The following is a 56,502-nucleotide window of genomic DNA, read 5'->3' on the forward strand; positions in this document are numbered from 1 at the left end:
GGGCGACGGCCTTCTCATTGGCGGAGATGGGCGCCCCCACCTCGGTATCCCACTGCACGTAGAACTCAGGATCGATCATCCAGTCGATGAACTGCTTGGCAGCCTCGGGATGAGGCGCATCCGTCGGCAGCGAGAGCCCGTCGAGCCAAGCGATGGCGCCTTCACGGGGCACGATGAACTCGATGGGAAGACCGAAGTTATTCTTCGAGCGCGCCGCCGATCCACTCCAGTAAGTCGCCAGATCGAATTCACCGGAGGCCATGTACTGGTTCCACTCGTTCTCGGAGTTCCAGAAAGTCCGAATCTGCGGTTTGAGTGCGTGGAGACGCTCACGAATGAGGTCGTAATCGCTGGGGTCATTGATGTCCTGACCGGTCGCCAGTGCTGCGAACTGGCAGGATTCGACCGCGTCGTCACGCCAGCCCAGGCGTCCCGCATGCGCCGGGTTCCACAGCTCCATGATGGAATTCGGCTTGGCGTCGAAAGCGCCGGTATTGATGGCAAACGACGTCACGCCCCAAAGCCAGGCGACGCCGAACAGCTTGCCGTCGTGCAGGAGGTTGGAGTTCCGGGCGAGTCGTGGCTGCAGACCGTCGCTGTGCGGGAAGTCGGCCAGATCGAGGGGCTGGATCAGCCCCTCCCTCGCCGCCTGCTGGGTGTAGGCGGAATTGACCAGGACCACGTCGTAGGTGCCGGGGTTGGTACGCAGCTTGGTCAGCATCTCCTGCTCGGAGTTGAAGTACTCGTGCGCGACGGTGTTGCCGGTGGCCTTCTCGAACTGTTCGAGCGACCAATCCTCGTCGGTGCCATACCCCTGCCAGTTGAGCACGCGGATCGTATCCGCCTGGGCCAGGCCCGTGGCCGTGGAGAGAGCCGCGACGAGCGCGATGGAACGAATGAAGCCATACCCTTTCATGGTGTTGCCCCCGGTTTATCGGATTGTTATTTCGGCTACCGCCAACGTCGTCGCACCCGTTTTCACCGCCCGTCTTGCACCGTCTCAAGGCCCCTTCTGAAGTCGCCTTGACGTGATCTCCCGCACCATCGCGGCAGGCTGAAAGCGTGCTTCATTGCACTCGCTGCGTCGCGTTGTCGCCGCTGACGCAAAGTGCTTGATCGACGTTCCGCTTCACTGTACAAGACTAAACATGCACAAACCTGTTCGATTTGACAAGAAGCAACGCGTCATCGACGAGTTGACTCGAAGGATTCACAGCGGCCGATTGCGTCGCGGCAAGCGTCTGCCTGGCGAACACCAGTTGGCCGAAGAACTCGAGGTCAGCCGCGGTACCCTGCGTGAGGCCTTGCTGGAGCTCAAGCGGCAGTCCTACATCGCAACGCAGACCGGCGTGGGCTCCATCGTGACCTACGATGGTGTCGAAATAGACCCGCAACGCGGCTGGGCCCAGGCACTGGCCGAAACCGGAGCCGACCTCCAGGTCGAGATGCTGCGATTGGCGACGATCGAAGAGGCCGACTTGCAGACCCGCTTTGGGGTCGAGCGCTTCATCGCCGTCGATCGCCGCCGCTCCACCCGCGACGGGCTGTTCGTCTCGCTGGAGCGCTCACGGGTCCCTGCCCTGCCCGCGCTGATCGACCTGCCCGCACGCGGCTTGGTCGATGATTCACTGACCGCGACGCTCAGGGCCGCCGGGCTCGAAGTGGCGCGCGGCGAACAGAGCGTCGATATCGCCTATCTGGACGCAGAAAGCGCCAACCTGCTCACCCGTGACATCGGCACGCCAGTGCTGCGTTCGACGCGAACCACGTTCAATCAGCAGGGTTCATTGGTCGAGCACGTGGTGAGCTTGCTCGATCCTGACCATTTTCGATTACATTTGCATTTTGGAACCTGACCATGTTCGATGCCGCCGATCACGCGTCTCCACTGCGTCAACGCGCACTCGGTGCCTTCTACGGGCTCGCGCTGGGAGATGCCTTGGGCATGCCGACTCAGTCACTGAGCCGACAGCAGATCGTGGCGACCTTCGGCGAGATCACCACGTTGATCGATGCTCGCGCTGACCAACCGATCGCACCCGGCATGCCCGCGGGCAGCATCACCGACGACACCGAACAGGCGATGCTGATCGCGGACCTGCTCATCGACGGTCGCGGGTCGATAGATCCCCTGACCTTCGCCGAGCGTCTGATCGCCTGGGAAGATGACATGCGTGCCCGCGGCTCGCGGGATCTGCTCGGACCGTCGACCCAGCGGGCGGTGGCACGCATCACCCAAGGCATTCCGCCCGAAGAGGCCGGCCGCCTGGGCGCCACCAATGGTGCAGCAATGCGCATCACGCCGGTCGGCATCGCGTTCGATGTGGCGTACGCAGAACGCTTCATGGAGGCCGTCTACGCGGCCAGCAGCGTGACCCACAACACCGGTCTGGGCATCGCTGGGGCCGCCTCGGTGGCAGCGACCATCTCCGCGGGTCTCAATGGTGCGGCGCTGGCGCAGGCGCTCGATATCGGTACCGAATTCGCCGAGCACGGCGAAAGGCTGGGTTACTGGTTCGCTGGTGCACGCCTCGCGCCGCGCATCCGTTGGATACGCTCACAAATGGCCGGCATCAGCGACGCCACCGCCATCACCCTCCTCAACGACCTGGTCGGCACTTCGGTACTGGCGCAGGAGTCGATCGTGGCCGCCTTTGCCCTGGCCGAGCTGGCGGGCGACGCGCCGCAGCGCGCGCTCTGCCTGGCGGCCAGTCTGGGCGGCGACACGGATACGATTGCCGCCATTCTTGGCGCGATGCTGGGCGCATGCGCGGGGCTGGACGCCTTGCCGAGCGACCTGATCGACCAGGTCAAGCGCCGCAACCGCCTGGATCTCGAGCCTCGGGTCGAGGCACTGCTGACGCTACGCGCAAGCACCTCGCCGTGACTGGCCTCCCCCACTCACCGGTCCCCGCCAAGCTCTGGCATACGGGCCAGGCGATCGTCGACATCGTGATGTCGATCGAGGCGCTGCCGCCCCCGGGCGGCGATGTCATCGCGCAGTCGGCGAATCACGAAGTCGGCGGGGGATTCAATGTGATGGCCGCCGCCCGCCGCTACGGGATGCCAGTCATCTATGCCGGAGAACATGGAACCGGGCCCATGGGGTCCCGCGTGCGAGAGGCGCTCGTCAAAGAAGGCATCGTGTTGGCGAGAGAGCCAAACCCCGCTGGCGACAGCGGCTTCTGCATCGCCCTGACCGATGCGGCTGGCGAGCGCACGTTCGTGTCTCATATCGGCGTGGAGGGGCAGGTCGGCGCCGAGCGTCTCGGGGCCCTGCCGGTGGCCGACAATGACTGGATCTATATCAGCGGCTATAGCCTGGCGTACCCCGGCAAGGCCTCCGCCCTGCTCGACTGGCTGGAGACGCTGGCCGCAACCTGCGCAGTCGTCTTCGACCCAGGCCCGCTGCTGGCCCGTATCGATCACCGCCAGCTCGCGCGACTACTGCCTCGGATAGCGATATGGAGCAGCAACGCCAGTGAAACGCGAACGTTCGCCGGCCGTGACGAGCTGGAATCGGGTATCGCCGTGATCGCCTCGCGCCTGAACAGGTCGGCCGCGGTCGTCGTGCGGGACGGTCCGCGGGGGTGCTGGCTGCATCACGACGGCGAGACGCGAGCCATCGAAGGGTTCGCGAGCCAAGCCATCGACACCAATGGGGCGGGGGACGCTCATACGGGCGTCATGATCGCGGCACTGGCCGAGGGCACTTCCCTGCCCACTGCCTGCGCTCGTGCCAATGCGGCAGCGGCGATTGCCGTCTCCCGCCGGGGACCCGCCACAGCGCCTGATCGCGAGGAGCTGGAAAACTATCTCGAAGCCAACCTCGCCCGGTAGGCGGACGACGCAGCCGGGCGAAGCGGGCCAACGACAACTGCCGGCAGCCCGCCCCGGCTCTCAAGCCGAGCAAGCGCCGTCTCGCACGCTCGGCTACTGTTTCCCGCCGGCGCTCAGAAACTCGCCGTGATCATGGTGCCCGCCACCCAGGCGTTGTCGACCGAATCCACCGCCGACGGGTTGGCGACGTACTGCAGGTTCGGGCGCAGGGTGAGCGAGGGGGTGAGGTTGAAGCTGTAGTAGATCTCCGCGTCGTACTCGTGCCCTTGGCGCGGCAACGGCGCAAGCGAGCCGGCCGGGGTGGCGTTGTAGTAGCCGACATAGTCGTTGACGTCATCGTTGACATGGAGATAGGCCAGGCCGATTCCCGCGTCGTCCTGCGGGCGGGCATCGAACGGGCCGGCGTAGGTCGCGCCGACCGAGACGTAGCGATCGATACCGGCGGTGTCGCCGTGGTTGGCGTTGCCCATGCTGAACAGGGTCAGGCCGCGATCGGCGTTGCCGCCACGCGTGGTCACCTGCTGCTGGACCACGTAGTAGAGCCCGGTGTTGGTGTCGCTGGTGCGGGTATCCGGCCCATCGCCGTAGGCGCGATTCTCCACGTTCTGGGTGTAGAAACCGAGTTTGTAGGCGCCGGCCATGCCATCCAGCTTCGGCGTGTAGCCCACTTCGACGGGGAACAGGGTGCCCTCGGTGCCGCTGGTGCGCAGATCGAAACCGTTGTCGTTCTCCAGGTTGCTGTCGTTGATGTTGAAAGCGCCGACCTGGGCGTACCACTCGGGGCTGAAGTTGGCACGGATCACCGCCGCCCACTGGGCGATCGGCCAGTTGTAGATGTTGTTGCCCCAGTTGCCGGGCTGGGCGCTGCCAAAGGCGAGGTTCTGGAAATTGCTGTCGATGGTGGCGAAGTCGTCGCCGAACGGGATTCGACCGAGCTTGACGGCGAGCGCGTCATTGAAGAACCGCTGGCGATACCAGAACTGGGTCAGTCGCGTGACCGGCCCGCGCCCCTGGACTTCCTGTACCGACGAGCCACCGACGGTGGCGCCGGGATCACTCATCCGGTCATTGACGCTGTGGCCATTGCGATTGGTGACGGTGACCTGAAATTCAGCAGCGGGAATGCCGGCGAGCTTGTCGAGGTCGAAATTGGCACCGACCGCGAACTGATCCGAGTATTTCGCCACATGGCTATCGTGGTAGCCACCATCGAGGATCGTGGCCGCCTCGCCCACGTAGTCGAAGTCGAAGGAGATCCCGGCATTCTCCAGCGCCGTGCGCTCGCCCCCCCAATCCCCCAGCAGATAGGGCGAATCCGGGGAGAACGCCGAGTAGGCCTGCGCCGAGCCGATGATTCCGAGACCGCCCAACAGTAACGCCGACGCCCCACCGATTCTGATGACCCGCAACGTGACATGCATCATGACCTGAACTCCCAAAAATAATTAGCACGTTACTAATGCGCAGGAAATGATAGTCCCGGCGGCCCGGCTCCGGTAGTCGAACGACCCGCTTCAGGCGACAAAGAAGACTAAAGGATGAAGCGCCGTGACCGGGGAGTACCGCGGCGACAGGGTCGAATGTCGTTTCCGGTGGCCATGGTATCATTGCCGACATCCTCCGCCCGGCGCAGACTGCCTGTCGAACTCCACCGGACGATGCCATGACCCACACCGTCGACCTGTTCGTCTATCCGGACTGCCAGCTGCTGGACGCCAGCGGCCCCTGGCAGGTCTTCGCCAGCGCCAACACGCTGCTGGGTCGGCCGCATTACGAGCTCCGCCTCACTGCCAGCGAGCCCGGCGAGGTCCGGACCAATGGCGGCATGACGCTGGTCGCGACCCATGCCCTGGAAACGACGACCCCGGGCGGCACGCTGCTGGTGGCCGGTGGCCATGGCGTGCATGAGCTGGACGACACGGTCATCCGCAAGCTCGCCGAACGCGCCGCCTCGGCGTCACGGGTCGGCTCGATCTGCAGCGGGGCCTTCGCACTGGCCAGAACCGGACTGCTCGACGGCTGCTGCGTCACCACGCACTGGCGCCAGGCCGAACGCCTGGCGCGGGAGTTTCCCGAGATCGATGTCGCGGCCGATGCGCTCTACCGCAACAGCGGCAAACTCTACACCAGTGCCGGGGTCACCGCGGGCATGGACCTGGCGCTGGCCCTGGTCGCGACGGACCACGATCATCGCCTGGCCGGCGAGGTCGCCCGCGAGCTGGTGATGTTCCTGCATCGGCCCGGAGACCAGGCGCAATTCAGTGAAGGGTTGCGCTGCCAGCTCGCCAGCCATGGCCGGCTACGCGCGCTGATCGATCGCGTGCTCAACGATCCGCTGGCCGCCTGGAACAGCGAGGATCTGGCCGCCGCGATGGCGGTGACGCCACGTCACTTTCAACGCCTGTTCCGCCAGCAACTCTCGATGACCCCGATGGAGTTCCTGACCCGCCTGCGGCTGGAGTCGGCGCGGCGACTACTGGCCGAGAGCGACGCCCCGCTGGCACGGATTGCCGAACACTGCCGCATCGGTGGCGCCGAACAGCTGCGCCGCCAGTTCCAGCGCCGCTACGGACTCGCCCCCAGCGCTTATCGCGCTCGCTTCGGCCGAACCCTGGCCAGCCCGGCCCCGTCCCCCACCAGCAACCGAGAAGCCTCATGACGACCTCCGCGCCTTCCCGCCTGCCACTCACCGTCTGGGGCCTGGCCCTGTGCCAGGCACTGCTGGTCAGCGGCAATATCCTGCTCATCGCCGTCTCGCCGCTGGTCGGCGCCCAGCTCTCCGGCAATGCCGACTGGAGCACGCTGCCCGTTGCCACCCAGTTGCTGGGATTGACCGCGGCGACACTCCCCTCCGGCTGGTTGACCGCACGCCTGGGACGCAAGCGCACCTTCCTGATCGGCAACACCGCCGGGCTCATCGGCATCGCCATCTGCCTGCTGGCGTTGAAGAGTGCCGCCTTCCCACTGTTCACTCTCGGCACCTTCGCCATCGGCATGAGTATCGGCGCCGGCATGCTCTATCGCTTCGCCGCCATCGACGCGGCGAGCCAATCGCAGCGCGACCGCGCCCTCAGCCTGGTGATGGCGGGCGGTGTCATCGCCGCCTTCGCCGGGCCCTGGCTGGCGCGCTACACCCAACACGCCTTCGCGACACCGTTCCTGGGCTGTTTCGTCGGCCTGGCGGGACTCTACGCCCTGGCGCTGCTGCTGCTCTCGCGACTCGAACTGCCATCGCCCCGGGGCGCGGTCGACGGCGAATCGCCGCGCCGCCCCGGCCAACTGCTGCGAGAGCCCCAGCTGCTGGCGGCGGTGGTCATCGCCACCCTGAGCTACGCCATCATGAATCTGGCCATGACCGCGACGCCGCTGGCCATGACGCATGCCGGCCACGGCTTCGGCGACGTCACCAACGTGATTCAGTGGCACATCCTGGCGATGTTCGCCCCCTCGTTCGTCACCGGCGACCTGACCCGGCGCTTCGGCTACCGGCCCATGATCGCCGCCGGGTCGCTGGCGCTGCTGGCCAGCCTGCTCTGCGCCCTGCTCCCGACCACGTTCTGGGCCTTCGCGGTCGGGCTGTTCCTGCTGGGACTGGGCTGGAACTTCACCTTCCTGCCCGCCAGCGCCTGGCTGACCACCACCTACCGGACCGGCGAGGCGCCTCGCGTCCAGGCCATCAACGACTGCGCGGTCTTCTCGCTGACCACCCTCTCCGCGCTGCTGGCCGGTCCGCTCAACGCCTGGCTCGGCTGGCAGACGCTCAACCTCCTGCTGCTGCCGCTGGTCGTGGTGCTGATGGCGGTGGGTCTCGGCGTGCCCCGCCTGCAACGACCACTCATTGCCAGCGGTGATTGATCGATCACCGTCTGACGGTGATTGGTGACCAGGCATGCGCGGTGATCGCAGCCAAGAGGGGGGAGCGTCTTGCCATCGCCATCGCGCCCGGCTGGCGTTGATCCCGGCCTTTCAGCCGCCGCACAGGACGAGCCCGGCACAGCGCCGGGCTCGTCCTGTCGTCACGCCTGCCGCTGACTCATCTCAGCGCCGCCTGGCGGTCTCCATGAACTCGTCGGCCCGCTCGCGATTGGCCCGGGTCACCAGGCTGACCGCCACGAACAGCACCACCGCGACCGGCAGCGCCCAGATCCCCGCCGGCAGCCCCAGCGGTTTGACACCGCTCAGGTAGAGATAGATGACGACCAGGCCGCCGCCGACGATGCTCGCAAGCGCCCCGACCGCCGTACCGCGCTGCCAGTAGAAGGCCCCGATGATCGCCGGCACGATCACCACCAGCCCCGTCGAGGCCGCCACGGAGAGCACCGCAATCAGGTTGAGTTGCAGCTCAGCGAACAGGAAGGCGAGGATCGCGATGATCGGCAACACCCACTTGCCCACCTTGAGCTGCCTGGACTCGCTGGCATCGATAACGACATTGGCATAGACGTCCCTCGACAGCATCGAGGAGAGCGTCAGCATGATCGAGTCGATGGTCGAGACCGCAGCGGCCAGAATCCCCACCATGACGATCACGCCGAGCACGGGCGGCACATGTTCGGAAGCCAGCAGCGTCGGCGTTGCCAGATCCGACTTGGCCAGATCGGGGAATGCCACCAGCGCCGAGAAGCCCCACAGCACCGAGACCACGGTGTAGATGAAGCCGAAGATCAGAAAGCCGATCAGCATCTGGCGCATCGACTTGAGCGATGACGGCATGAACAGACGCTGGCTGACCTGGGGGTTGGAGAGGCTGAAGAAGAACCAGGGGATGGTCAGCCCCAGGAAAGTGGTGAAACTGAACAGGCCGGGGCCGGGTACGCTGAGAGAAGCCGGGTGCTCGCTGGCCAGCGTGTCGAACAGTTCCGAAAAGCCGCCGAGCGAATGGACCACGAGAAGCGCCACCAGCGTCGAGGCGACGATCATGAACAACGCCTGCAGCGAATCGGTCCACATCACCGAACGGATCCCGGCAATGTAGGAAAACAGGATCGCCAGCAGCGTCGACACGATCACACCGGTGGTGAACGAGATCGCCCCGCCGCTCATGCCCGCCAGCAGGTAGCCGACGCCAGCCAGTTGCACCGCGGCGTAAGGGATCAGAAACACGCAGCTGGCGACGGCGGTCGCCACCGCGACTTTCCCGTTGCCATAGCGATGACCCAGCATCTCGCTCGGCGTGACGAAACCGAAGCGCTTGCCCACCGCCCAGAACCGGGGCCCGAAGATTGCCACCAGCGAAACGCCGGCGAAGTAGACGATCTCGAACCCGAACGCCCCGACGCCGCCGGCATAGGTGAGTCCCGCCAGCCCCACCATCATGAACGCACTGTAGGTCGTGGCGCTGTAGCTGAGCGCCGAGACAAAGCCATTCATCTGGCGATTGCCGAGAAAGTAGCCGGACATGTCGACGCCCTTGCCGTTGGTCGCCTCGCCCCGCGACAGGTAGGCGACCACCACGGCCACCACGAGATAGATGAGGACCGCTCCCCAGATCAGATTGGTACTCATGGTTCAGTTCCCCGACTCGTCCTTGAAACCCTGGGTGATCATGATGTTGGCGACGATGACCAGGACGCCGACGACAAACCAGAACAGAAAGCTGCCGTACCAGGCCTGCACCTGTCCGAGCAGACCGTAGGGCACCACGTAACACGAAAGGACCAGCGCCCAGACGAGCCAGATCCAGCGGCGAGAATTCATTGCGTCACTCCTTTATTGTTGCCGTTGTCATCGAAATCGCTGCTATCGAAACCGTTGTTGTCGAGACACGCGTTACCGCCCCGCGTTGGCGAGATCCGCTATCGAGCCGATGCCGCCAGCGTCGCTCATGGCGACGACGCACCGCGCAGCTCGCCGATTGTTGTTGAAAGATGTTCCCAGGCCGGCTGGTCTGGGGCGAAACGCGCGCGCAGGTAACTCACCAAGGCGGTGAGCTGGCTGTCGCTGAAGTCGGTACGGAACCCGGGCATCTCGCCAGCGCTTCCCGCGCTCGAACCGGGCGCCACGACGCCGTCGAGGATGGCCTGAATGACATTGTCCGGGCGCGCGCTGTGAAGGTTGGTGTTGAGCGCCAGCGAGGTCTCCGCCCGGGAATAGACCGGCATGTCGCCGCCTTCGTGACACGAAGCACAAGCGCCATTGTAGAGTCGCTCTCCGGCATCGAACCCCGGCGGCGTGGCGGTCGAGAGGGCCAGACGATGGTCGGCGATCTCGGAGGCCTGCGCGGCATCGACCGCGCTCGGCATGAACGACGCCACGTAATGCGCGATGGCGCGCACATCGCTCTCCGGCAACTCGCCCAGCCCCGCCACCACCGGCGCCATCGGCCCGGCGGCAACCCCATGGTGCGCCGCCCGGCCGGTGCGGAGATAATCGTACAGCGCGGCTTCGCTCCACGGCACCGGGGCCTTCGACAGTTGACTCAACGCCGGCGCCTCCCAGCCGTCGACCAGCGCGCCGGCAAAATGGTCATCGCCGCGCTTCTCCGCCCCTAGCGCATTACGCGGCGAATGGCAGGCGCTGCAATGCCCAGCACCTTCGGCCAGATAGGCGCCGCGATTCCACAGTGCGCTCCGCGTCGGGTCCGGCGTGAAGGGTTTGGCGTCGTGATACAACAGGTTCCAGCCCGCCATCAGTCCGCGGATATTGAAAGGAAAACGCATCTGATTGTCCACGGCAGGCGACGCCACCGCCGGTTGCGCCATCAGGTACGCATACAGCGATTGGAGGTCGGTGTCGCTCAGCTTGGCAAACGCCGTATAGGGGAAGGCCGGGTAGAGATGGCTACCGTCGCGGCTGATGCCGTGACGCATGGCGCGCGCGAAGGCCGCATACGGCCAGCGGCCGATACCGGTCAACTCGTCGGGCGTGATATTGGTGCTGTAGACGGTTCCGAACGGGGTCTCGAAGGCGCGTCCCCCCACGTTGGTCGCGCCACCTTCGCTGGCGGTGTGGCAAACCGCACAGTCGCCGGCCTCGGCGACCAGCCGCCCGCGTTCGATGGTCGCCTGGGAGTAGAGATTCGCGGCGGGGCGTGGCACCGGGTCGATCGCCGCCTTCCACGGCAACCCCACCGCCGCCGCGCCGCCGAGCGAGATCAGCGACGCGGCGGCGGCGCCCACCCAGCGCCAGCGCCGCCTACCCACGGATGACGCCGCCCTGGCGCCTCGAGCATCGCCGCCGGTCGACTCACGCAGCCCGGCGCGAATGCGCGCCGCCGTGAAAGGCGGCTCGCGAAAACGCTGCCCGGTGGCGTCGAACAGCGCATTGGCGATCGCTGCCGTGCCCGGGGCCAGCGTCTGCGCGCTGAGACGCAGAGGCATCGTGACCGGGCTGTCGGCGGTGCCGTTCGGGGCCAGGGCATCCGGCACGCGCGCCGGCAAGGCATGGCCGCCGGCATCCAGTGTCAGCGCATCGATGGCCGGTAGCGTCGGAGGTGACGCATCGGCAAGCTCGCCCCACTCGTCGATGCCGTCAGCGTGGCGCAGCAGCAGCGTCGACTCGGGTAGCAGTTGCCGACGCAGCGCCGCGGCCAGCGCCGCCCTGTCGACCGGCTCGCCGGCGTCCTGCCCCACGACCATGCGGGTCAACTGAACGCTCCCCGTCACCGGATCGACGCTGACATCGGCGATCCAGGCGGAACGGGTGCCACTCTCCCACTCCCCCTTGGCATCCGGCAGGTGACAGTAGGCGAATCCTCGACCCGTCAGCAGCCCGACGCCGCCCTCGACGGGATCGGGCGTCGGCTTCGGGTGCCAGGCCGCGCGCTGGCGGACGGCCTCGATCAGCGCCTGGCCGCGGCGATCATCGAGGTGCCGCAGCCGCAGATCGAGCGGATCGCTCGCCTGTTGCCGGCTCCACTCATCGAGGAACGACTCTTCGGCGAAGACACGCACACGATCGCTTGCCCTGCCGCTCTCGTCGCCCTCTCGAACGGGATTGGCACGCCGATAAGGCGAGCGTGCCGGCCGGCCGGCCGGCGCTCCGGCGGGCTCGGTGACCCCAGTCAGCAGCAGCGCCATGGCCGGCGCGGGTCTCGCCGCCCCGTACCCCAGTGCCAGCGCATCCAGTGTGTGCCCACCACTGGCCGCCACTTCCCACGTCTCGGCCAGGCCCAGCGCGTCGACGTCACGCTGATAGTCGGCATCCAGCCAGATCGCGACCGGCGCCCCGACCTGCCGCGACACCAGCGCCGCGTCTGCGGCGGCATCGTCACAGGCGAGACGACCCAGGCTTGTCTCCTCCTGATCGCTGCGCTCGCTGGAGAAATCGATCGCGGCCGGCGCCAGCGAAAGCAGTGCCGCGAGATCACCACGCAGGGCTTCGGGCGTGGCGGTGTCGACCCACAGGCTGGCCCGGGCCGGGGAGACATCGGCAATCACCCAGCCGGCACGCTCCCCCCAACGCAGGCGATTGGGCCAACCGTAGCGCCGGACCATGCCGTCCGTCCGTCGGCGATCGACCACTGCCCCGCGCCCGTCCGATCGCTCGCTACCCACGCCGAGGTGGTCGTCCCACAGCGGTGGTGGCGTCCAGTGCAGGCGCAGGCGCCGGGCTGCCTGTCGCGCCAGCTCAGGATCGGCCGCCACCACCGCCACGAAATTGGCGATCTCGACCACGGTGGTGACGGTGGCCCACTCGCCCAGCGAGGCGTGATCGATATCCAGCAGTCTCGAACAGCCGAAGCGGCCCTCGTGAAACGCGACGTCGGGGGGCCGGACGACCACGGCATAGCGAAGGAGACCGGGAAGCGCGTCGAAATCGCCGGGGAGCGGGGGGCGGTCGACGGACGAGGCCGGCACACTCATTCGCTGCCCCCCGGCGCCACGCCGGCGGCATCGAGTTCGGCCGCCAGGGTGGCAGCTTCGAGAATCTCGACATGGGTTCCGCAACGGCAAAGATTGTATTTGAGCGCGCCGACGATCTGGTCAGGTGACGGCTGCGCGCAGTGATTGAGCAGCCCCCGCACCGTCATGATCATGCCATTGAGACAGTAGCCGCACTGGGCCGCCTGACATTCGATGAACGCGGTCTGCACCGGATCGAGCCGGCCCGACGCGCCCAGGCCCTCGAGCGTGACGACGTCGCGGCCGGCCACGGCCCCCAGAGAGATCACGCAGGAGCGGGCAACACGACCCTCGACCAGTACGCTGCAGGCCCCGCACTGACCCAGACCGCAACCGTACTTGGGGCCATTGAGACAGAGGTCGTTGCGCAGAACCTGAAGTAGCGGGGTCGCGGGATCGAGCGGCAGGTGCCGCACTTGGCCATTGACCCGCAAATCGATGCTGTCCGTCATGCCGTTCTCGATTGGAGTTATTCGTCAATTTGGCACTACCGTGGTGCAAACTCGAACGCCATCGTACCCTTATAGTGCATACACCAGAAATGGCGATATCTAAACTTATACCACCCTCGCCAAGCGTAAAACAAGCGGCCTTTAAAACGCCCCTAGAATATAATTTTATACTTCAAAAACAATGGTTTTATAAAGACCTAGCACGTCCTGGCCGGTCTTGAGATTTCCGATGGAGAAAACCGTTGACTTGCCAATATACGGCGTATACGTTGTTTTTAACAGTCATGCCGGCCTGCCATCAGGGGACTGGATTGCGACCGGGGCAGCAACCATTGCCAGTCGAGACGGCGCTCCCAGCGACCACGTCGGGGTCGGGGTCGGGATAGCGCTAGCCGGCGAGGGCCATGGCCCGGCGACAGCCGCTGCAAGACAACAATCTATCGAGGAAAGAACATGAGTCAGAAACCGATGTCACCGAAACCCAGAGTGGCGGTCATCGGCGCCGGCCTGGGTGGCGCCGCCGTGGCCGCGCTGCTGCAGAAAGCGGGTTATCCAACTCAGGTCTATGAACAGGCACCTGAATTCTCCCGGCTGGGCGCCGGAATCCATCTGGGTCCCAACGTCATGAAGGTGATGCGCCAGATCGGCATCGAGGAACGGCTCGAAGCGATGGGGTCGCACCCGGATTACTGGTTCAGTCGCGACGGCGTCAGCGGCGACTATCAGTCACGCATACCCCTGGGCGAGTTCGCGAAGCGGGAGTACGGCGCCGCCTATATCACCGTGCATCGCGGCGACCTGCACGCCCTGATGGTCGAAGCCCTCGATCCGAGCCAGCTGCATTTCGACAGGCGGCTGACGAGCGTCGACGACACCGGCAGCGAGGTGATCATGCGCTTCGCGGATGGCAACACCGAGACGGCCGACCTGGTCATCGGCGCCGACGGCGTCAACTCGCGCATTCGCGAAACGCTGCTGGGCGCGGAGGATCCCACCTACAGCGGCTGGATTGCCCACCGCGCCATCGTCGATGCGGAAAAGCTCAAGGCCTACGATCTCGATTTCGAGTCGTGCGTGAAGTGGTGGTCGCCGGACAAGCACATGATGGTCTACTACGTCACCGGCGATCAGCGCGAGTACTACTACGTCACGGGCGTGAAGACTCCCGACTGGCAGCATGGCACGTCGTTCGTCGACAGCTCGAAAGAAGAGATGCGCGAAATTTTCCACGACTATCATCCCGTGGTTCAGGCCTTGATCGACTGCACCGAAGCGGTGACCAAATGGCCACTGCTGGAACGTAACCCGCTGCCGATCTGGCACAAGGGGCGCCTGGTGCTGCTCGGCGACGCCTGCCATCCGATGAAGCCTCACATGGCGCAGGGCGCGGCCATGGCGATCGAGGACGCCGCAGTGCTGGTCCGTAGCCTGGAAGCGGTCGGCCCCGAGCATTACGCCGACGCCTTCGAACTCTACAAGACCAACCGCTTCGAGCGCGCCTCGCGGGTGCAGCAGGTCTCTCACGACAACACCTGGCTGCGGCAGGAAGAAGACCCGGCCTGGGTATTCGGCCATGACGTGACCACCCAGGAACTCAAGGCACCCTGATGCATTGCCAAACGGCCACGGCCCGGGCGGCCGGCAGTCACAGCCGAGACGCCGGAACGCCGCTCGCTGGCCGGCGTATCGACGCCTCCCAGACGTCCACGAGGAAAGACCCGACATGAGCACTTATCTCTACGGCGCCAATGTCCATGCCAACGGCATTCGTCAGCACTATCTGCGTTTCGGCGGCGAACGCGCTGCGACCGGCCAGCCGCTGGTGCTGATTCCCGGCATCACCAGCCCGGCGATCACCTGGGCTTTCGTGGCCGAGCGTCTGGGCGAGAATTTCGATACCTACGTTCTCGACGTGCGTGGCCGAGGCCTCTCGTCGACCGGCCCGGAACTCGCCTATGACACCGATACCTGCGCCGCCGACGCCACTGCTTTCATTGCCGCGCTGGGGCTCGAGAACGTCATTCTGGCGGGTCATTCGATGGGTGCCCGCTTCGCGATCCGCGCCGCCAGCCGCGGCGTGCCGACGCTCGACAAGCTGGTACTGATCGATCCCCCGGTCTCCGGGCCAGGCCGACGCGAGTACCCCAGCAAACTGCCGTGGTACGTCGACTCCATTCGCGACTGCATCAAGGGCTGCGACCTGGAGACGATGCGCCAGTACTGCCCGACGTGGAGCGACGACCAGCTAGCGCTGCGAGCGGAGTGGCTGCATACCTGCTTCGAGCCGGCCATCGTGCAGGCCTTCGAGGAGTTTCATACGGTCGATATCCATCAGGACCTGTCTGCAATCACGGTGCCGACGCTGCTGATCTGCGCGGGCAGAGGTGGCGTCATCCAGCCGCCCGACCAGCAGGAGATCCGCCAACGATTGCCGGCGATCCGGATAACCACGGCGCAGGATGCCGGCCACATGATCCCGTGGGATGACTTCGAGGGGTTCTTCGCCGCCTTCGAGGATTTTCTGGGCCGCAGGCTCTGACGGCATCGATAGTCCGATAGAGACGGCACAACGGCAAAGAGATCATCAACACCACTGCCAACGAGGATCCGGTGCCGCCATGAATGCTGTGGCGACATCGACGAAGACCGCCCCCGCGGCGGTCGGCCCGGCGATCGCATCAGACAGACGATGACAACCAGCAACAACAACGATCGGGAATCGCTATGTCCACCCTCTCCTCGGTGGCCGGCACTGCAGAGGTGTCGCCACACGACGAACTCTACCGACGCGTGATCTGGCGGCTGATACCGCTGTTGGGATTGTGCTACCTGACGGCCTATCTCGATCGGATCAACATCGGCTTCGCCAAGCTGCAGATGGCCGAACAGCTGTCGTTCAGCGAGACCGCCTACGGTCTCGGCGCCGGGCTGTTCTTCGTCGGCTACATCCTGTTCGAAGTGCCCAGCAACCTGGTGCTGGAGAAGGTCGGGGCGAGGCTCTGGCTCGCCCGCATCATGATCAGCTGGGGCATCCTCTCCGGCCTGACGATGCTGGTGACCCAGGCCTGGCAGTTCTATCTGCTGCGCTTTCTGCTGGGCGCGGCGGAGGCCGGATTTCTGCCCGGGGTGCTGTTCTATCTCACCGGCTGGTTCCCCTCCTGGCGCCGCGCCCGCATCATCGCCCTGTTCATGATCGGCCTGCCGCTCTCCAGTCTCGTCGGCGGGCCGCTCTCCGGCGCCATCATGACCTTTGCCGACGGCTGGCACGGACTGTTCGGCTGGCAATGGCTATTCCTGCTGGAGGCGATTCCCACGGTCATTCTCGGGCTGGTCCTGCTGGTGGCACTGCCCGACAGCCCGCGTCAGGCCAAGTGGCTGAATACCGACGAGCGGCAGGCGCTGGAATCGGAGCTTGCCCGCGACAGCGCCGCCAACCCGAGTCGGCAGACCACTTTTCGCGACGGCTTCTTCAACCTGAAGGTGTGGATGCTGGGCGGCATCGATTTCGCCATCCTGCTGAGTGCCTACGCCATCGGCTTCTGGCTGCCGACCTTCATTCACAACGCCGGCGTCGGCGACAGCTCGACCATCGGCTGGCTGACCTCGATACCCAGCCTGGCGGGACTGGTCGGGATGCTGCTGGTCGGCTTCAGTTCCGACCGCCATCGCGAACGCCGCTGGCATATCATCGTGCCGTTTCTGATCGGCGCGGCGGCGATGTCGCTGAGCACGCTATTCGCCCACAACGCCGTGGCGACCGTGACCGTATTCGCCATCGCATCGGGCGCGATCATGGGCGCGATTCCGGTCTTTTTCAGCCTGCCGGCGACCTTTCTCAAGGGACAGGCGGCGGCGACCGGATTCGCGCTTGCCTGTTCGCTGGCCAATATCGCGGGCCTGGTCAGCAATTCGCTGATGGGCTGGATTCTGGATCTCACGGGGAGCAGTGCAATCGCCCTGCTCTGCTTCGCGGCGGCCCTGCTGTTGGGATGCCTGCTGGTCCTGGCCTTGCCCGGTCATCAGGTCAACCGCTGAGCCGCGCCTTGTCACCATCGCCAACAGGAGCCGAAGCCCCACCCAATCCACGACAACCTTGATTACACTCATCGACCTCGTAGCGCGTCGGAAGCCCGTTTCTCGAACAACACAACGACAAATCTGGAGAACAGAGCAATGATCAAGCAACTCATCACCGCTGGCGTGATCGTCACCAGCCTCGGGCTCGGCTTGTCGGCCCAGGCCGAGCCGTTCAACGAAAACCTGTGCGGTGGCAGTCCGAATGGCCTGTGGCAGCTGCTGGGTGTCGGCATGGACGGCGTGCTCAAGGCCGAGAATCCGAATTCCAGCGTCACCTACCAGACCTCGTCCGGCGGCTTTGCCAACATCATCCAGATGCAGGGCGATACCTGTGACCTCGCCATCGTCCACGCTGGCGAAGCGATGAAGGCGATCTCCGGCGAGCCGCCATTCCCCAAGGCAGTGAACAACTTCCGGGCGATCGGCGTGCTGTACAACTGGGCCCCGATGCAGTGGGTCCTGACCCAGGACTTCTCCGATGAGTACGGCATCCACTCGCTGCAGGATATCGCCGACAAGAAGCCACCGCTGAGGCTGGTGCTCAATCGCAAGGGCATTCTCCCCTCGATGGTCGGAGAATCGTCTCTCGAAGCGCTCGGCGTGACCCCGGACGACATCGAGTCCTGGGGGGGCAGCGTGGTCTACCAGGGTTCCGCGGTCGCCACCGAGCTGGTCCAGAACCGTCGCGCCGACATGTGGGCCAACGAGACCTTCGTTGGCAGCAGCGCGATCAGTGGCATGGCGGAAAATCGCCCGATGACCCTGCTGGCAGTGCCGGATAGCGTGATCAAGGCCATGGAGGAGGAGTACGGCGACAAGCCCTATACCGTACCGGCCGATGCCTATACCTGGCTCGATCATCCGGTTCAGACGCATACCGCCGCGGCCATGCTGGTGGCGCCGGCCACGATGGCCGACGATGAGGCCTACCGCATCACCAAGGATCTGATCGAACACATCGACGTCATGCAGGGGGTGCACCCGGCGATGAAGCAGCTCACACCCGAGACCCTGCTCGAGCAGTCGGTGGTCGAGCTGCACCCCGGCGCCAAGCGCGCTTACGAGGAGGCGGGTCTACTCTAGGTCCGCGCGGCGCCGGAAGCCTCGGTGACCGGCGCCGGCGAGCCCGCTCAGCCCACTCGACCTCACGACACCACTCTCATGGGACGACAACATGACTCGCGGTAATCTCACTCGCCTGGCCAACGGCCTGATGTCGACGGGGCGCCGCCGCCAGCCGCAAGGCGTCTTCAGCTGGCTGCTGAAGTGCTATGCGGCCGTCATTGCCCTGTGGGTGATCTGGACGACGATCTTCTCCACGGCGGACGTGCTGGCGCTGACCATCGTCTTCCTGACCCTGATGCTGGTGCTGGTGTTCTTCCTGATCGCGCCCAACGACAAACCCGGAGCGGAGACGCCGAGTCCGCTCGACTGGGGTCTGGTGGTTGCCAGTGCCGCCTGCGCCATCTTCTTCATCGGTTCGATCGACGATCTGGCCAACCGGATCAGCCTGTTGACGCCGCTGACCTCGGCACAGCTCGGCTTCGGTGTGCTGATCACCCTGCTCACCCTGGAGGCCACACGTCGCACCGTCGGTCTCGGCCTGACCCTCATCGCCACCGTTTTCATCATCTACAATCTCGCCGGGCACCTGCTGTCGGGGATGTTCCGTCACGGCTACCTGCCGCTATCCTATTTCATCGACGTCAACGTCTATACCAGCGACGGACTGTTCGGCGTTCCGGTTCGCGTCGCCGCCACCTACGCCTTTCTGTTCGTGATGTTCGGGACCTTTCTCGACAGCGTTCGCGGCGGCGATTTCTTCTTCAATCTCGCCGCCCGCCTGACCGGGCGCTCGACCGGCGGGCCGGCCAAGGTCGCGGTGATCTCCTCGGCGCTGTTCGGTACGGTTTCCGGAAGCCCCACCGCGGACGTGGTCACCACCGGCTCCATCACCATTCCACTGATGCAGCGCCTCGGTTTCTCGCGCAACCTGGCGGCCGGGATAGAAGTCGCCGCCTCCACCGGAGGCAGTATCCTGCCGCCGGTCATGGGCTCGGTCGCCTTCATCATGGCCGAGTACACCGGCATCGCCTACAGCGAGATCATCATCGCCGCGCTGGTCCCCGCACTGCTCTACTACATGGGCGTACTGGTGCAGGTGCACCTGTACTGCAAGCGCCACGGGCTCGGCCAGCTGGCAGCCGAGGAGGTGCCGTCATGGTCTACCGTAAAGCGTGGCGCCTGGCTATTCCTGATCCCGCTGGCGGCGATGGTGATTCCGCTGGTGATCGGTTACTCGCCGACCTTCGTGGCGCTGTTCGGCACCGGCGCGATCGTGATCTGCTCGCTGTTCAGTCGCCGACACCGGCTGACACCGAAGTCGCTGCTCGACGCCCTGGCCACCACCACCTTTCGCATGGTCGGCGTCACGGCCGCCTGCGCCGCGGCAGGACTGGTGATCGGCGGCATCACCATGACAGGCCTCGCGACCAAGTTCTCCTCGATCGTGATGCTGCTGGCCGGCGACAGCACCTTCATGACGCTGTTCTTCACCGCGATCATCACCATCATCCTCGGCATGGGCATGCCGACACCCAGCGCCTACATTCTGGCCGCCGTACTGCTCGGACCGACCCTGGTCAACACGCTCGGGCTGCCGATGATGTCGTCGCATCTGTTCATCCTCTACTACGCGGTACTCTCGGCATTGACGCCACCGGTCGCCGTCGCGGCCTACGCGGCATCGGCGATCTGCGGGGGTAACCCGGTGAGCATCGCGGCGCAGGCGGTACGCCTGGCGATCTTCGCCTTCGTGTTCCCGTTCGCCATCGTCTACAACCCCAGCATCACGCTGGACGGCACGCTGCTGAGCTGCGGGCTGGAGATCGCCCAGGCCTTCATCGCGACCCTGGCCATCGCCATTGCCACCGAGGGCTATCTCCGCCAGCGGTTGTCTCCCGGCGTACGACTTCTGCTGATGGCTGCCGGGCTGACCCTGCTCTCTCCGAGCGGCTGGCCCGTACTCGGCGGCCTCATCGTGGTTGCCGTCATCGTCGCGTATCAACTGTCCGGCGCTGGCGCTCGTCGCCCGGCAACCCATCCGTGAACACGCCCTGACCCCCAACAAGGAGCATCGACATGATCCTCGAAAGACGAACGGCCCCCCAGGCCTGGCAGCTCGACCCGCTGGTGCTGGACGACCAGATCCGAGCCTTCCTGCGTGAAGATATCGGCTACTTCGATCTCACCGCGACGCTGCTGATCGACCCCGAGCTGCCCGGACGCTTCGAGATGCGCGCTCGGGAACCGATGACGCTCGCCGGCCTTGCCGCTGCCGCCCGCGTCTTCACGTTCTACGACGCCAGCATTCAGGTCGAGGTGCTGGCAAGGGATGGCCAGCAGGTCGACAAGGGCACCACCCTGCTCAGGATCGCAGGTCCGGCGCGCAGCATTCTGACCGCCGAACGCACCGCACTGAACCTGGTTCAGCATCTTTCCGGCATTGCCACCGTCACCGCGGCCTATATCGAGCGGATCGCCGGCACCCGGGCGCAATTGATCGATTCCCGCAAGACCACGCCAGGGCTCCGCGCCATGGAGAAGCACGCCGTGGCCTGCGGTGGCGGTCGCAATCACCGCCTGGGTCTGGACAACGGCATCATGCTCAAGGACAACCACATCGCCGTCTGCGGCAGCATCACCGCCGCCGTCGCCCGCGCCAGGTCCAGCGTGCCGGTGCTGACCAAGGTCGAGGTCGAGTGCGACCGCCTCGACCAGGTGGAAGAAGCGCTCGCCGCCGGGGCCGACGTGATCATGCTCGACAACATGGCGGTGGAAGAGATGCAGCGGGCGGTGGCCATGGTCGATGGCCGTGTCCTGCTGGAGGCTTCCGGTGGCGTGCGCCTGGAGACCATTCGCGCCATCGCCGAGACCGGCGTCGACTTCATCTCGGTCGGACGCATCACGCAGTCGTCGCCAGCGCTGGACATCGGCCTCGACGACGCGGAGTGAGCGGGATGCGTTCGAACAATCCGCCGCGCGGCTTACTGGTACTGGTCGTCGGCCCCAGCGGGGCCGGCAAGGATACCCTGATGGAGCGGGCGCTGACCGACTACGCCTGCACCCGGCACGTGATCCTGGCGCGGCGGATCATCACCCGTCCTGCCGGTGCGGGCGGTGAGAATCATCAGGCGATGAGCGACGCGGATTTCGACGCGGCGCTCGACGCCGGCGAGTTCCTGATCCACTGGCGTGCGCACGGCCTGCGCTATGCGCTGCCCGCGGCGATTCGCGATGACCTGGCCCGCGGGCGCACGGTGCTGGCCAATGTGTCGCGCAAGGTCATCGGCGCCATCGCCGAACTGGGGCTGCCGGTCGCGGTGATCGAAGTCACGGCAGCGCGCGAGGTGCGCGCCCAGCGCCTGGCGATGCGTGGGCGCGAAACCGCCAGCGACATCCTCGGCCGGCTCGAGACGCTGGCGTGGCAGCCACCGCAAGGGGTGGACCACTACTGCATCGATAACGGTGCCGACCTGGACACCGGCATCGAACGCTTTCTCATCGCGCTGGCCCGGGCCTGTGGTGGCGACACGCCGATTCGCCACCTGCCGATCGATAGCGGTCCTCGCCTGATCGGCTTCCTGTCGCTGCGCCACCCGCTGCACGATGCGATACAGGCGCTGCCCACGCCCCGCGTCGAGGTCGACATCCTCGGCCGGCCGCTGGTGCTGGAAGTGCAGTGGGTCGACGACGATCACTGGCTGGCTCCCGACGCCATCGGCCTGGCGCGCGCCACCCTGGCCCGGCTCGGGCTGATCGCCGGCATGTCCTTGCAGCTGCAACCGGCACCGCCGCCTGCCGGCGCACCGGCGCTGCGGCGCAAGCTTCGCGGTCAGTCATTGAACGAAGACGAGTTCTTCGGCGTGGTCCACGACATCGCCGACAACCGCTTCGACGAAGCCTCGACCGGGGCATTCCTGGCCAGCCTGGCCAATCACCTCGACGACGACGAGATCATCGCGCTGACCCGCGCCCGGGCCCGGATCGCCCAGACGCTGCACTGGGATCGCCCGATGGTGGTCGACAAGCACTCGATCGGTGGACTCCCCGGCAGCCGGATCACGCTGATCGTGATCCCGATCGTCGCCGCGCATGGGCTGACCATTCCCAAGGCGTCGTCGCGGGCGATCACCTCGCCGGCCGGCACCGCCGATACCATGGCGCTGTTTGCCAACGTCGAGCTCGGCCCGGACGACGTCCGCCGCGTCGTCAACGGGGCCAACGGCTGTATCGCCTGGAACGGACATCTGTCGCACACGCCTTTCGACGACATGACCAACGCCATCGTGCGGCCGCTGGATCTGGACTCGGCGCGGATGAGCGTCGCTTCCATCCTGTCCAAGAAGCTGGCCGCCGGCGTCACCCATCTGGTCGTCGATCTGCCGACGGGGCCCCAGGCCAAGTTGCCGACCCGGGAGAAGGCGCAGGAGCTGAAGCGGCTGATGGAGTCGGTGGGCGCCGCGCTCGGCATCCGGGTACTGGCACGGATCACCGATGGCACTCAGCCGGTGGGCAGGGGCATCGGCCCCAACCTGGAAGCACGCGATGTCCTCCAGGTGCTGAACAACGACCCCGACGCGCCGCAGGACCTGCGTGACAAGGCGCTCGATTTCGCCGGTGCCCTGCTCGACTGGGCGCCGGACGTGAGGCCCGGCGAGGGGCGGGCGCGCGCCAAGGACCTGCTCGCCAGTGGCGCGGCAAAGGCCCGCTTCGAGCGCATCATCGACCTGCAGGGTCGGCGTGGACTTCCGGCCGCGCCCGGGCCTTTTCACGCCGATATCGTCGCGCCGGCTAGCGGCCGCATCGACCATATCGATATCTGGCGACTCAACTCGATCGCTCGACTCACCGGCGCCCCGGGCGACACACTGGCCGGACTCGACCTCGCCGCTCGCAAGGGCGAGCGGGTCGACATCGGTCAACCGCTCTACCGGCTATATGCCTCCAGCCAAGGCGCGCTCGACCGGGTCGTCGCCTTTGCCCGGACCGGCAACGCCTTCGAGCTGAAACGGGAGTGATGACGCCATGTCGCGGACGGATGTAAGCAACGACGCCACGGTCGACGCCTTCGGGCGTCTGATCGGCAGCCTGCTCGATCAGAATCTCGATCAGCGCAAGCCGCCGGTGGTGACATTCTGGTGCGGTGCCGGGTTCTCCAAGGCGTGGGACCCGCGCTCCCCCACCGACGGCGAGCTGTTCGCGATCGATCTCGATGATATTCGTGACTTCCCCAACCTGCAGCACCTGATGCACGTCATCGGCTGGGAGGATTACCGTCATCTCGATTTCGAACGCTTCAAGAACCTGCGCTACGTGCTCGACATGCAGGTGCGCTATCCCGATATCCGCAACCGGTATTTCGACGATCAGAACCTGCGTCTGAGCATCAACGAGTTGCGAACGCTGGTCATGCGCCGCTTCACCGCCGCCTGCGACATTCACAACGTCGACGACGACACTCTGCGTTTCACCTCGCCTTACGACAGCGACGGCCAGCGCGCCATCGTGCGCCTGTTCGCCGCGCTGGAAGACCGTGCCAGCAGCGCCAATCTGGGCGCCAACTGGCCGCTGTACCATTTCCTGACCACCAACTACGACTTCACCATCGAGACCATCCTCGAACACGTCTATCGCCAGAACGCGCCGGTCTTCGGCCGTCTCTATCGGGGCGTCACGCCTCAGCGGATCTGCGGCGGCACGATCTGGGAACACCTGCCGCGTACCGTCGACCGCAACGTGATCAAGATCAACGGTGGATTCGAGATTCTGCCGACGGCCCAGGGCTTCGACTTCGAATATCGCCAGCGCAGCGACGCCGAGATTCGCCAGGAGCCGCCGCTGCTGATCCTGCCATCCCAGGTCCAGGACTACGACGAGCCCTATTTCCATCAGGTCTTCCCCAAGGCCGTGCGGCTGTTGCGGGAGACCGATGTCCTGGTGATCGTCGGGTACAGCATGCCGCAGGAAGACTCCCTGGTGCGCTTCATCCTGCGTCAGCTCGCCGAGAGCCCCTTCGACGCCACCGGCAAGCACGTCTTCGTCATCGATACCAAGAACCACGCCACCATCAAGTCGCGACTGGAAGAGATGTTCTTCTATCTGCCGCGCACCGGCTGGCCGCGCGAGCACTATTTCAGCGGCCGTTTCGAAGATTTCTGTCAACGCGTCGTCGAGCTGGGCGAGGGGCGGTAGCGCCATGCCCGCCCACTCGACGTGTCACGACCATGAGCCCGAGCGCAGCCCGCCCGTGCCGTAATCGCAATGCCCCCAGGCCTGTTCACCGAGGAAAGTGCCATGACCCAGCTCTATCGCATCGGCCAGATCGTCCCGAGCTCCAACGTCACCATGGAAACCGAGATTCCCGCGATGCTGACCGCCCGGCAACTCATCCGCCCGGATCAACGGTTCACCTTCCACTCCAGCCGAATGCGCATGAAGACCGTACGCAAGGAGGAGCTGGCCGCCATGGACGGGGAGTCCGATCGCTGTGCGCTGGAACTCTCCGATGCCCATGTCGATGTGATGGGCTATGCGTGTCTGGTCGCGATCATGTCGATGGGCCCCGGCTACCACCGTGAATCGCAGAAGCGCCTTCATCAGCGCAGCGTCGAGAACGGGCACCCCACGCCGGTCATCACCAGCGCGGGCGCGCTGGTCGATGCGCTGAAAGTGATGAACGCCCGCCGCGTCGTCGTCGTGGCACCCTACATGAAGCCGCTCACCGAGCTGGTGGTGAACTACATCCGCGAAGAGGGGGTCGAGGTGCTCGGTTATCGCGCCCTGGAGATACCCGACAACCTCGATGTCGCCCGCCACGACCCGATGCGCCTGCCGGAGATCGTCGCCGAACTCGACTTCAGCGACGCCGATGCCATCGTGCTGTCGGCGTGCGTGCAGATGCCGTCGCTGGCTGCCGTTTCCAAGGTCGAGGCATTGACCGGCAAGCCCGTGGTGACCGCCGCCATCGCCACCACCTACGCCATGCTCAAGGCACTCGATCTCGAGCCCGTCGTGCCGGGTGCCGGCGCGCTGCTCTCGGGCGCCTATTGAGCAGCGGCCTCGCCAGCAGGCAAGCCCGCGACCGGACTGACCTGCTTTCCGCTATTCCTAAAGCCCATTATCGAGGGGATCGTCATGTCTGAATCCGCCGCCAGCAACTATGCCGGCGTATGGGGCAACCGCATCGGCTTCGGCCACAAGGCTGCCCTGCTGGTCATCGATTTCATGAAGGGATATACCACCGAAGGGGCGCCGCTCTACGCCCCGGGCGTGGTCGCCGCCGTCAGGCTAGGTGGTGAGCTGTTGCAGGTCGCCCGCGAGACCGCGACCCCGATCATCCACACCAATATTCGCTATCAGCCCGGCAGCTTCCAGGATGGCGGCATGTGGGTGAAAAAGGCCCCGGTGATGCGGGACATGGTCGAGGGCAACCCGCTGGCCGAATTCTGCGCCGAGGTGACGCCACGAGAGGACGAACTGGTCATCACCAAGCAGTACGCCAGTGCGTTTTTCGGCACCTCGCTGGCACCGACGCTGCATAGCCAGGGCGTCGACACGCTGATCGTGATCGGCTGCTCCACCAGCGGCTGCGTGCGGGCAACCGCCGTCGACGGCGTGCAGCACGGGTTCCGCGTCATGGTGGTTCGCGATGGCGTCGGCGATCGCCATGAAGGGCCGCACGAGGCCAATTTGTTCGACATCGACAGCAAGTATGGCGACGTCATCGACAGCGGCGAGGCCATGGCGTGGCTCAAGCGTTGAGAAACCCGTGTCGAACGCCACAGCGCTCGACTCGGGGTACGATTGGACTGCTCTCGAGAGCTCGGGGCCGACACCGATCCAGATCCAGCAGCGTCGCGCGGTGACCGGCCGGACAAGGGTCGTCACTCCTCCGAGGCGTTCATCTTCTCCAGCAGATGCATGAGCGCCACGCGCTCGGCGGGATTGAGCTTGCCCATCGTCATGTCGGAGATACGCTTGGCTCGCGGCACCATCGTCGCGACCAGCTCGCGTCCGGCCAGGGTGATGTCGACGATCACCTTGCGTTGATCGTTGGGATCGGATGACAGCGATATCCAGTCACGCGCCTTGAGCCGCTTGATCACGCCGCGGATGGTGGCGGGGTCGATGGCCGTCGCCTTGACCAGATCGGTCAGCGCGCTAGGGCCGTTGTCCATGATCGTGCAGAGCGTGACGAACTGAATGGCGGTGAGCTGCTTGTCACAGCTCTGGCTTTGGAAGATCGCGGTATGCCGCTGATAGGCACGCCGCAGCAGATGGCCAACCTGCTCGGAGAATTCGTAGTCCTGCTGGTGGGGCGTCGCGGCGGCGTTCGGTTCCACTTCATCGACGGCATGGTCGAAGGAATTCGACATGATCTCACTCTCCAAGCACCATCCTCCAAGCCTCGCCCTGCCGCCACCGCCGGCCGGATACCGTCGATTCGCGTCGCGGCGGTGGGCGCAGCAAACGGCGGGGAAAGCTCAGAGCGTGGCTGTGATTTTAGGCGTAGTCGCTGTAATTTCTGGGAAAAATACTACACCATTTGGTCAAATTTCATCCACCCACAAATATAAAGAATCGCCACTCAGCTGTTTTTCATGAATTAATCAGGAGCTGATGGCGAGAAAGGAAATCATCGGCGAACGCAGGAACAGTGTCTACGCGCCTTTTTGCGCGCAACGGGTGACCCACCGGTCGCCAGCCAGCCTGTTTCTGGCGGAGACTTTCCCTACAACAACAGAGGCCGTAAGGCATGACGTCGACTTCACTCCCCACTCGCGAGCATCTACTGCAGGGCTCCGACATGCTGGTGGTCTACCGCGCCCCGGTGATACCGCCGAAGCCCGCCCCCGGCCAGCCGGGCACACGCTCCGATTTCATCCCCACCGAGCCGGAGCTGTTCATCGCCCTGCTCGCCGATGGCCGCTTCCTTGCCTTCAACGGCCACGTCGACCTGGGCACCGGCGTCCGTACTGCGCTGGCGCAGATCGTCGCGGAGGAGCTCGATGTCGATGTCGAGCGCGTCATCATGGTATTGGGCCATCCGTTCGAGGTGCCGAACCAGGGGCCGACCATCGCCAGCGCCACCATCCAGATCTCCGCCACCCCCCTGCGCTGCGCTGCCGCCCAGGCCAGGCAGTACCTGCTGGCGCGGGCCGCCAGGCGCCTCGACATACCGGCGCAACAGCTGCAGGTCGACGACGGGGTCGTTGCCGTGGTCCCGGGCGATGCCAGCCGCGCGCTGCGTTACGAATCACTACTGGTCGGCGAGCGCGTCGCGCTCGAACTCGACACCGAGATACCGACCAAGGCGCGCCGTGACTACCGGGTAGTGGGCCGCAGCACGCCGCGGGTCGACATCCCCGCCAAGGCCAGCGGCGAGTTCGTCTATGTCCACGATGTTCGCCTGCCCGGCATGCTGCACGGGCGCGTCGTGCGCCCACCTTACGCGGGGCATGATCTGGGCCCGTTCGTCGGTCGCAGCCTGATCGAGGCCGACGAGGCGTCTGTGCGAGGCCTGCCGGGTTTCGTTGCCCTGGTCGTCAAGGGGGACTTCGTCGGCGTCGTGGCCGAGCGGGAAGAACAGGCCACGCTCGCCGCCAGGCGCCTCAAGGTCCGCTGGCGTCCACTGCCGGCACTTCCCGATCTCGACGATCTGGAGACCGCGCTGCGCCGCCAGCCGGCCGAACGTCGGCCGTTGCTGCAGCAAGGCGACGTCGATGCGGCGCTGGCCACGGCATCGACGGTACTCGAGCGCACCTATCTCTGGCCCTATCAGTTGCATGGGTCGATCGGCCCCTCCTGTTCGGTCGCCGATTATCGCGACAGCTATCTGACGCTTCATTCCGGCACCCAGAATCCGCACAGCCTGCGTGCCGATATCGCGACGCTGCTGGCCATGGACGAAAGCCGTATCGAGATCCGCCGCCATGAAGCGGCCGGCTGCTACGGGCGCAACTGTGCCGACGACGTCGGCGCCGACGCCGCGCTGCTGTCGAGCGCCGTGGGCCGGCCGGTGCGCGTGCAGCTGGATCGCGCTCAGGAACACGAGTGGGAGCCGAAGGGAACCGCGCAGTTGATGGATATCCGCGGCGGCAGCGACGCCGACGGCAAGCTGTGCGCCTACGACTTCGTCACCCGCTACCCCTCCAACGACGCCCCGACGCTGGCCCTGCTGTTGACCGGCGCCAGACAGCCCAGCGACGTGCCTTTTCAGATGGGGGATCGCACTTCGGTGCCTCCTTATCGCTACCCGCACCTGAGAGTCGCCTGCGACGATGTCGCGCCGATCGTCCGCGCCTCCTGGCTACGCGGGGTCTCGGCCCTTCCCAACTGTTTCGCTCACGAGAACTTCATCGACGAGCTGGCCGAACGTGCCGGCGTCGACCCGGTGGAATATCGGCTACACTACCTGGAGCCCCGCGCGCAGGCGCTGGTGGCCGCCGTCGCCGAGCGGGTCAACTGGTTCGGCCGATCGTCGGCAAGCGCTGTCGGCGATGGCTGGTCCGAGGGCCATGGTTTCGCCTACGGCCACTACGTGCACAGCAGGTTTCCGGGATTCGGCGCGGCCTACGCCGCCTGGGCGGTGACGCTCCAGGTTCATCGCGAGAGCGGCCGGATTCGTGTCTTGCGCCTCACGGTGGGTCAGGATGCGGGACTGATGGTCAATCCCGCCGGCGTGCGCCATCAGGTTCACGGCAACGTCATCCAGACCCTGAGCCGAACGCTGAAGGAGTGCGTGAGCTTCGAACGGGGCCTGCCGGTCAGTCGCGAATGGGGCGGCTATCCGATCCTGCGATTCGACGAACTGCCGCACATCGATCTGCTGCTGCTCGACAATGCCGACGAGGCGCCGCTGGGCGTGGGTGAATCCACGTCACTGCCCGGGGCCCCGGCCATCGCCGCGGCGCTTTTCGATGCCACCGGCGTCCGCTTTCGCGAGCCCCCCTTCACCCCGGAGCGGGTGCGGGCGGCGTTGGCTTCGGCAGGGTCGACGGTCGCCGCCTGATCCGGTCACCTCTCATCGCGGCCAGGGATGGCTCAGCTCTCAGGAAGGAACGACGCTCCTCATGCAACATCTCGATCTCCAGGTACTCGACGCGGCGCTCGAATGGGCCAACGACGGCGAGACGATCTGGTTATGCAGCGTACTGGCGACGTTCGGCTCGTCGCCGCGCGAGCCGGGCTCGATGCTGGTCGCGAAAGCGGACGGCAGCCATGTCGGCTCGCTCTCCGGCGGCTGCATCGAGGAGGATTTCCTCGGCAGGATCGCCGAAGGGCATTTCGGCGATGCGCTGTCGGTGGTCCGCTACGGCGAAGGGGCCGACGAATCGCCCCAGGTCTCGCTGCCCTGTGGCGGGATTCTGGATGTGCTCGTCGAGCGCCTGACGCCGGATGCCGAGACCCTGACACATCTGGAGGTGCTCCACGCGACCCTGCTCGGCCAGCGCTCGCTGGTGCGCCGAATCGACCTGGCGAGCGGGCGCAAGCGCTTCATCGAAGCCGGCGAGAACGGCCCTCGGGTCGAGCGCGACGGCCAGGTCATCCACCTTCGCGTGGGGCCGGCGCTGCGCCTGATCATCGCCGGGATCTCGCCGGTTTCCCGTTTCTGCGCCGATTTCGCCCGTGCGCTGGGTTTCGAGGTGATCGTCTGCGATCCCAGGGAAGAGGCCCGACGCGATTTCCCGATCGAGGGGATCGAGCTGCAGTCGGTGCTGCCGTCGCTGTTCATCGGCTCCGGCGCCGCGCATGCCGCCACCGCCATCGTCGCGCTGACCCATGACCCCCGGATCGACGATCTGGCCATGATCGAGGCCGTGCGCACGCCGGCGTTCTACATCGGGGTGATGGGGTCGAAGCGGACGTCCGAAAAGCGGGCCGAACGCCTCAAGCGCTCCGGCGGGCTGGATGACGACGCCATCGCGCGCATCCAGATGCCGATCGGGCTGCACCTCGACAGCAAGACGCCGGCCGAGATCGCCCTCGCCGTCGTCGCCGACGTGCTCCGCGTGCGGCGCGGCAAGTCACGCCATGAGCTCTGACCCCCGGCCCGAACCGCCGGCCGTCGTGGCACTGGTGATGGCGGCCGGTATCTCCCGGCGCTTCGGCGGCGACAAGCGCCGTGCCACGCTGCCGGATGGTCGTACCCTGCTGGCGACCACGCTGAACACGGTGGCCCGGGCCTACCCCCGCTGGTGGCTGGTCACGCGCCCGGAGGACGACCTGGATCTGGGTGAGGCGTTCGATCCCGCCCGGCATCGGCGGCTGGTCGCCGCCCAGGCAAGGCACGGCCTGGGGGGGAGCCTGGGCGATGCGTTTCGCCACCTGATCGCCGAAGGCGATACGGCGACCGCCGTCGCCGTGGTACTGGCCGACATGCCGTGGCTCAGCGCCACCACCTGTACCCGACTCCAGCGGCATGCCGATGCCGAGCGCATCGTCATCCCCAGTCATCGTGGCAGGCGCGGCCATCCGGTGCTGTTCGGGCGGCATTTCTGGCCGACCCTGGCCGCACTGGAGGCGGGAGACGGCGCCAGGACCGTGGTGCAGGCCAACCGGGCGGCGGTATCCGTCGTCGATGTCGACGACGACGGCATCTGGCGGGATATCGATACGCCCAAGGACTTGCCCGAGCCGCCATGAGCGGCGAGCCGGATCAGCCGAAGAACTTGTCCCAGGCCAGCAGGCCCCAGGTCACCGCCGCCATGCCCAGCGCCAGCATCACCGCCGCCGAGCCGATATCCTTGGCCCGCCCGGAGAGCTCGTGGTGTTCCGGGCCAATCCGGTCGACCACCGTCTCCACCGCGCTGTTGAGCAGCTCGACGATCAGCACGAAGATGCAGCTGCCGACCAGCACCAGCCACTCGACGGGGTTCTTGCCGATCCACCAGGCAAAAGGCACCAGCACGATGCAGAGCGCCACTTCCTGACGGAAGGCGGTCTCGTTGCGGAATGCCGCCACCAGCCCCTTCAGTGAGTATCCGGTGGAGTAGATCAGGTGGCGAAAACCGGTATCGCGAGATTTCATGGATGTCCGTTGCAGTCGGGTTGGCGACTGCCCTCTAACGTGACCGAGTATCGGCGCGCTGCCGTGTATAGGCGACGATGGTAGCAGAGCCGCATGCCGACATCATCGCTGTTACGCGATGTGCCCGACGCCTGGAGTCCGGGACGGCACGGCAGGTGGCTGGCCCACGGGCCGCCCGGCCTCTATGCTGACACGACACCATTGCGATGCCGCATCACGTTGCCAACAGGGTCAATCATGTCCGAATCCAACCCGCTCTATCCTGCTCTCGAACCTCACGCCAGCGGTCATCTGGAGACCGGTGACGGCCACCAGGTCTACTGGGAGCGCAGCGGCAATCCGAACGGCAAGCCGGTGGTCTTCCTCCACGGCGGCCCGGGTGGCGGCTGCAAGCCGATCCACCGCCAGCTGTTCGATCCCGCGCGCTACGACATCCTGCTGTTCGACCAGCGCGGCTGCGGCCGTTCGACACCCCACGCCAGCCTCGCCAACAACACCACCTGGCACCTGATCGAGGACATGGAGCGGCTGCGGGAGATGATGGGTGCCGAGCGGTGGCAGGTGTTCGGGGGCTCATGGGGATCGACGCTGGCGCTGGCCTACGCCGAGCGGCATCCGGATCGCGTCAGTGAACTGGTGCTGCGTGGCATCTTCACCATGCGCCAGCAGGAGCTCGACTGGTTCTACAAGCATGGGGCTCGCAACATCTTCCCCGAGAAGTGGGAACGGCTGGTGGAGATTCTGCCCGAGACGCAGCGCGACGATATCATTCCCGCCTTCCACGAGCGGCTCATGGGCGACGATACCGAGCGCCAGCTCGAGGCCGCTCGACGCTGGAGCGTGTGGGAGGGCGAGACCTCGAAGCTGATCCCCGTCGATGCCAGCGACTCCCACGCCGCCGATCACTTCGCCCTGGCCTTCGCCCGGATCGAGAACCACTACTTCATCAACAAGGGCTTCTTCGAGCGCGACGATCAGCTACTGGCCCAGGCCGACCGGCTGACGGGCATTCCCGGCGTGATCATTCACGGCCGCTACGACATGGTCTGTCCGCTCCAGAACGCCTGGGATCTGGCCAAGGTGTGGCCGGATGCCAAGCTGGAGATCGTCGAGGCGGCGGGACACGCGTTCAGCGAACCGCAGATCATGGCCGCGCTGGTCCGGGCAACCGATCGATTCGCCGACCGCCCCTGAAGCGAGGCCGGGGCGCGCGACCGTGAAACGCGAACCGCGGGAAGCCGACGGCTTTCCGCGGTTCGCGAGCCGTGGCGACTCAGTTCTGGGGACGTTGCTTGGTGGCGTCGAGCCCGGTCTTCTTATCGGTAGTCAGCTTGGTGATCTCGGCGGAGCTCTTGATGGCGCGGTCGAAGACATCCTTCAGGTCGGCCATGGTGCCGGTGCTGCCCAGGGCACCATTGGCGGCATCCTGGAAGTTCCAGTGACCGGACAGGCCATCCGCGTTCGGATTGTCGAGGGTCTCGATGGCGGTATAGACGTCGGGGTGGCTCAACATATAGCTGGCGGCCGCGGATACCTCCGGCGGCGTGTTGCCGCTGGTATCGCTGGCCAGCGCTTCGAGGTCGCTCTTCCACACCGCGCCACCATGATCCTTGACGTAGTCCGCGAGGATCTTGCTGGACCGGGCGACGGTGAGTTGATCTTCGAAGGAAGAGAAGGAGGACGGCTGGTTGGCGGGACTGTTGCCCGTCGGCGTCACGGTAGACATCGGCTTTTTCCCTGGCAGAAGGTTCGTTTTGATGATTGTGGCGCGGCTCGATGACATCGGCATGAACCTGGCGCGTTCTGCGAGCTCCCGTACGCCGGGAACCAACCCGATTATGAGACGCCGCGAGCGCCACGAGGGGGCCGAAACGTGTCATTGATCGACACAATGAAAACGAACCGTCATCGCGGGTAACCCAGTGATACGTTGCGCCGCCTGGCGAACCGGCGGCGCACCGTCGTTCAGGCCGCCCCCCTCTCCTCGCCGGCGAGATCGATGATCGTCGCCGCAACGGCCTGGGCCCTCGGCACCAGCGTCTCGAGACGGCAGTACTCCTCTTCGGTATGCATCTTGGCGCCAACCGGGCCGGTGCCGCACAGCGTGGGGATGCCGAGGCTGGCGGTGGTCCCGGCGTCCGAGCAGCCGCCGGTGAACTCGCCCTCGACATCAAACCCGAGCCGTTCGGCCTGGACCCGGTAGCGCGCGAACAGCGCCTCGCTCATGGCGGGCTCCATGGGCAGGAACCCCGAGGTCTGGCGGATCGTCGCCCGCGTTCCGGGAATCTCCTCCTCGGCGATGATCGCCTCGATCGCCGCCAGCAGATCGAGCCGCTGCTGATTGGTGACGAAGCGCGTGTCCAGTTGCGCCGTCGCCGCAGGGGCCACGGTATTGCGCGAGATACCGCCCTCGATCAAGCCGACATTGGTGGTCACGCCGCTATCGTAGTCGGTCAGCGCATGGAGCTTGACGATCTTGCGGGCCAGCGCCTCCACGGCACTGGCACCGTCGGCGTGGCTGACACCGGAGTGGGCCGCCTTGCCGGTCACTTCGATCAGGAAAGCCGCCCCGCCCTTTCGGCCGGTGACGACGTTACCACTGATCCTGCCGGGTTCGGCGTTGAGCACGGCCCGTGCATCGCTGGCCGCTTCGCGAATGAAGGCCGTGCCGTCGCGGGAACCGATCTCCTCGTCCGCCGTGAACAGCGCCCGCACCGGGAACGGCAGCGGCGCCACCCGCTTGAGCGCCCGCAGCACGAAGATGTTGAGCACCAGCCCCGACTTCATGTCGGCGACGCCGGGGCCGAAAGCGGTATCGCCCTCGCGGGTGAAGCCGCGCTCGGCAACCGTTCCCGTCGGGAAGACCGTATCGCGATGCCCCATCATCAGCACGTGGCCAGCGCCTGCATCGCTGCCATCGCCCTCCAGCCGGGCCTCGAGGATATCGCCGGCGTCCGGGCGCGGCGTGCGCGTCACCTCGATCCCGTCGGCCTCCAGCCACTCGACGATGACATCCGCCACCGCATCGGTGCCGGCCTTGTCATAGCTGTTGGAGTCGATATCCACCAGTCTCTGCAGGCACTCGATCATCTCCGCCTGCTGTCCGGCCAGCCACTCGCAGGCGGTGGCCGTGATTCTTCCCGCGTCGTTCAGCGGTGCCATCGTTCACGCTCCTTCTTGATGTCTCGACCCTGCTCGGCCAGATCCCACCATAACCCGGCCATGATACCCAGACCTTCCCGCAGAATGCTCGCCAGGGCGTGCTCGTCGGGGGCGTGCTGGGAGCAGGCCGGGTAGGAGTGCGGCACCCATAGCGTCGGCAGCCCCAGCGTCTCGGCAAAGACATCGTTGGGCAGCGAGCCGCCCAGGTTGGGCAGCAGCGTCGGCGACTTGCCGCTGGACTCGCGCATCGATGCCAGCGCCCAGCCCACCCACGGATCCGTCGGGTCGAGTCGGGTGGCGTTCATCTGTGACATCCGCGCACTGCTGACCTCCACATCCTCGAAACCTTGAGCATCGAGATGCCGGCGCAGATGCTCGAGGAAGCGCTCGCGGTCGCTGCCGACGACGAAGCGCAGCTGGCAGTGCGCGTAGGCCTCCCCGGGAATGGCGTTGGCCGGCGCCTCCGGATTGCCGGCCTTGATCGCCAGCAGCTCCAGGGTGTTCCAGGCGAACAGCCTTTCCGCCGGCAGCAATCCGGGCTCCCCCCAACTCGCATCGATCGCCGGATCCCCCGGTGTCACCCCGACTTCGAGCGAGGCAACGGCGTCACGAACCGGTGCAGGGATCGCCGGCGGGCGCAGGCCCTCGATTAGGATCCTGCCGTGGGCATCGACCAGCGTCGCCCAGGCGTTGGCCAGCCGGGTGGCCGGGTTGGAGAGCACCCCGCCCCAGTTGCCGGAGTGATGAGCGCCGTCGCGGGCACGCAGGCGCAGGTCGAAGTTGAACGAGCCGCGGGAACCGAGAAACAGCGTCGGCGAATCCGCTGCCAGGCGCGGGCCATCGGAGGCGATGAACAGATCCGCCGCCAGGCGCTCGCGGTGGGCTTCGCAGACCGCCTTCAAGCCCGGAGATCCGGTCTCCTCGCCCATCTCCAGGATCAACTTGACGTTGTAGCCCAGCCGGCCATCGCGCGCTTCGATGACGCTCTTCAGCGCCGCGAAATTGAGCGTGTGCTGGCCCTTGTTGTCGGCGGTGCCTCGGCCATACCAGCGCTCGCCTTCGACCACGATCTGCCACGGCGAAAGCCCCTCCCGCCACTGCGCATCGTAGCCGCGCACCACATCGCCGTGGCCATAGGTGAGCAGCGTCAAGGCCGCGTCGACCTCGATCCGCTCGGCCAGCAGGAAGGGCCCGAAGCCGCCGACCGGGTTGTCGACGATCTCCCAGGTGAAGCCCAGCTTTTCGATCTCGGGGATCACGAAGTCGGTCAGGTAACGGCGCAGTTCGCCGTCGCGCCCCGCCTCCTGGCTTTCGCTACGCACGGCGATGCGGGCGTCGAGTCGATGCAGGAAGTCGCCGCTGTCGAAGGCTTGCCAGGCGTGTTGCAGCGCTGTTGCTCGCGCCATGAATCTCTCCTCGTTGAATACGAACAGGGGGTAACGGGCCGCCGGTCGCGACGGCCGGGCTCAAGCGAGATGACAGGCCACACGAGTGCTGTCGTCACCAGACGCCTCCAGGCGCGGCCGTTGCTGCTGGCAGATCGCCTCCGCCTTGGGGCAACGCGGGTGGAAGGCGCAACCGGCGGGCGGATCGCTCGGGTCGGGCATGGTGTCGCCCAGCCCGATATCCGGCACGCCCAGCCCCGGCTCGGGGGTCAGGGCGGAGGCCAGCAGTGCCTGGGTGTAGGGATGACGCGGGGCGGTGAAGATCCGCTCCCGCGTGCCCTCCTCGACGATTCGCCCCAGGTACATCACCGCGACCCGATCCACCAGATGCTCGACCACCGCCAGATCGTGGCTGATGAACAGATAGGTCAGCCCGAACTCGGCCTTGAGATCCAGCAGCAGGTTGAGGATCTGGGCCTGCACCGAGACATCCAGCGCCGAGGTCGGCTCGTCGCAGATCACGATGTCCGGACGCATGATCAGCGCGCGGGCGATGGCCACACGCTGGCGCTGGCCGCCGGAGAGCTGGCCCGGGAACTGATCGGCGGCGCGTCGGGGCAGCCCGACCACATCCAGGGTCTCGGCGACGCGTGCCGCCTGCTCGCGGGCGGTGCCGATGTCATGTACCCGCAACGGCAACCCGACGATCTGGGCGATTCGCTTGCGCGGATTGAGCGAGGAGTACGGGTCCTGGAAGATCGGCTGGATGCGTCGCGCCAGCGCTTTCTGGCTGGCGCCCCGCAGCGGCCTGCCATCCACCAGCACGTCTCCCGCGCTCGGCGTGGTCAGCCCCAGCAGCATCTTGGCCAGGGTGCTCTTGCCACAGCCCGACTCCCCCACCAGCCCCATGACCTGGCCGCGGGGAATCCGCAGCGAGACATCGCTGACGGCGCCCAGCGCGCGCCCCCGCTTGAACAGCCCGCCACCCAGGGTGAAGGTTTTCGACAGCCCGCAAAGCTCCAGGGCCGGGGTCGGCGCTTGCGAGGCCGGGGGCGACATGGACGCAGCGGGCATGGCTTGTGAGAGACGTGAGTCGGCGATCTCGGTGGTCGAATGTGCGTTCATGACATCGTCTCCGGTTGACGCGGGGCCGGTACCGGCCGGTCGGCGAAGTGACAGCGGGCCCGGTGATCGTCCGGCAACGCCATCAACGGCGGCGTGCGCTCGCAGGTCGGTTGGGCCTGCGGACAGCGATTGCGGAAGGCGCATCCCTCGACGTCACCGACGAGACTGGGCACGACGCCGGGAATCGCCTGCAGCCGGCTGCCGGGGAGTGTCCTTCCCGGCGTGGGGATGCAGCTCAACAGCCCGCGCGTATAGGGGTGCCCGGGGGCGGCATAGAGTGCCGGCGTCGGCGCGGATTCGATCACCTCGCCGGCGTACATCACCGCCACCCGGTCGGCGATGCGCGCCACGACGCCGAGATCGTGGGTGATGAAGATCACCGCGGTACCGAACTCCTGCTGCAGCTCTCGCAGCAGGCGCAGGATCTGCGCCTGGATCGTCACGTCGAGGGCCGTGGTCGGCTCGTCGGCGATGATCAGGTCGGGCTCGCACATCAGCGCCATGGCAATCATCACCCGCTGGCGCAGTCCGCCGGAGAGCTGGTGGGGATACTGGTCGAGGCGCTCTTTCGCGGCGCTGATACCGACTCTTCCCAACAGATAGATCGCCCGCTCGCGCGCCTCGCGCCGGCTGACGCCGCGGTGCCGGATCAACCCTTCGCAGAGCTGGTTGCCCAGGGTGTAGGCCGGATTCAGCGCGGTCATCGGCTCCTGGAAGATCATCGCCATGCGCGCCCCGCGCAGATCGCTGCGACGGCGTTCGGAGAGCGTCGCCAGATCGATCCCGTCGAACTCGAGACGGTCGGCACTGAGCCTGGCCTTGCGCGGCAGCAGTCCCATCAGGGCGAGCGAGGTCATCGACTTGCCGCAGCCGGACTCCCCCACCAGGCACAGCATCTCGCCGCGCTCGACATGGAAGTCGATCCCGCGCACGGCGTGCAGCATGCCCGCCTCTACCGGCAGGTCGACATGCAGGTTTTTCACGTTCAGAAGTGGCATCAGTTGCGTCCTCCCGGTGCGTTGAGATCCCGCAGTCCGTCACCCAGCAGGTTGATCGCCAGCACCAGCACGAACAGGGCGATACCGGGAATCGCGATGACCCAGGGCTGGAAGAACATGTAGGCCTTGCCCTCGGCGACCATCAGCCCCCATGACGGCAACGGCGGCTGCACCCCCATGCCGAGGAACGACAGCGTCGCCTCGAGCAGGATCGCGTGGGCCATCTCCAGGGTCATCACCACGATCAGCGAGCCGGCGATGTTGGGCAGCACCTCGCGCAGCAGGATATGGGGCAGCGAGCAGCCCAGCGTGCGCGCCGCGTAGACGTACTTGGCATCGCGCATCTGCTGGGTGACCGAACGCGACACCACCGCGAAGCGATCCCACAGCAGCAGGCCCAGCAGCACGATCACCGTGGTCAGGGAGCCGCCGGTCAGCGAGGCCAGCGCCAGCGCCACCAGCACCACCGGCATCGCCAGGCGGGTAGTGATGATGTAGCTGATGACCGCATCCACGCGGCCGCCGAAGTAGCCCGCCAGGACGCCCAGCGTGGTGCCGATGACACCGGAGATCAGCGCGGCCACCAGCCCGATGGTCAGCGAGATGCGAGTCCCGAACAGCAGCCGGCTCAAGGTGTCGCGGCCCAGCTTGTCGGTGCCCAGCACATGCGTCCACGAGCCCTTGTCGTGCCACACCGGCGGCACCATCCGGTTGGCGATGTCCTGGTGATAGGGGTCATGCGGGGCCAGCAGCGGCGCGAAGACGGCGATCAACACCGCCAGCGCGACCAATACTAGCCCGATCGCCAGCCCGCGATGGCCGAAGACCCGGCGCGTGATCCGCGACCAGGCCGGCGCCGGCAGTGGAATCTCGCCGCCGGAGATAGCCGAGGTCGCAGCTGGAGAAACGCGAGGCGAAGCATGGGAAGTCGTCATGTCGTTCTCCTCAACGGGTGCGGATACGGGGGTCGAGCGCGGCGTTGGCGACATCCGCCAGCAGCGTCAACACGATGTAGAACAGTGCGATGATCAGCACCACCGCCTGCACCACGGGATAGTCGTTGCGCGAGATCGCATCCCAGGCCAGCTGGCCGAGGCCGTTGAGCGAGAAGACCGATTCGATGACCACCGACCCGCCCAGCATGAAGCCGAGCTCCACCGCGGCCAGTGCCACCACCGGAATCACCGCGTTGCGCAGCGCATGCTTGAAGATCACCGAACCGCCGCGCAGCCCCTTGGCCCGCGCCGTGCGGATATAGTCGGACTCGAGTATCTCGAGCATGCCGGTCCGGGTCAGGCGCATCATCGCGGGCGTGGCGTAGTAGCCCAGGGCGATCGCCGGCAGCACGAAATGCTGCCAGCCGTCGCTGCCGGCGGCCGGCAGCCACTGCAGCGTCACCGCGAAGATCACGATCAGCGTCAGACCGAACCAGAAACTCGGCATCGCCTGCCCCACCACGGCGAACAGCAGCGCCAGCCGATCGATCCAGGTATCGCGCTTGAGCGCCGCCAGGACGCCGAGCGGAATCGAGATGCTCACCGCCAGCGCCAGCGCGAGGCCGCCCAGCGTCAAGGTGATCGGCATGCGATCGACGATCAGGTCGACCACCGTGCTCTGGTAGTAGTAGGAACGGCCGAAGTCGAAGGTCAGCGCGCCCCCCAGCCAGTCCAGGTACTGACTGACGATGGGTCGATCGAGCCCGTAGTCGACGCGGATTCGCTCGACCTGCTCGGCGGTGGCCTCCGGCCCGGCGATCGATGTGGCCAGATCGCCGGAGAGATGCAGCAGCATGAAGCTGACGACCGAGATGGTGAGCGCCACGCTGATCGCGACCAGAACCCGGCGGATGATGAAAGTGCCCATGGTACCTCCTCACGCTGCGCGGCCTCGTGTTGTCAGGCACGGGGCCACGCAGGCGGTTAGCGGATATCGGAAAGCGTCACTTCCAGCTGGCCTCGGCGAAGCGCGGCAGCTCATCCGGATAGGGCGTGAAATTCAGGTCGGCGGTATAGGCGTAGTAGGTGGAGTAGGAGAACAGCGGCGCCCAGTAGGCCTGCTCGGAAATCCGTTGCAGCGCCTTGCGGTAATTGTCCTTGCGGACGTCGGGGTCGACCGAGGTGTCGGCGGTGTGCAGCCACTGCTGGACCTGCTCGTCCTGCCAGTGGTCGTCGGCGCCGCCGCCGAAGTAGACGCTGGTGATCGCGGACACGTCATTGACCGAATAGGAGCCCCAGGTCTTGAACGACATGTCGGTGTTGCCCCCGCGCTGCTGCTCCAGCAGCGCCGGCGAGGTCATGAAGCGCAGATTGGCGCGAATGCCGACATTGCGCAGATCGCCGATCATCGCCTCGGCATAGTCCCGCTCGCGATAGGCGTAGAGGTTCAGCTCGAAGCCATCGCCGTAGCCGGCGTCCGCCAGTAGCTGGCGCGCCTTGTCGGGGTCGTAGTCGTACTCGACGACATCCTGGGTCTCGCAGCCGAACTGGGCCGGAAAGCACGGGGCATAGAGTGGACGACTGCCGCCCCGCACCAGGTTGTCGGCCATGCCCTGGCGATTGATCGCGTGATTGATCGCCTGGCGAACCTCGAGATGGCTCAGCGGCGAGTTCTCGCGCCTGGCGGCATCGAAGGAGAGATAGCCGACCCGCATGGTCTCGCCGCTGTCCACGGTCAGGTTGGGCATCGCCTCCATCTGCTCGGCCTGGTCCGCCGGGACGCGCCAGATCCAGTCGACCTGGCCGGTCATCAACTGCGCCACGCGGGAGTCCTGATCGGGAATCACCTTGAACTCGAGCTTGCCGATCTGGGGCTGGCCGACCGGGCTATCGGCGAAGTAGTTGTCGTTGCGGACCATCTTGACGCCTTCCCCCGGTCTCACTTCGGTAATCCGGTAGGGGCCGGTGCCGATCGGCTGCCTGCTGAACCCCTCGAGGCCCATCTGCTGGAAGTACTGATCCGGGAACACCGGAAGCGGCCCGGAAAGATACTCCAGCGCGGCCGGGAAGGGTCCGTTGAGATGGAAGCGGACATGGGTGTCGTCGATCTTCTCGACGCTCTCGATCCAGTCGGTGTTCTGGCGCGTGACCACCTTCGAGTCAGGCGACACCACGTAGTTGAACGTGAAGACCACATCATCGGCATTGAACGGCTCGCCGTTCTGGAACTCGACGCCCTGACGCAGCGTCATCTCCAGGGTGGTGTCATCGACCCAGTGCCATTCGGTGGCGAGCATCGGCTCGTAGTCGTTGGTCTCCGGGTTGCGGTAGATCAGCGTATCCCAGGCCAGGTGCGAGATGATCACGCCCTCCCGCAGGTTGTTGTGATACGGGCTGATGTTCTCGGGTTCGCTGTCGGAAGCGTAGATCAGCGTGTCGTTGGCCTTATTGGCCAGCGCCGGTAGCGACAGGCAGCACAGCGCCGTGCCGGCCACGATGTGGCGGAGCGTCAGGTTGGAGCGCATTTCGACCTCATTGTTGTGTTGTTGGCTGAGAGCGTGTTGCTGGAGCATCCGCCATACCGCTGGCGGTGTCGTGCCGGCGACCAGGTCCTGTGTCGTCTAATCACCCTTGGGCCGACGTCGTTTTCCTCGAAGCTATCGAACGCCCACCCATGCCACAAGTACAATGTTTAGAACCAACCGTTGCCATTTCGGCAAAGGTTAATAAAAACAACATCAACCGAGATGTCGTGGAAAAGATCGAGGGAGAGAACAGTGGCAATGAACAGTCGCGCCCTTCAGGAAACCGCGCTGCGCTACTTCCTGGCGGTGGTGAAAAACGGCTCGATCAGCGAGGCGTCGCTCAAGCTCAACGTCGCGGCCTCGGCGATCAGCCGTCAGATCGCCCGGCTCGAGACCGAGCTCGACACCCAGCTGTTCGAGCGCCGCGCCCGGGGGATGGTGCCCAGTGCCGCCGGGGAACTGCTCGCCGCCCATGCCAGACGCATGCAACTCGAAACCGACCGGATTGCCAGCGAGATCCAGGCCCTGCAGGGGCTCGAGCGCGGCACGGTGCGTCTGGCCAGCTCGGAAGGGTTCGCGGTGGATTTCATTCCCCTGGCGATCGCCCGGTTCCGGCGCCGCTATCAGGGTATCCAGTTTCGGCTCAGCGTCAGTTCGCCGGCCGAAGTGACGCGCCGGGTACGCGAGGGAGAGGTGGACATCGGGCTCACGTTCAGCCTGGCGCCGGAGCGCGACATCCAGGTGGAATCGCGTCAGCGATCGCGGATTCAGGCCCTGATGGCCCACGATCACCCGTTGGCCGGCCGACGCGGCGTGAAGCTGTCACAGTTGCAGCCCCACCCTATCGCCCTGCCACCCCCGGAAACCACACTGCGCCAGCTGTTCGACATCTGCTGCAGTCAGCAGAACCTGATCTTCGAGTCCGTCTTCACCAGCAACTACACCGAGGCGCTGGTCAACTTTGCCATGCTGGGTGGCGGGATCGCCCTGGCCGGCGAGATCTCGATTCGCCATCGGCTTCTCCAGGATCGGCTGGTCGCGGTGCCGATCCGCGATACCGGCATGGACGCACGCCACGTGGAGTTGCAGACGCTCGCCAATCGCACCCTGCCGGCGGCGACCGGGGCGTTCGTCGAGCATCTCAAGGGGATGATGGAAGCCGGCGGGCCGTAACGGTTGTCAGCCGGCGTGGCACTTCTTGAACTTCTTGCCGCTGCCGCAGGGGCAAGGGTCGTTACGTCCGATATCCTTCATGGCGTTACGTACCGGCGCCTGCGCTTCGTGGTGGTGATGCTGACAGTGCGGGCCATGGACGTGGCCCGGGCTGTCGTGGCTGTGGTCGTGATCGTGCTGGCAGTCGGGGCCGTGGACGTGTGGCTGGGTCATGGGGCGATACCGTGTCGAAGGGAAGATAACCGAGGCGCGATTATCCTCCAGAGTCACGCCCCGTGCCACGCCTTCAGTCGCGGCGCTGCATCTCCTTCACCGCGATGTCGCCGTCGAGAACGATCGGTTCATCGTCGAGAAACAGGCTGCAGTTGCGCATCGGAATGTCGAGATGGCAGGCGGTGTCGTTACTGCCGCCCAGCTCGTTGTTGGGACCGGTCGAGAACATGACGTTCCCGTAGAACGAACGCAGCTCCATCCCCATGCCGCCGGGGAACTGGGTCAGTCCGTGCCAGTCGGCGCGATGATCCAGGCCCCAGCCGACATGTGACATGCCGAGCCCGCGAGGATCCTTGAACGTGCCCATGTAGGACTTGATCAGATCGGCATCCAGCCCACCACGAATATCGGTGATGAAGCCCTTCTCGATGGTGTAGGTCACCGGTTCGCGCACGTAGGTGTTGAACGGCAGCAGCACATCGCCCGGCGCCAGCACGATCTGGCCGTCGACCCCGTCGTCGGCACCGCCGGTGAACACGAACGCCGCCGGCCAGTGATCCCAGCGCCCGGGCTCATCGGTAAAGCCGTATTCACTCATGGTCGGATAGACGCCGAGTCGATAGGTGACATCGGTGCCGTGCGGGCTGGTAATCCGCATCGTGCTGGCCTTGGCGAGCAACTCGGCCCCGACCTCGACCCGCTCGCGTAGCTCCTGGGTCGGCATCAGCTTGGCGAGTAACGGGGCTGGCTCGACGGCGGTCAGAACCCGCGCGCCCGCGGCCTGGATCGCCATCTGTTCATCGCTGAACAGCAGGAAGATCAGATCGACGACCATATCGGCCTGCTTGAGCGCTTCCACCGCTTCCGGGTTGGCGGCCAGCCCCGTTTCGCCGACGGCCCAGGCGCCGTTGCCCGGCATCGGGGCCGGCAGGCGCATGTGATACATCCGCGCGCCGAGACGCTGCCCCGCGGCGAGGAAGGCATCGGCGTAATCCAACCGCGCCTGGCCCTGGGACAACACCACGACCTTTTCACCCTCGTGAACGCCGCTGAGCGTCAGTTGCTGCAGACACATCTCGATCAGTATATGCTGTTCCATGATGCGCTAAACCTCCGAAATAGACGGTGTACGCCAGAACACGATCATTCCACTCGTGACCAACCTTTTTTGTATTGCCGCTCTGACGAGGATAGCGCGATACTTGGAAAACCTAAATAGGGCGTCTACACCATAAACGAACGATCCTGCTCGAAGCACTGCCGGGCGTGGCTCCAATCTGGCACTCGCCTGAGACATCCGCTGAATAGAGCGGGTGAGAGCAAGGCAATGAAGATGGGATCAGGGGGCTGGGCTTACTTGATTTCGATCTCGATGAACACGAATTCGAAATCGTTGGCGTTGACCACGTTGTGTTCGATGCCCTTGTCCCGGTAGTAGGAGACACCGGTTTCCAGGGTCGAGAAGGTGTGGCCATCCAGCGTCTCGAGCTCGAGCTTGCCGGTGGTCCGCGGCACCACGACATAGTCGCGACCGTGGGCGTGCCAGCCCGTCTCGGCGCCAGGCGGGAAGCGCCACTCGGTCACCACGACACGGTCATTGTCGATCTGTACGGTTGGCTGGGCCTGGGGGCGCGAAGCGCTCATGCAGCAACTCCTCTGTCGAAATCGGGGAACGGGCATCGGCGCGATCTCGCCGATGCCCGAGGGGGCGTCAGTAGCCGTGGCGCTCGAGGATCGCTTCCTGGTCCTGCGCCGGGTGGCCGTAGAATGTCAGCAGCTGTTCTGCGCGGTTGGTGAAGAAGCCATCGACGCCACGCTGCCGATAGCGCTCGAAGTCGGCCGGCTCGTCGACCGTATAGAGATGCACCAGCATGCCGTCGTCGTGGGCCATGCCGATCATCCACGGCTCGGCCAGTTCCATGTAGCTGAACTGGCTACTGAAAGGACCATCATGCTCGGTCTGGACCGCCGACGGGCCGATCCCGATCGCGCCATGATCCTTGGCGAAGTCGAGCCAGGAGCGGAAGGCTTCCGGCGAGGCCACCTGCTGGCGTGCGTAGTAGTCGGCGCTGCTCTCGTCCTCAGCCTGCGGCTCGCTCGGCGCGGCCTCGATGCCGCCCTCGCCCAGCCACAGCAGCAACACCCGCGGCACCTCCGGCATGGTCTGCTCCAGCGCTTCGAGGCTGGCCTTGGAGAAGGTCTGCATGACCAGGCGTCCAGGGCCGTCGCCCACCTTTACCGCCCCGCCCTCCGCGGCCGGCCGAGTCTTGGCGGCGTCACCCAGCCAGCCACGCGCCTCGAGCTTGTCGCGCAGGTCCTGCTCGATCCCCGGGAACTGTTCGGGCACCTTGGTCTCGATATAGAGCCCCGGATGGTTGTCGCCGTTCTCGGCGATGTCGATCACCTCGTCCAGGGTCAGGATCTCGAGCCCCGAGTAACTATCGCGGGCACGCTCCGGATAGCTGGCATTGAACCAGCTGCCGGCGTCGAGCTGCTTGAGTTCGTCCAGCGTGAAACTCGACACCGGCGCGTCGGCCCGGTCGGGGAACACCTCGGCCACGTCGGTATTGCGGCCCAGGGTATTGTCATGGACGGCCACCAGCACGCCATCCTTGGTACGCTGCAGGTCCAGCTCCAGATAGTCGACCCCGAGATCCCGCGCCAGGAGATAGGCGGGCCGGGTCGATTCCGGCGCCTGATAGGATGCGCCGCGATGCGCGATCACCGCATCGCAGGGTATCGGGATCTTGGTGCAAAGCGTCGAGCCCTGGGGGGTCGCCCCGTCGTCGGCCTGGGCGGCCGCGAACGGCAGCATCAGGCTCAAGCCGCAGATCCGCAGCCAGTGTCGCTTCGCCTTGATCATCGTCGTCTCCTCGGAATTGTCGGGGTGCTGCAGGGAACGCGCCAGCGCCGGCGAGGGCACCACTGCATAAAGGTCTACACGAGCGAATGACTCCGTCGCGCGGTACTGGGGCGCCAGTCCGATCGAAACTCGCCTGGCCCCTGTCATGTCTCGGTCTCTGCGTGCCGTGCGCCTTGCCCTTCATCTCGTTCGGCGATCTGTTCAGCGTTTCCCTAACGCATGATCTCCACGTTATGCCGCGTGGCGGCCATCAACTCGCCGAAAGCGGTCACGGCCGCTTCGACGTCGCGCCGGCGCATCGCCGCCAACAGCGTCAGATGGTGCGGAAAACTGGCATCGAAGACCTGGTTTCGGTCCTGGGGCGTCTGCCACGACACATAGAGCTCGGAGTGAATCGAGCGTATCAGTTCGACCAGTACCTGGTTGTGACTGGCGCGATAGATGGCGAGGTGAAACGCCGAGTCCGCCTCGTGGACACGCAGAAAATCGTCGGCAGCGCGGGCGACCTGGTAATCGGACAGGTACTGCGCCATCTCGTCGAACTGGGCCTCGCTGGCGTGCAGGGTGGCCAGCGCGATGGCCTTCTCCTCCAGTACCAGGCGCACATCCAGCATCTCCAGCAGGTGGCGCCGCGCATCCGTCACTTGCAGTCGCGAGAACAGACGGAAGGTCTGCTGGTCGCTGACGTAGATCCCCTTGCCGTTGACGACCTGGATCACGCCCTCGGCCTCGAGCCGCTTCAGCCCCTCCCGCAGCGTGGAGCGCCCCACCCGCAGGCGCTGCATCCACTCGGCCACCGATGGCAGTCGATCCCCGGCCGACAGCCCTTGCTCGGCGATATAGCTGCCGATCTCGCCGGCCACCGTGTCGGATAAGTAGAGTCTTTTCATCACTGTCCCGCTGATGCCGCTGGGCGGCCGTAGGCAAAAACGGTAACCACAAACCCGCTTAGGTTCAATTGAAGCGCCAGTCACCCTGTGATAATCCTACCTATCAGACAGGCTGACACCATGACATTTTCCGCTCACCCACTTGGCGATTTTGATGGCATTCGACGACAACACCTCCGACGCCGCTCGGGATTCCGAGATCTGCACCCACGCCTTCGAGGAACATCAGCGCTACGAGGGGGCGATCGCGCCCCCCATCTATCAGACCAGCCTGTTCACGTTCCCGACCCTGGAGCGCTTCACCGAGGTGATGCGCGACGAGCGCAGTCATTTCGTCTACAGCCGCGGGCTCAACCCGACCGTCAAGCTGCTCGAGGACAAGCTCGCCGCGCTGGAGCGGGGGGAGATGGCCAAGGCCTTCGCCTCGGGCATGGGCGCGATCAGCGCGACGATGATGACGCTGCTCGACCAGGGCGACCATGTGCTGCTGGTCAACCAGGCCTACGGTCCGACGCGCCAGCTGCTGGAGCAGATGGCACGATTCGGCGTGAGCTTCAGCGAAACCGGCGGCAGTCGCGGCGAGGTCGAGGCGGCCGTGCGAGACAATACCCGGTTGATCTACATCGAGAGCCCCTCGTCGATGCGCATGGCGCTGGCCGATCTCGACGGCATCGCCGAGCTGGCCCGAAGCCGGGGCATCCTCACCGCCATCGACAATACCTGGGCGACGCCGCTTTACCAGAAGCCGCTGACGCACGGTATCGACCTGACCCTGCACACGCTCTCCAAGTATATCGGCGGCCACAGCGACCTGGTCGGCGGGGTCGTCGTCGGCCGGCGGGAACTGGTGGCGCCGATCTTCGAGCACGGCCACCAGTTGCTGGGGGCGGCCCTCTCGCCCCACAGCGCCTTCCTGGCCCTGCGCGGCCTGCGCACGCTGCCGATCAGAATGCGCCAGCACCAGGCCAATGTCCTGGAGGTCATCCGCTACCTGGCGACCCAACCCTCGGTGACGGGGCTCCACCACCCCTGTCTCGCCACCGGCGAGGCGGCGGCATGGGCCGAGAGACAGCTGAGCGGCCACGCTGGATTGCTCAGTTTCGAGATCGTCGATCCGTCCTATGTTCGCATCGCCGGTTTCATCGACACCCTGCGCGTCTTCCGTATCGGCGTGAGCTGGGGCGGCTACGAGTCGCTGGCCATCTCCCAGCGCCAGCCCGACGACACCGGCCCTGCCCTGATTCGCCTGGCGATCGGGCTGGAGGACGTCCAATCCCTGCTCGACGATCTGGAGCGCGCCTTCCGCACGCTGCAATAATCCCGCCACGTCAACCGGAGACGCCACGATGGCCACCACCCGACAACAACAACCCGGGTTTCTCGCCTCGCTCGGACTACTGCTCGTCATTGCCGCCACCATCATCTACGGCATCGTCATCGCGGCGTACGAGACGGAGATGGTCCTGATCACCGTCGGCGTCCTGGCAACGCTGTTCGCCGTCGCCCACGGCCGCCGCTGGGACGACATCATGACCATCCTCGCGGACAAGATCCGAACCGCGACCATCGCCATCCTGGTGCTCTACAGCATCGGGCTGATCATCGGGACCTGGCTGGTGGCCGGCGCCATCCCCTACTTCATCTACTACGGGCTGGAACTGATCGACCCCGGCTATCTCTACGTCATGGCGTTCGTCGCCACCGCCATCGTCTCGACCTGCACCGGGACCTCATGGGGGTCGGCAGGCACCATCGGCGTGGCGATCATGGGGATCGCCGGGGCCATGGAGATCAACCTGGCGATCACCGCCGGCGCCGTCATCTCGGGGGCCTATTTCGGCGACAAGCTGTCACCGCTCTCCGATACCACGATCATGGCGTCGATGGTGGTCAAAGTGGACCTCTACCGCCATATTCGCTATCTGATGTTCACCTCGGTGCCATCCTGCCTGGTCGCGGCACTCGCCTACTGGATACTGGGCACCAGTCTCCACGGTGATGCCCAGTCGCCGGCGATCGCCGCCACCACTACCCAGATCGAGGAGCTTTTCACCCTCAATCCGATCCTGCTGCTCCCGGCGGTCATCATCCTGACCGGATCGATACTCAAGAAACCCACGCTGGTGGTGCTGTTCGCCTCGACGCTGTGCGCCATGCTGCTGGCGCTGTGGGTACAGGGCCTGCCGCTGTCGGTGGTGGTCGAGGCCGCCGTCTCCGGCTTCAGCGTCGACATGCTGCCCTCCGCACAGGCCGGACAGATCAACGACACGCTGCGAACGCTGCTGGAACGGGGCGGCCTCTACAGCATGCACGGCACCGTGCTGTTCGTGTTCTGCGCGTTCTTCTTCGCCTCGGCGCTGGAGGCCTCGGGAGCGCTCCATGTGGTTCTCCACCGGACGCTGGAGCACGTACGCTCCGCCAGCGGTACCATCCTCGCCTCGCTGCTCGCCGGTCTCTGCATCATCTTCGCCACCGGCAACAGCTACGTGACCTTCTTCCTGACCCGCGAGATCTTCGCCGACCAGTACGCCAGCAAAGGGCTTCATCCGCTCAATCTCTCGCGCAGCCTGGAAGATGGCGGCATGATCCCCGAGCCGCTGGCGCCATGGACGGTCTCGGCGGTCTACATGGCGGCGACGCTCGGCGTATCCACGCTCGACTACGCCCCCTGGGCGCTGTTCAACTATCTCGGGATCGTGTTCTCGGCGCTGCTGGCGATCGCCGCGCCCTGGACGGGCAGTTTCGGCGTGCGCCGGCTGACGCCGGAGGAGAATCCGCCTCGCGCTCGGGTCAATGGGGTTGTGGCGGCGGGCGACCCCCGCTGAGCCTTGCGGATACCCATCGCCGGGCCGGCAAGGGGTGTCCCTCGATCATGCCCAGGCATTGACGTTGTCGGCATCCTCGAAATCCGGCCGCTGCGGGTGGACGACACAGAACCGGTGGCCGGTCGGCGCCTCCATGACGGTCCAGCGCTCCAGCCGCTCGACCACCTGCGCACCCAACCCCTCCAGCCGGGTCACTTCCGCCTCGATATCATCGGTTTCGATATCCAGGTGCACCCGGCTGGGGTGATCCACCTGCTGTATCAGCACATCGGGCTGATCCGGAGGCGTGGCCAGCTTGCCGTATTTCTCGTCGGTCTCGTGACAGGGCCAGCCCAGCGCCCGGGCCCAGAACTCGATGGCGGAAGACTTCTCTCCGCCCTGGCTGTCGATGACGAGCGCTGCCAGACGGCTTCTGTGCATCGTGGTTCTCCTCTCCGTCATGTGAATCCGAAAGTCGTATCCTCATCCAGCATAGCCAGCGCCGGGCACGGCGACCTCCCTGACCGACTGCCACCGCCCCAGTCAGTCCTCACTTCGCCGCGAGACCGGTTCGCTCCTGACCCGGCTCGGCTTCGAATCGATTCACGCCAGGCATCACAACGGGATGGCGGTGGCGACGCACATGCGTTAAGCTGCAGGCCCATTGCCGTTATCTGTCTGACCGTCGTCACGCGAAGCTGAAAGAGTCGACGACCCTCCATTTTGCCGCCTCCAGGCGCATCAGCCAGCACTGGCATTCCCCGGTAGAGCGTAGCCGCTTCGCTTCGCCATTCGCCGCGACCTAGAGAATACCGAATGAGTTTTGCCTCACTGGGCCTTAGCGCCCCGTTGCTGAAAGCCGTTGCCGAGCAAGGCTATGACACCCCCTCCCCGATCCAGTCACAGGCGATTCCCGCCGTTCTCGAGGGAAGAGACGTCATGGCCGCCGCGCAGACCGGCACCGGCAAGACGGCGGGTTTCACCCTGCCGATCCTTCACCGCCTGTCCCAGGGCGATCGCCCCCGGGCCGGTTCACAGATTCCGGTACGTGCGCTGATCCTGACCCCGACCCGCGAGCTCGCCGCTCAGGTCGGCGAGAGCGTGGCGACCTACGGCAAGCACCTGCCGTTGAAAAGCGCCGTGGTCTTCGGCGGCGTCAAGATCAACCCGCAGATCGCCACCCTACGCCAAGGCGTCGACATTCTCGTCGCCACCCCTGGTCGCCTGCTCGATCTCTACCAGCAGAAAGTGGTTCGCTTCGACAAGCTCGAAGTGCTGGTACTGGACGAAGCCGACCGCATGCTCGACATGGGCTTCATCCATGACATCCGCAAGATTCTGGCCGTGCTGCCCAAGCAGCGCCAGAACCTGCTGTTCTCGGCGACCTTCTCCAACGATATCCGCAACCTCGCCAAGGGCCTGGTCAACGATCCGGTCGAGCTCTCGGTGACCCCGCGCAACGCCGCCGCGGCGACGGTGAAGCAGTGGGTCCATCCGGTGGACAAGAGCCGCAAGCCGGCGCTGCTGTCGCACCTGATCCAGACCCACCAGTGGCAACAGGTGCTGGTCTTCACCCGCACCAAGCACGGCGCCAACCGCCTGACCAAGTATCTCGAGGGCCAGGGCATCGAGGCTGCGGCGATTCATGGCAACAAGAGCCAGAATGCCCGCACCAAGGCGCTGGCCGACTTCAAGAGCGGTGGCGTCCGCGCCCTGATCGCGACCGATATCGCCGCACGCGGGCTGGATATCGATCAACTGCCGCAGGTGGTGAACTTCGAACTGCCCAACGTGGCGGAGGACTATGTCCACCGTATCGGCCGTACCGGCCGGGCCGGCGCCAGCGGCCAGGCGGTCTCGCTGGTGAGCCTGGACGAGAAGAAGGAACTGGCCGGCATCGAGCGCCTGATCAGCCAGCGCCTGACCAGCGAGGCGGTGACGGGCTTCGAGCCCACGCCCGGCGGTGGCCCCAAGGTGGACGAGAACGAAGGTCGTCAGCCCCGCGGTGGTCAACGGCGTGGTGATGGCGGCCAGCGTCGCGGCAATGGCGGTGGTGGCCGCGGCAACAGCGCCGGCGGGCGCGGTAACGGCGGTGGCCGTGGTGGCGATTCACGCCGCGGAGAAGGCCGCAGCGCCTCCTCGAGCCAGGGCGGTTCTCAAGACGACAACCGTGGCAATCGCATCGATAGCGGCAACCGTGGCAACCGCAGCGGCGATGCCCCGGCCCAGCGCCGTCAGCGCTCGCGCGGTGGCCAGCGTCGCAGCGGCGGCGGCGGCACGTCCAACGGCAACGTCTGATACCCGGCCCTCAGGGCCAGCCCCAAACGACAACGCCACCGTCATTGACGGTGGCGTTGTCGTATCCGGACGTCGGATCCTCGCCGAGGCGCGGCCCGGCACTCAGTCGAGCACGATGAGCCGGTTGGGCAGTTCATTGCGCTCGTGGGTCGCCGGCACATGGGCCTCGAGCAGCTCGCCACAGCTATCGATGCAGTTGAGAAAGCCCTGCAACGTCTCGCCGGCTTTGACGCGAGCGGTGAACGCCTCGACGATCGCCTGCCAGGTATCGTCGCTCAAGCGTGCCGAGATGCCTCGATCGACGAGGATCTCGACGTAGCGCTCGGCCTCGGAGACGAAGATCAGCATGCCGGTGCCCGCCTCGGTGTGATGCAGGTTCTGCTCCAAGAACTGGCGCCTGGCCAAGTTGGAGGCGCGCCAGAAACGCACATGCCGCGGGATCAGTCGCGTCAGCACCGGCGGCAGCCGGAACACTACCGCCAGCACGATGAAGACCAGCCACTGCGCCAGCAGCAGATACCAGGCGCTGCTCCCGCCCAGCCACCCCAGCCAACTGGCGATGACGCTCAGCGCGCCTGGGACGATGAGCGCCGTCAGTCCGGCCCACAGCAGCGGAATATAGGTGTAGTCGTCGGCCTGACGCGCCAGGACGGTGACGACCTCGGCATCGGTGTCGCGCTCGATCCGCGTGATCGCGTCGCCGACTTGCCGCTGTTCGCTTTCACTCAATAAAGCCATGCTGTCGTTATCCTGTCGTCTACCAGCCACCGGACGCGCCGCCGCCGCCGAAACCACCACCGCCGCCGCCGAAGCCGCCGCCACCGAAACCACCACCGCCGCCGAAGCCGCCGGAACCGCCGAGAGCGCCGCCCAGCAGCACGCCGCCCATGGCGCCTCCGCGCCGACGCCGTCTGCCGCCGCGTCCACCACCGCCGCCACCGCCACGCACGATCAGCATGACGATGAAGAACAGCAGCCCGAACCAGATCCCGGCACCACCCAGGTGACGGGATTCCTGCTGGGCGGGCTGGGGCGGCGGAGCCGCCTCGGCCTGGGCGTCGCCACCGAGCGCTGCGATCATCGCCTGAACGCCACCCATGATCCCACCGGCGTAATCCCCCTTGCGAAATGCCGGGGTGATGGTCTGGTTGATGATCGCGGAAGACCGGGCATCGGTCAGCCGGCCCTCGAGGCCGTAACCCACTTCGATCCGCACGGCGCGCTCGTCCACGGCGACGATCAGCAGCGCGCCGTTATCCTCGCCCTGCTGGCCGATACCCCAGTGGCGGCCGAGCTGATAGCCGTAGTCCTCGATGGCCTCTCCCTGGAGGTCCGGCAGCGTCACCACGACGAGCTGCTCGCCGGTCGCCTCCTCATGGGCCGCGAGCATGTCGGTCAGTCGATCGCGGGTCGAGGCATCCAGCAGATCGGCGTTGTCGACCACGCGCCCGGTCAATTCGGGAAAGTCCGGGGCCGCCTGGGCGAGCAACGCGAATGCCAGTAGCCAGAGGCCCAGCGTCAGCGAGATGAAACGCGTGTACGTTCGTCGCGTCGGACAGCGCATCAGAACTCCACCTTGGGCGCCTGGTCGGCGTTCTCCGTGGTGGCTTCGAAGTTCTCGCGAATCGGCATATCGCTGTAGAGCACGCTATGCCAGATCTTGCCGGGGAAGGTCCGAATTTCGGTGTTGTACGCCTCGACCGCCTGGATGAAATCGCGACGTGCCACCGCGATCCGATTCTCGGTGCCTTCCAGTTGCGACTGCAGCGCCAGGAAGTTCTGGTTCGACTTCAGATCGGGATAGCGCTCGGAAACCGCCATCAGCCGGCTCAGCGCCCCAGTCAACTGGCTCTGGGCCTGCTGGAACTGCTGCAGTTGCTGGGGATCGTTCAGCGTATCGGCGTCGACCTGGATCGAGGTCGCCTTGGCCCGCGCCTCGACGACCGCCGTCAGCGTCTCCCGCTCCTGGCTGGCGAAGCCCTTGACCGTCTCCACCAGGTTGGGCACCAGGTCTGCGCGACGCTGATACTGGTTCTCGACCTGGGACCAGGCCGACTTCACCTTCTCGTCCAGGGTCGGAATGTTGTTGATGCCGCAGCCGGAGAGCGACAACATCAATACCAGCAGCAATAGCCACCGCCACGGTTGACGGGCGGCGGCGGGCAAGGCGGTCACGGGTGTCTGCATGAAGGGTTCCCGGTTGAAGGAGATTGGAAATTGGAGCCTCGAGGGTTCCCGGGTGCCCGGGCCCAGGCGGTGATGACGCCAAGTTACAGGTTGGCCGGCGCCATGGGAAGGCGGTTCCCCGCCGCTCACTCCGCGGCGCCGGTGGCACGAATCCGGGCGGCAAGCGCTGCCAGCCCGGCATCATCGGCACGCCGGTAGTCATGGGAGGAGAGATAGCCTTCGTAGACGTCGAAGTACTTGTCGACCCTGGACTCGACCGGTTTGAACGCGGCGTCGTCCCCCGTGCCATGCATGGGGAACAGCTTGGCGTGGAGATGATCGACGCCGTAGCCCTCGAAGAACATGCCGCAGCGGGCCACGCCCTCCAGCGCCCGATCCAGCCGCCTGGCCACCTGCTTGGTCGCCACGATCAGCTCGCGCAGCACCGCATCTTCCTGTTCGAAGGCATAGCTGCCGTGATGCGCCTTGGGGATCACCACCGAAAACCCCTCGGTATTGGGGAAAATGGAGAGAAAAGCCAGGTGCGACTCGTCTTCCCAGATACGGTGGGCCGGCGCCCGGCCGGCGACGATGTCGCAAAAGATGCAACTCATAAGGGTCGGGTTCCTTTCATCTCGGCGTGAACGCACCGTTCTCTGGCGATGAAAGACAAGATAGACCAGGGCGCCGTGGGCGCAGACGCCCAATGGCCAATAGCGAAATCATGGCGCCCGCCATCAGCCGAGCGAGATATGAGCGTCGGTTGCATGGCATTGTTATAGCGCAACCGGTTCATCACGCATTTTCTCCCATGTTTGTACCATGAGCTTCTTGGTTGGTCCCCAGCGGTACCCGCCCAACGCACCACTCTGCTGAATAACCCGGTGGCAGGGGATCAGCAAAGCAACGGGATTTGCGCCGATGGCGTTACCAACGGCCCTTGCCGACCTAGGGACGCCGAGTGATCTGGCCACTTCGGCATAGCTGGCCACAGCACCCGATGGTATTTTCAACAAGGCACGCCATACGGCTATCTGGAAATTTGTCCCGGTCACATGAAGCGACAGCGGACCCTGTCCGGAAGCTGTCTTACTGCTAAAAAAGGCATCAATAACGTGTCGCGTGGATGCCAAGCTTTCTCTGATCGAACTCAGAGGCCAATCGTTATGCAAGTCATCCAGCAACTCCTCCATGCCATTGAAGTCCATAAACGCTGCCCGGCAAACGCCACGCTGGGTTACGGCTACGAACATGGGCCCCAGAGGGGTCGGATGTACTCCATACTCGATCTGTAACTCCTTACCTCGATTTTTATACTCGCCGGGTGTGACTGCTTCTAGCTGCACAAAGTGATCGTGCAACCTTGAACTGCCGCTCAATCCAAGCTCATGTGAAACATCAAGCAAGGAGCGGGAATTGTCCAGCAATCCTTTGCCCCGTTCCAATGTCAGAACCTGTAAAAAGCGCTTCGGCGTAGTACCCGCCCACCGACAAAACAGCCTTTGAAAGTGATACGGACTCAGATGCACATGGGCGGCTATCTCTTCCAGGCTGGGCTGATCTACTGCCCGATCAACCAAATAGGCCATAGCACCTGCGATTCGGTCATAGTCTGACATGGCGAGGCCTCTCAGACACGATTTATAGACACACCGCCATCGACCAGCATTGCAGACCCCGTGGTGAAGCTGGAGGCATCGGATGCTAAGTACAGTGCGGATTGAGCGATTTCATCAGGTGTCGCCATACGCTTGAGAGCATGCAGGTTATGCACAAACGCCACTGCTTCTGGCGTGCTGGCAAATTCACGTCCCGCTGGCGTATCAGTACCACCGGGCAGAAGGGCATTGACCCGGATATTCTGGGGCCCATGCTCTGACGCCAGCACCTGGGTCAATCCAATAAGGCCAGCCTTGCTGGCGGCGTAGGCAGCCATGCCTGGCATGCCTGCAGTGTAACCAACGAAGGTGGAGGTAAAAATTAAAGAACCTCCTTTTCGGGCAGCCATAGCGGGCAGCTGGTACTTTGCGCCCAAAAATGCGCTGGTCAAGTTGTTCGCAATAACTTGATTCCAATCCGTGAGCGACATCTCCGGGACAGGGCCCATAGCCCCGAGAATGGCAGCATTGTTAAAAGCAATATCCAAAGCGCCAAAATGACTTACAGCCTTATCTACCAAAGCTTTGGCAAACGCTTCTTCGCCAACATCACCGACTAGTGCCAGTGCCTTTCCGCCTTCCGTATTGATTAGGTCCACCAGGTCATCAAGCTCTTTCTGTCGCCTTGCAGCCACCACTACGGCAGCCCCTTCTCTCGCAAAAAGCTTCGCGGCTGCGTAGCCAATACCGGTGCTGGCGCCAGTTACGATAGCAACCTTGTTAGCAAGTGTAGGCATCAGTCATTCCTCCTAGCTCTGCTCGCTATAAAAGGGCACATGCCCGACAGGAGCTATGTTAGGAGGACGAACGACTGCTGCCGACCCGAATCTTGCTGTATTTCAGTTTCGCTATGACGCTTGCAGTTGCGGCGGGTACGGAGCGCAGCGTAGCACACGTTCGACCACCTGAATTTGTCAAATTCATAGCGTCATGTGCAGCAGTGGATAAGGCTTGCCTTGTCCATCAACTGGTGAACGGCCCGTTACAGAAAAGCCAATATGCT

52 protein-coding genes (2 of these 52 running past the window's edge) are annotated in these 56,502 nt (G+C 65.4%); 23 read left to right on the forward strand and 29 right to left on the reverse strand.

The window, feature by feature from the left end:
• On the reverse strand, positions 1 to 916 hold the 5' portion of the coding sequence (locus tag AAGT95_RS21170; protein WP_110598622.1) for an ABC transporter substrate-binding protein. 146 nt of this gene lie to the left of the window's left edge; 916 of the gene's 1,062 nt are visible here — the first part of the coding sequence; its start codon is at positions 914 to 916; its stop codon lies beyond the left edge, outside the window.
• A 196-nt stretch (positions 917 to 1,112) separates the two neighbouring features.
• Here AAGT95_RS21170 and AAGT95_RS21175 point away from each other — a divergent pair, with 196 nt between their 5' ends.
• The 3 genes from AAGT95_RS21175 to AAGT95_RS21185 are packed head-to-tail and all read left to right on the forward strand — an operon-like array spanning position 1,113 to position 3,840.
• On the forward strand, positions 1,113 to 1,856 hold the full coding sequence (locus AAGT95_RS21175) for a GntR family transcriptional regulator (RefSeq protein WP_342595038.1): 744 nt from the start codon (positions 1,113 to 1,115) through the stop codon (positions 1,854 to 1,856).
• A 2-nt stretch (positions 1,857 to 1,858) separates the two neighbouring features.
• Positions 1,859 to 2,887 (forward strand): ADP-ribosylglycohydrolase family protein, encoded by a 1,029-nt coding sequence (locus tag AAGT95_RS21180; RefSeq protein WP_342595039.1) that lies wholly within the window; start codon positions 1,859 to 1,861, stop codon positions 2,885 to 2,887.
• A complete protein-coding gene (locus AAGT95_RS21185; protein ID WP_342595040.1) occupies positions 2,884 to 3,840 on the forward strand; it encodes a PfkB family carbohydrate kinase in 957 nt (318 codons plus the stop codon). Before AAGT95_RS21180 ends, AAGT95_RS21185 begins: the two co-directional genes overlap by 4 nt.
• A 113-nt stretch (positions 3,841 to 3,953) precedes the next feature.
• Here the strand turns inward: AAGT95_RS21185 and AAGT95_RS21190 are convergent, their stop codons facing one another.
• On the reverse strand, positions 3,954 to 5,264 hold the full coding sequence (locus AAGT95_RS21190; RefSeq protein WP_342595041.1) for a carbohydrate porin: 1,311 nt from the start codon (positions 5,262 to 5,264) through the stop codon (positions 3,954 to 3,956).
• Positions 5,265 to 5,503: 239 nt separating this feature from the next.
• Here AAGT95_RS21190 and AAGT95_RS21195 point away from each other — a divergent pair, with 239 nt between their 5' ends.
• Both AAGT95_RS21195 and AAGT95_RS21200 read left to right on the forward strand, forming a co-directional pair.
• The gene (locus tag AAGT95_RS21195) at positions 5,504 to 6,499 is read left to right on the forward strand and encodes a GlxA family transcriptional regulator (RefSeq protein WP_342595042.1); all 996 of its coding nucleotides are present in this window, start codon (positions 5,504 to 5,506) and stop codon (positions 6,497 to 6,499) included.
• Positions 6,496 to 7,695 (forward strand): MFS transporter, encoded by a 1,200-nt coding sequence (locus tag AAGT95_RS21200; RefSeq protein WP_342595043.1) that lies wholly within the window; start codon positions 6,496 to 6,498, stop codon positions 7,693 to 7,695. Before AAGT95_RS21195 ends, AAGT95_RS21200 begins: the two co-directional genes overlap by 4 nt.
• 183 nt (positions 7,696 to 7,878) lie before the next feature.
• Here AAGT95_RS21200 and AAGT95_RS21205 read toward each other — a convergent pair whose 3' ends face one another.
• The 4 genes from AAGT95_RS21205 to AAGT95_RS21220 all read right to left on the reverse strand — a co-directional run bounded on the left by AAGT95_RS21205 (position 7,879) and on the right by AAGT95_RS21220 (position 13,135).
• Positions 7,879 to 9,345 (reverse strand): sodium:solute symporter family protein, encoded by a 1,467-nt coding sequence (locus AAGT95_RS21205; RefSeq protein WP_110598626.1) that lies wholly within the window; start codon positions 9,343 to 9,345, stop codon positions 7,879 to 7,881.
• Positions 9,346 to 9,348: 3 nt separating this feature from the next.
• Positions 9,349 to 9,537, reverse strand: coding sequence for a hypothetical protein (locus tag AAGT95_RS21210; protein ID WP_342595044.1), 189 nt, complete (start codon positions 9,535 to 9,537; stop codon positions 9,349 to 9,351).
• Positions 9,538 to 9,662: 125 nt separating this feature from the next.
• A complete protein-coding gene (locus AAGT95_RS21215; RefSeq protein WP_342595045.1) occupies positions 9,663 to 12,644 on the reverse strand; it encodes a c-type cytochrome in 2,982 nt (993 codons plus the stop codon).
• Positions 12,641 to 13,135 (reverse strand): (2Fe-2S)-binding protein, encoded by a 495-nt coding sequence (locus tag AAGT95_RS21220; protein ID WP_110598629.1) that lies wholly within the window; start codon positions 13,133 to 13,135, stop codon positions 12,641 to 12,643. Before AAGT95_RS21220 ends, AAGT95_RS21215 begins: the two co-directional genes overlap by 4 nt.
• Positions 13,136 to 13,588: 453 nt before the next feature.
• Here AAGT95_RS21220 and AAGT95_RS21225 point away from each other — a divergent pair, with 453 nt between their 5' ends.
• From AAGT95_RS21225 to AAGT95_RS21270, 10 genes are all read left to right on the forward strand, one after another.
• Complete coding sequence (locus tag AAGT95_RS21225) at positions 13,589 to 14,743, forward strand: FAD-dependent monooxygenase (RefSeq protein WP_280951652.1); 1,155 nt, start codon at positions 13,589 to 13,591, stop codon at positions 14,741 to 14,743.
• A 115-nt stretch (positions 14,744 to 14,858) separates the two neighbouring features.
• Entirely contained in the window at positions 14,859 to 15,674 is an 816-nt protein-coding gene (locus tag AAGT95_RS21230) for an alpha/beta hydrolase (protein WP_342595046.1), read from the forward strand.
• 185 nt (positions 15,675 to 15,859) lie between these two features.
• A complete protein-coding gene (locus AAGT95_RS21235; RefSeq protein WP_110598631.1) occupies positions 15,860 to 17,170 on the forward strand; it encodes an MFS transporter in 1,311 nt (436 codons plus the stop codon).
• A gap of 138 nt (positions 17,171 to 17,308) precedes the next feature.
• Entirely contained in the window at positions 17,309 to 18,295 is a 987-nt protein-coding gene (locus AAGT95_RS21240; protein WP_342595047.1) for a TAXI family TRAP transporter solute-binding subunit, read from the forward strand.
• Between the two features lie 91 nt (positions 18,296 to 18,386).
• Positions 18,387 to 20,321, forward strand: a complete 1,935-nt coding sequence (locus AAGT95_RS21245; RefSeq protein ID WP_342595048.1) for a TRAP transporter fused permease subunit — start codon at positions 18,387 to 18,389, stop codon at positions 20,319 to 20,321.
• A gap of 32 nt (positions 20,322 to 20,353) precedes the next feature.
• On the forward strand, positions 20,354 to 21,226 hold the full coding sequence (gene nadC / locus AAGT95_RS21250; protein WP_342595049.1) for a carboxylating nicotinate-nucleotide diphosphorylase: 873 nt from the start codon (positions 20,354 to 20,356) through the stop codon (positions 21,224 to 21,226).
• Between the two features lie 5 nt (positions 21,227 to 21,231).
• Complete coding sequence (gene phnN / locus AAGT95_RS21255; protein ID WP_342595050.1) at positions 21,232 to 23,292, forward strand: phosphonate metabolism protein/1,5-bisphosphokinase (PRPP-forming) PhnN; 2,061 nt, start codon at positions 21,232 to 21,234, stop codon at positions 23,290 to 23,292.
• A gap of 7 nt (positions 23,293 to 23,299) precedes the next feature.
• Positions 23,300 to 24,466: an SIR2 family protein gene (locus AAGT95_RS21260; protein WP_110598635.1), complete on the forward strand. Its 1,167-nt coding sequence runs from the start codon at positions 23,300 to 23,302 to the stop codon at positions 24,464 to 24,466.
• A 153-nt stretch (positions 24,467 to 24,619) separates the two neighbouring features.
• Entirely contained in the window at positions 24,620 to 25,324 is a 705-nt protein-coding gene (locus AAGT95_RS21265; RefSeq protein ID WP_157958366.1) for a maleate cis-trans isomerase family protein, read from the forward strand.
• Between the two features lie 84 nt (positions 25,325 to 25,408).
• Positions 25,409 to 26,035, forward strand: a complete 627-nt coding sequence (locus tag AAGT95_RS21270) for an N-carbamoylsarcosine amidohydrolase (protein ID WP_342595051.1) — start codon at positions 25,409 to 25,411, stop codon at positions 26,033 to 26,035.
• A gap of 122 nt (positions 26,036 to 26,157) precedes the next feature.
• On the opposite strand, the gene AAGT95_RS21275 is transcribed toward AAGT95_RS21270, so the two are convergent.
• A complete protein-coding gene (locus AAGT95_RS21275; RefSeq protein ID WP_110599006.1) occupies positions 26,158 to 26,649 on the reverse strand; it encodes a MarR family winged helix-turn-helix transcriptional regulator in 492 nt (163 codons plus the stop codon).
• A gap of 380 nt (positions 26,650 to 27,029) precedes the next feature.
• Here AAGT95_RS21275 and AAGT95_RS21280 point away from each other — a divergent pair, with 380 nt between their 5' ends.
• The 3 genes from AAGT95_RS21280 to AAGT95_RS21290 all read left to right on the forward strand — a co-directional run bounded on the left by AAGT95_RS21280 (position 27,030) and on the right by AAGT95_RS21290 (position 30,919).
• Complete coding sequence (locus AAGT95_RS21280) at positions 27,030 to 29,285, forward strand: xanthine dehydrogenase family protein molybdopterin-binding subunit (protein ID WP_342595052.1); 2,256 nt, start codon at positions 27,030 to 27,032, stop codon at positions 29,283 to 29,285.
• A gap of 61 nt (positions 29,286 to 29,346) precedes the next feature.
• Positions 29,347 to 30,318: an XdhC family protein gene (locus AAGT95_RS21285; protein WP_342595053.1), complete on the forward strand. Its 972-nt coding sequence runs from the start codon at positions 29,347 to 29,349 to the stop codon at positions 30,316 to 30,318.
• On the forward strand, positions 30,308 to 30,919 hold the full coding sequence (locus tag AAGT95_RS21290; RefSeq protein ID WP_342595054.1) for a nucleotidyltransferase family protein: 612 nt from the start codon (positions 30,308 to 30,310) through the stop codon (positions 30,917 to 30,919). Before AAGT95_RS21285 ends, AAGT95_RS21290 begins: the two co-directional genes overlap by 11 nt.
• 13 nt (positions 30,920 to 30,932) lie before the next feature.
• On the opposite strand, the gene AAGT95_RS21295 is transcribed toward AAGT95_RS21290, so the two are convergent.
• Positions 30,933 to 31,304 (reverse strand): diacylglycerol kinase, encoded by a 372-nt coding sequence (locus AAGT95_RS21295; RefSeq protein WP_110598641.1) that lies wholly within the window; start codon positions 31,302 to 31,304, stop codon positions 30,933 to 30,935.
• Positions 31,305 to 31,541: 237 nt separating this feature from the next.
• Between AAGT95_RS21295 and pip the strand changes: the two genes are divergently transcribed.
• A complete protein-coding gene (gene pip, locus AAGT95_RS21300; protein ID WP_342595055.1) occupies positions 31,542 to 32,498 on the forward strand; it encodes a prolyl aminopeptidase in 957 nt (318 codons plus the stop codon).
• A gap of 79 nt (positions 32,499 to 32,577) precedes the next feature.
• Here pip and AAGT95_RS21305 read toward each other — a convergent pair whose 3' ends face one another.
• The 8 genes from AAGT95_RS21305 to AAGT95_RS21340 form a co-directional block, all read right to left on the reverse strand.
• Positions 32,578 to 33,030 (reverse strand): hypothetical protein, encoded by a 453-nt coding sequence (locus AAGT95_RS21305; RefSeq protein ID WP_342595056.1) that lies wholly within the window; start codon positions 33,028 to 33,030, stop codon positions 32,578 to 32,580.
• A 239-nt stretch (positions 33,031 to 33,269) separates the two neighbouring features.
• The gene (locus tag AAGT95_RS21310; RefSeq protein WP_342595057.1) at positions 33,270 to 34,466 is read right to left on the reverse strand and encodes a M20 family metallopeptidase; all 1,197 of its coding nucleotides are present in this window, start codon (positions 34,464 to 34,466) and stop codon (positions 33,270 to 33,272) included.
• Positions 34,454 to 35,872, reverse strand: a complete 1,419-nt coding sequence (locus AAGT95_RS21315; protein WP_342595058.1) for a M20 family metallopeptidase — start codon at positions 35,870 to 35,872, stop codon at positions 34,454 to 34,456. The genes AAGT95_RS21310 and AAGT95_RS21315 overlap by 13 nt, the downstream gene beginning before the upstream one ends.
• A gap of 60 nt (positions 35,873 to 35,932) precedes the next feature.
• Positions 35,933 to 36,976 carry an oligopeptide/dipeptide ABC transporter ATP-binding protein gene (locus AAGT95_RS21320; RefSeq protein WP_342595059.1) on the reverse strand — a complete coding sequence of 348 codons (1,044 nt, stop codon included), beginning with the start codon at positions 36,974 to 36,976 and terminating at the stop codon, positions 35,933 to 35,935.
• Positions 36,973 to 37,974 carry an ABC transporter ATP-binding protein gene (locus AAGT95_RS21325; RefSeq protein WP_342595060.1) on the reverse strand — a complete coding sequence of 334 codons (1,002 nt, stop codon included), beginning with the start codon at positions 37,972 to 37,974 and terminating at the stop codon, positions 36,973 to 36,975. The genes AAGT95_RS21320 and AAGT95_RS21325 overlap by 4 nt, the downstream gene beginning before the upstream one ends.
• Complete coding sequence (locus AAGT95_RS21330) at positions 37,974 to 38,909, reverse strand: ABC transporter permease (RefSeq protein ID WP_342595061.1); 936 nt, start codon at positions 38,907 to 38,909, stop codon at positions 37,974 to 37,976. Before AAGT95_RS21330 ends, AAGT95_RS21325 begins: the two co-directional genes overlap by 1 nt.
• Before the next feature lie 10 nt (positions 38,910 to 38,919).
• A complete protein-coding gene (locus AAGT95_RS21335) occupies positions 38,920 to 39,837 on the reverse strand; it encodes an ABC transporter permease (protein ID WP_342595062.1) in 918 nt (305 codons plus the stop codon).
• Positions 39,838 to 39,913: 76 nt separating this feature from the next.
• Positions 39,914 to 41,434: an ABC transporter substrate-binding protein gene (locus AAGT95_RS21340; RefSeq protein WP_342595063.1), complete on the reverse strand. Its 1,521-nt coding sequence runs from the start codon at positions 41,432 to 41,434 to the stop codon at positions 39,914 to 39,916.
• A 258-nt stretch (positions 41,435 to 41,692) separates the two neighbouring features.
• On the opposite strand from AAGT95_RS21340, the gene AAGT95_RS21345 reads away from it, so the two are divergent.
• On the forward strand, positions 41,693 to 42,607 hold the full coding sequence (locus AAGT95_RS21345; RefSeq protein ID WP_342595064.1) for a LysR family transcriptional regulator: 915 nt from the start codon (positions 41,693 to 41,695) through the stop codon (positions 42,605 to 42,607).
• A 6-nt stretch (positions 42,608 to 42,613) separates the two neighbouring features.
• Here AAGT95_RS21345 and AAGT95_RS21350 read toward each other — a convergent pair whose 3' ends face one another.
• From AAGT95_RS21350 to AAGT95_RS21370, 5 genes are all read right to left on the reverse strand, one after another.
• The gene (locus tag AAGT95_RS21350; protein WP_110598652.1) at positions 42,614 to 42,820 is read right to left on the reverse strand and encodes an SEC-C metal-binding domain-containing protein; all 207 of its coding nucleotides are present in this window, start codon (positions 42,818 to 42,820) and stop codon (positions 42,614 to 42,616) included.
• Between the two features lie 73 nt (positions 42,821 to 42,893).
• A complete protein-coding gene (locus AAGT95_RS21355) occupies positions 42,894 to 43,919 on the reverse strand; it encodes a leucyl aminopeptidase (protein WP_342595065.1) in 1,026 nt (341 codons plus the stop codon).
• A gap of 254 nt (positions 43,920 to 44,173) precedes the next feature.
• On the reverse strand, positions 44,174 to 44,464 hold the full coding sequence (locus AAGT95_RS21360) for a cupin domain-containing protein (RefSeq protein WP_110598654.1): 291 nt from the start codon (positions 44,462 to 44,464) through the stop codon (positions 44,174 to 44,176).
• A 67-nt stretch (positions 44,465 to 44,531) separates the two neighbouring features.
• Complete coding sequence (locus tag AAGT95_RS21365; protein WP_342595066.1) at positions 44,532 to 45,683, reverse strand: glycerophosphodiester phosphodiesterase; 1,152 nt, start codon at positions 45,681 to 45,683, stop codon at positions 44,532 to 44,534.
• 212 nt (positions 45,684 to 45,895) lie between these two features.
• The gene (locus tag AAGT95_RS21370) at positions 45,896 to 46,573 is read right to left on the reverse strand and encodes a FadR/GntR family transcriptional regulator (protein ID WP_342595067.1); all 678 of its coding nucleotides are present in this window, start codon (positions 46,571 to 46,573) and stop codon (positions 45,896 to 45,898) included.
• Between the two features lie 154 nt (positions 46,574 to 46,727).
• On the opposite strand from AAGT95_RS21370, the gene AAGT95_RS21375 reads away from it, so the two are divergent.
• Both AAGT95_RS21375 and nhaC read left to right on the forward strand, forming a co-directional pair.
• On the forward strand, positions 46,728 to 47,891 hold the full coding sequence (locus AAGT95_RS21375) for an aminotransferase class I/II-fold pyridoxal phosphate-dependent enzyme (RefSeq protein ID WP_342595068.1): 1,164 nt from the start codon (positions 46,728 to 46,730) through the stop codon (positions 47,889 to 47,891).
• A gap of 28 nt (positions 47,892 to 47,919) precedes the next feature.
• Entirely contained in the window at positions 47,920 to 49,398 is a 1,479-nt protein-coding gene (gene nhaC, locus AAGT95_RS21380; RefSeq protein ID WP_342595069.1) for a Na+/H+ antiporter NhaC, read from the forward strand.
• 45 nt (positions 49,399 to 49,443) lie between these two features.
• Here the strand turns inward: nhaC and AAGT95_RS21385 are convergent, their stop codons facing one another.
• A complete protein-coding gene (locus tag AAGT95_RS21385; RefSeq protein ID WP_342595070.1) occupies positions 49,444 to 49,818 on the reverse strand; it encodes a VOC family protein in 375 nt (124 codons plus the stop codon).
• Between the two features lie 375 nt (positions 49,819 to 50,193).
• Here AAGT95_RS21385 and AAGT95_RS21390 point away from each other — a divergent pair, with 375 nt between their 5' ends.
• Positions 50,194 to 51,675: a DEAD/DEAH box helicase gene (locus AAGT95_RS21390; protein WP_110598659.1), complete on the forward strand. Its 1,482-nt coding sequence runs from the start codon at positions 50,194 to 50,196 to the stop codon at positions 51,673 to 51,675.
• Between the two features lie 102 nt (positions 51,676 to 51,777).
• Here AAGT95_RS21390 and AAGT95_RS21395 read toward each other — a convergent pair whose 3' ends face one another.
• The 7 genes from AAGT95_RS21395 to AAGT95_RS21425 form a co-directional block, all read right to left on the reverse strand.
• Complete coding sequence (locus tag AAGT95_RS21395) at positions 51,778 to 52,413, reverse strand: TPM domain-containing protein (RefSeq protein ID WP_342595071.1); 636 nt, start codon at positions 52,411 to 52,413, stop codon at positions 51,778 to 51,780.
• A 19-nt stretch (positions 52,414 to 52,432) separates the two neighbouring features.
• The gene (locus AAGT95_RS21400) at positions 52,433 to 53,239 is read right to left on the reverse strand and encodes a TPM domain-containing protein (RefSeq protein ID WP_342595072.1); all 807 of its coding nucleotides are present in this window, start codon (positions 53,237 to 53,239) and stop codon (positions 52,433 to 52,435) included.
• A complete protein-coding gene (locus AAGT95_RS21405) occupies positions 53,239 to 53,862 on the reverse strand; it encodes a LemA family protein (RefSeq protein ID WP_342595073.1) in 624 nt (207 codons plus the stop codon). Before AAGT95_RS21405 ends, AAGT95_RS21400 begins: the two co-directional genes overlap by 1 nt.
• A gap of 125 nt (positions 53,863 to 53,987) precedes the next feature.
• The gene (locus tag AAGT95_RS21410) at positions 53,988 to 54,455 is read right to left on the reverse strand and encodes an HIT family protein (protein WP_110598663.1); all 468 of its coding nucleotides are present in this window, start codon (positions 54,453 to 54,455) and stop codon (positions 53,988 to 53,990) included.
• Between the two features lie 162 nt (positions 54,456 to 54,617).
• The gene (locus tag AAGT95_RS21415) at positions 54,618 to 55,460 is read right to left on the reverse strand and encodes a bifunctional transcriptional activator/DNA repair enzyme AdaA (RefSeq protein ID WP_110598664.1); all 843 of its coding nucleotides are present in this window, start codon (positions 55,458 to 55,460) and stop codon (positions 54,618 to 54,620) included.
• An 11-nt stretch (positions 55,461 to 55,471) separates the two neighbouring features.
• A complete protein-coding gene (locus AAGT95_RS21420) occupies positions 55,472 to 56,236 on the reverse strand; it encodes an SDR family oxidoreductase (protein ID WP_342595074.1) in 765 nt (254 codons plus the stop codon).
• Between the two features lie 183 nt (positions 56,237 to 56,419).
• Positions 56,420 to 56,502, reverse strand: partial view of an acetyltransferase gene (locus tag AAGT95_RS21425; RefSeq protein WP_342595075.1) — the final stretch only. 349 nt of this gene lie beyond the right edge of the window; 83 of the gene's 432 nt are visible here — the last part of the coding sequence; its start codon lies off the right edge, out of view — the gene reads right to left on this strand; it ends in the stop codon at positions 56,420 to 56,422.

Origin of the sequence: Salinicola lusitanus (assembly GCF_038648475.1) — a bacterium.
In the GTDB taxonomy this organism is placed as follows: domain Bacteria; phylum Pseudomonadota; class Gammaproteobacteria; order Pseudomonadales; family Halomonadaceae; genus Salinicola; species Salinicola lusitanus.

Bases quoted from the DNA above. Each gene is read 5' to 3' on its own strand.
- AAGT95_RS21180 (WP_342595039.1), top strand. From the start codon at position 1,859: ATGTTCGATGCCGCCGATCACGCGTCTCCACTGCGTCAACGCGCACTC.
- AAGT95_RS21190 (WP_342595041.1), bottom strand. From the start codon at position 5,264: ATGATGCATGTCACGTTGCGGGTCATCAGAATCGGTGGGGCGTCGGCG.
- AAGT95_RS21195 (WP_342595042.1), top strand. From the start codon at position 5,504: ATGACCCACACCGTCGACCTGTTCGTCTATCCGGACTGCCAGCTGCTG.
- AAGT95_RS21200 (WP_342595043.1), top strand. From the start codon at position 6,496: ATGACGACCTCCGCGCCTTCCCGCCTGCCACTCACCGTCTGGGGCCTG.
- AAGT95_RS21205 (WP_110598626.1), bottom strand. From the start codon at position 9,345: ATGAGTACCAATCTGATCTGGGGAGCGGTCCTCATCTATCTCGTGGTG.
- AAGT95_RS21210 (WP_342595044.1), bottom strand. From the start codon at position 9,537: ATGAATTCTCGCCGCTGGATCTGGCTCGTCTGGGCGCTGGTCCTTTCG.
- AAGT95_RS21215 (WP_342595045.1), bottom strand. From the start codon at position 12,644: ATGAGTGTGCCGGCCTCGTCCGTCGACCGCCCCCCGCTCCCCGGCGAT.
- AAGT95_RS21220 (WP_110598629.1), bottom strand. From the start codon at position 13,135: ATGACGGACAGCATCGATTTGCGGGTCAATGGCCAAGTGCGGCACCTG.
- AAGT95_RS21225 (WP_280951652.1), top strand. From the start codon at position 13,589: ATGAGTCAGAAACCGATGTCACCGAAACCCAGAGTGGCGGTCATCGGC.
- AAGT95_RS21230 (WP_342595046.1), top strand. From the start codon at position 14,859: ATGAGCACTTATCTCTACGGCGCCAATGTCCATGCCAACGGCATTCGT.
- AAGT95_RS21235 (WP_110598631.1), top strand. From the start codon at position 15,860: ATGTCCACCCTCTCCTCGGTGGCCGGCACTGCAGAGGTGTCGCCACAC.
- AAGT95_RS21240 (WP_342595047.1), top strand. From the start codon at position 17,309: ATGATCAAGCAACTCATCACCGCTGGCGTGATCGTCACCAGCCTCGGG.
- AAGT95_RS21245 (WP_342595048.1), top strand. From the start codon at position 18,387: ATGACTCGCGGTAATCTCACTCGCCTGGCCAACGGCCTGATGTCGACG.
- nadC (WP_342595049.1), top strand. From the start codon at position 20,354: ATGATCCTCGAAAGACGAACGGCCCCCCAGGCCTGGCAGCTCGACCCG.
- phnN (WP_342595050.1), top strand. From the start codon at position 21,232: ATGCGTTCGAACAATCCGCCGCGCGGCTTACTGGTACTGGTCGTCGGC.
- AAGT95_RS21260 (WP_110598635.1), top strand. From the start codon at position 23,300: ATGTCGCGGACGGATGTAAGCAACGACGCCACGGTCGACGCCTTCGGG.
- AAGT95_RS21265 (WP_157958366.1), top strand. From the start codon at position 24,620: ATGGAAACCGAGATTCCCGCGATGCTGACCGCCCGGCAACTCATCCGC.
- AAGT95_RS21270 (WP_342595051.1), top strand. From the start codon at position 25,409: ATGTCTGAATCCGCCGCCAGCAACTATGCCGGCGTATGGGGCAACCGC.
- AAGT95_RS21275 (WP_110599006.1), bottom strand. From the start codon at position 26,649: ATGTCGAATTCCTTCGACCATGCCGTCGATGAAGTGGAACCGAACGCC.
- AAGT95_RS21280 (WP_342595052.1), top strand. From the start codon at position 27,030: ATGACGTCGACTTCACTCCCCACTCGCGAGCATCTACTGCAGGGCTCC.
- AAGT95_RS21285 (WP_342595053.1), top strand. From the start codon at position 29,347: ATGCAACATCTCGATCTCCAGGTACTCGACGCGGCGCTCGAATGGGCC.
- AAGT95_RS21290 (WP_342595054.1), top strand. From the start codon at position 30,308: ATGAGCTCTGACCCCCGGCCCGAACCGCCGGCCGTCGTGGCACTGGTG.
- AAGT95_RS21295 (WP_110598641.1), bottom strand. From the start codon at position 31,304: ATGAAATCTCGCGATACCGGTTTTCGCCACCTGATCTACTCCACCGGA.
- pip (WP_342595055.1), top strand. From the start codon at position 31,542: ATGTCCGAATCCAACCCGCTCTATCCTGCTCTCGAACCTCACGCCAGC.
- AAGT95_RS21305 (WP_342595056.1), bottom strand. From the start codon at position 33,030: ATGTCTACCGTGACGCCGACGGGCAACAGTCCCGCCAACCAGCCGTCC.
- AAGT95_RS21310 (WP_342595057.1), bottom strand. From the start codon at position 34,466: ATGGCACCGCTGAACGACGCGGGAAGAATCACGGCCACCGCCTGCGAG.
- AAGT95_RS21315 (WP_342595058.1), bottom strand. From the start codon at position 35,872: ATGGCGCGAGCAACAGCGCTGCAACACGCCTGGCAAGCCTTCGACAGC.
- AAGT95_RS21320 (WP_342595059.1), bottom strand. From the start codon at position 36,976: ATGAACGCACATTCGACCACCGAGATCGCCGACTCACGTCTCTCACAA.
- AAGT95_RS21325 (WP_342595060.1), bottom strand. From the start codon at position 37,974: ATGCCACTTCTGAACGTGAAAAACCTGCATGTCGACCTGCCGGTAGAG.
- AAGT95_RS21330 (WP_342595061.1), bottom strand. From the start codon at position 38,909: ATGACGACTTCCCATGCTTCGCCTCGCGTTTCTCCAGCTGCGACCTCG.
- AAGT95_RS21335 (WP_342595062.1), bottom strand. From the start codon at position 39,837: ATGGGCACTTTCATCATCCGCCGGGTTCTGGTCGCGATCAGCGTGGCG.
- AAGT95_RS21340 (WP_342595063.1), bottom strand. From the start codon at position 41,434: ATGCGCTCCAACCTGACGCTCCGCCACATCGTGGCCGGCACGGCGCTG.
- AAGT95_RS21345 (WP_342595064.1), top strand. From the start codon at position 41,693: ATGAACAGTCGCGCCCTTCAGGAAACCGCGCTGCGCTACTTCCTGGCG.
- AAGT95_RS21350 (WP_110598652.1), bottom strand. From the start codon at position 42,820: ATGACCCAGCCACACGTCCACGGCCCCGACTGCCAGCACGATCACGAC.
- AAGT95_RS21355 (WP_342595065.1), bottom strand. From the start codon at position 43,919: ATGGAACAGCATATACTGATCGAGATGTGTCTGCAGCAACTGACGCTC.
- AAGT95_RS21360 (WP_110598654.1), bottom strand. From the start codon at position 44,464: ATGAGCGCTTCGCGCCCCCAGGCCCAGCCAACCGTACAGATCGACAAT.
- AAGT95_RS21365 (WP_342595066.1), bottom strand. From the start codon at position 45,683: ATGATCAAGGCGAAGCGACACTGGCTGCGGATCTGCGGCTTGAGCCTG.
- AAGT95_RS21370 (WP_342595067.1), bottom strand. From the start codon at position 46,573: ATGAAAAGACTCTACTTATCCGACACGGTGGCCGGCGAGATCGGCAGC.
- AAGT95_RS21375 (WP_342595068.1), top strand. From the start codon at position 46,728: ATGGCATTCGACGACAACACCTCCGACGCCGCTCGGGATTCCGAGATC.
- nhaC (WP_342595069.1), top strand. From the start codon at position 47,920: ATGGCCACCACCCGACAACAACAACCCGGGTTTCTCGCCTCGCTCGGA.
- AAGT95_RS21385 (WP_342595070.1), bottom strand. From the start codon at position 49,818: ATGCACAGAAGCCGTCTGGCAGCGCTCGTCATCGACAGCCAGGGCGGA.
- AAGT95_RS21390 (WP_110598659.1), top strand. From the start codon at position 50,194: ATGAGTTTTGCCTCACTGGGCCTTAGCGCCCCGTTGCTGAAAGCCGTT.
- AAGT95_RS21395 (WP_342595071.1), bottom strand. From the start codon at position 52,413: ATGGCTTTATTGAGTGAAAGCGAACAGCGGCAAGTCGGCGACGCGATC.
- AAGT95_RS21400 (WP_342595072.1), bottom strand. From the start codon at position 53,239: ATGCGCTGTCCGACGCGACGAACGTACACGCGTTTCATCTCGCTGACG.
- AAGT95_RS21405 (WP_342595073.1), bottom strand. From the start codon at position 53,862: ATGCAGACACCCGTGACCGCCTTGCCCGCCGCCGCCCGTCAACCGTGG.
- AAGT95_RS21410 (WP_110598663.1), bottom strand. From the start codon at position 54,455: ATGAGTTGCATCTTTTGCGACATCGTCGCCGGCCGGGCGCCGGCCCAC.
- AAGT95_RS21415 (WP_110598664.1), bottom strand. From the start codon at position 55,460: ATGTCAGACTATGACCGAATCGCAGGTGCTATGGCCTATTTGGTTGAT.
- AAGT95_RS21420 (WP_342595074.1), bottom strand. From the start codon at position 56,236: ATGCCTACACTTGCTAACAAGGTTGCTATCGTAACTGGCGCCAGCACC.